The following is a 56,272-nucleotide window of genomic DNA, read 5'->3' on the forward strand; positions in this document are numbered from 1 at the left end:
TGCCTGCCTGCCCAGCCCTTGGCGGCACGGTTGGCGTAGCGCGTTGGCCCACAGCGGCCTACGGCCGCTGTGGGCAGCAAGCCGCCGTCCGCGTTCAGTTGAGCTTGGCCTTCAGCAGCTCGCTGGCCTGCGCCGGGTTGGCCTTGCCCTTGGAGGCCTTCATGACCTGGCCGACCAGGGCGTTGAAGGCCTTGTCCTTGCCGGCCTTGTACTCCTCGACCGACTTCGGGTTGGCGGCGATGACCTCGGCGACGATGGCTTCGAGCGCGCCGGTGTCGTTCATCTGCTTCAGGCCCTTGGCCTCGATGATCGCGTCGACGCCCGAGGCATCGCCCGACCACAGTGCCTCGAACACCTGCTTGGCGGCGTTGTTGCTGATCGTGCCGTCCTGGATGCGGCTGATCAGCGCGGCCAGCGTGGCGGGGGCCACCGGGGCGTCGGCGATGTCGCGGCCTTCGGTGTTCAGGCGCTTGCTCACCTCGCCCATCAGCCAGTTGGCCACCAGTTTGGGCTGGCGGCAGGCGTCGCGCGCGGCCTCGTAGTAGCGGGCGAAGGCCAGGCTCTGCGTCATCATCGTCGCGTCGTAGGCCGGCAGGCCGTCCTGGGCGACGAAGCGCTCGGCCATCGCGCGGGGCAGCTCGGGCATCTCGCCCTTCACACGCTCCACCCACTCGGAGGCAATCACCAGCGGTGGCAGGTCGGGGTCGGGGAAGTAGCGGTAGTCGGCCGAGTCTTCCTTGCTGCGCATCGCCCGGGTCTCGCCCTTGTCGGGGTTGTAGAGCACCGTGGCCTGCTGGATGCTGCGGCCGTCCTCGATCTCGTCGATCTGCCAGTTGACCTCGTAGTTGACCGCATCCACCAGGAAGCGGAAGCTGTTGAGGTTCTTGATCTCGCGCCGCGTGCCGTAGGGCGCGCCGGGCTTGCGCACCGACACGTTCACATCGCAGCGGAACGAGCCCTCCTGCATGTTGCCGTCGCAGATGCCCAGCCACATCACCAGCGCGTGCAGCGTGCGGGCGTATTCCACCGCCTCCTGGGCCGAGCGCATGTCGGGCTCGGAGACGATCTCCAGCAGCGGCGTGCCGGCGCGGTTCAGGTCGATCCCCGACTGGCCGTGGAAGTCCTCGTGCAGGCTCTTGCCCGCGTCTTCTTCCAGGTGGGCGCGCGTCAGGCGGACCGTCTTCTTCGTCTCGCCGACGAAGAACTCGACGTGGCCGCCCTGCACCACCGGGATCTCGAACTGGCTGATCTGGTAGCCCTTGGGCAGGTCGGGGTAGAAGTAGTTCTTGCGGGCAAAGATGCTGAGCGGCGCCACCTTGGCGCCCACCGCCAGACCGAAGCGGATGGCCCGCTCCACCGCGGCGCGGTTGAGCACCGGCAGCGTGCCGGGCAGCGCCAGATCGACCGGGCTGGCCTGGGTGTTGGGCTCGGCGCCGAAGGCGGTGGCGCTGCCGCTGAAGATCTTGGACTGGGTGGACAGCTGGACGTGGTTCTCCAGGCCGATCACGACCTCGTAGCCACGCACGAGTTGGGGCGTTGTCATCTCAGAAGCCCTCCGGGGTGCGGAGGTGGACATCGGTGACCTGCTGCAGCGCGTTCGCGGCGTGCAGCAAGGTGCCTTCCTGGAAGTAGTTGCCGATCAGCTGAAGACCGACCGGCATGCCGCCCGCGCCGAAGCCGGCGGGCACGCTCATGCCGGGCAGGCCGGCCAGGCTGGCGGGCAGCGTGAAGATGTCGGCCAGGTAGGCCTGCAGCGGATCGCCGCCCTGCTCGCCGATGTGCCAGGCCACCGTGGGCGCCACCGGGCCGGCGATGACATCGCACTGCGTGAAGCAGCGCTGGAAGTCGTCGGCGATCATGCGGCGCAGCTTCTGCGCCTGCAGGTAGTAGGCGTCGTAGTACCCATGGCTCAGCACGTAGGTGCCGATCATGATGCGGCGCTTGACCTCGGCACCGAAGCCCTCGGCGCGGGTCTTGCGGTACATGTCCAGCAGGTCGTCGTAGCGCGCGGCGCGGTGGCCGAACTTGACGCCGTCAAAGCGGCTCAGGTTGGAGCTGGCCTCCGCGGGGGCGATGATGTAGTAGACGGGAATGGACAGCTCGGTGCGCGGCAGGCTCACATCCACCAGGGTGGCGCCGAGCGCCTCGAGCTGGGCCAGCGCGGCGCGCACCGCGCCGTTCACGTCGGCGGCCAGCGCCGCCGGGAAGAACTCGGCCGGCAGGCCGATGCGCAGGCCCTTGAGCGGCTGCGAGGCGGTGGCCCCGGCGCGCGGCGTGTTCATCAGTGCCAGGTAGTCGGGCGCGGGGCGCTCGGCGCTGGTGCTGTCGCGCTCGTCAAAACCGGCCATCGCCGACAGCAGCATCGCGCAGTCCTCGGCACTGCGCGCCATCGGGCCGGCCTGATCCAGGCTGGAGGCGAAGGCGATCATGCCGTAGCGGCTGCACACGCCGTAGGTGGGCTTGATGCCGGTCAGGCCCGAGAAGCTGGCCGGCTGGCGGATCGAGCCGCCGGTGTCGGTGCCGGTGGCGGCCGGAATCAGGCGCGCGGCCACCGCGGCGGCGGAACCCCCCGAGGAGCCGCCGGGCACCCGGGTGGTGTCCCAGGGGTTCTTCACCGGCTGGAAGGCGGAGTTCTCGTTGGCCGAGCCCATCGCGAACTCGTCACAGTTCAGCTTGCCCAGGCTCACCGTGCCGGCGGCCTTCAGGCGGGCCACCACGGTGGCATCGAAGGGGCTGCGGTAACCCGCCAGCATCTTCGAGCCCGCGGTGGTGGGCATGTCGGCGGTGACGAAGATGTCCTTGTGGGCGATCGGCACGCCGGTCAGCGGCCCGGCCTGGCCGGCGGCACGCGCCGCGTCGGCGGCCTGCGCGGCGGCCAGCGCGCTGTCGCGGTCCAGGTGCAGGAAGGCGCCCAGCTGCGCATGCGCTTCGGCGCGGTCCAGCAGCGCGGTGGTCAGCTCGACGCTGGAAGCCTCGCCCGCCGCCAGCGCGCGCGACGCGGCGGCCACGCCCAGGGTGTGCAGCGGCGCGCTCATTCGATCACCTTGGGCACGAGGAACAGGCCGTTCTCGACGGCCGGGGCGCTGCGCTGGTTGGCCTCGCGCTGGTTGGGCTCGGTGACGGCGTCCTCGCGCAGGCGCAGGTGCACGTCCATCGCCGCCGACAGCGGGGTGAACAGGGGCTCGACACCGCTGGTGTCCACCGCGCCCATCTGCGCGACGATGTCGAAGAAGCCGTTGAGTTGCGTGAGCATCGCCTGCTGCTCGGCGCTGGAGAGTTCCAGCCGCGCGAGGTGGGCGATGCGGTCCACGTCCTCGGGAGAGAGTGCCATGGTCGATGCGGGTGAATTGGCGCCTGGCGGTCCGGCCCTGTGTGGCCTGGAAACCGCCGGAAAGTGCCGGTTGCCGTGCGTAAAAATCGGGCAGCCGCCCCGGGTGAGCAGGGGGTGATGCGGTATTATCTCCGGTTATCCACAACCGCCCGTGGCGCGGGTGCCGGCAATGTCGTATCGCCGGCCGACAGCCACCATTGCCGCCCCACCCGATTCATGCATCGCCCCCTGGCCGATGGACCCGCTGTGCTGCCCGAAGAGGCTGCAGGGGTTCGCCTCGGGGCCGCCCTGACCTGACGCCTGTTTCATGTTCGCTTCGCTGCGCCGCTATTTCTCCACCGACCTCGCCATCGACCTGGGCACCGCCAACACGCTGATCTACGTGCGCGGCAAGGGCATCGTCCTGGATGAACCCTCGGTCGTCTCGATCCGCCACGAGGGCGGCCCGAGCGGCAAGAAGACCATCCAGGCCGTGGGCCACGAGGCCAAGGCCATGCTGGGCAAGGTGCCCGGCAACATCGAGGCCATCCGCCCGATGAAGGACGGCGTGATCGCCGACTTCACGGTGACCGAGCAGATGCTCAAGCAGTTCATCAAGATGGTCCATCCGCGCTCGGTGCTCAAGCCCAGCCCGCGGATCATCATCTGCGTGCCCTGCGGCTCCACCCAGGTCGAGCGCCGTGCGATCCGCGAATCGGCGCTGGGCGCCGGTGCCAGCGAGGTCTACCTGATCGAGGAGCCGATGGCCGCCGCGATCGGCGCCGGCCTGCCGGTGTCGGAAGCCTCGGGCTCGATGGTGGTGGACATCGGCGGCGGCACCACCGAGGTGGGCGTCATCAGCCTGGGCGGCATGGTCTACAAGGGCTCGGTCCGCGTGGGCGGCGACAAGTTCGACGAAGCCATCATCAACTACATCCGCCGCAACTACGGCATGCTGATCGGCGAGCCCACCGCCGAGGCCATCAAGAAGCAGATCGGCAGCGCCTTCCCCGGCTCCGAGGTCAAGGAGATGGAGGTCAAGGGCCGCAACCTCTCCGAAGGCGTGCCGCGCAGCTTCACGATCTCGTCCAACGAGATCCTCGAAGCCCTGACTGACCCGCTCAACCAGATCGTCAGCGCGGTCAAGAACGCGCTGGAGCAGACCCCGCCGGAGCTGGGCGCCGACATCGCCGAGCGCGGCATGATGCTCACCGGCGGTGGCGCGCTGCTGCGCGACCTGGACCGCCTGCTGGCCGAGGAAACCGGCCTGCCGGTGCTGGTGGCCGAGGACCCGCTGACCTGCGTGGTGCGCGGCTGTGGCATGGCGCTGGAGCGCATGGAGCGCCTGGGCTCGATCTTCACCAGCGAATAAGGCGCAGCCCCCGATGCAGGAGCCGGCACGTCACACACGGGGCCGGCTTCTTCGCTTCCACCCCCGCCCCCCGAACCGCGCCTGAGGCAGCATGCTGGGCACCCTCGACCGCACCCCGCCACCCTTCTTCCGCCAGGGCCCCTCGGCCCTGACGAAGCTGGTGCTGTGCACGGCGCTGGCGCTGTTCCTGATGGCGGCCGACGCCCGCTTCACGATGACCCAGCCGCTGCGCGCCGCCATGGCCACGCTGCTGCTGCCGGCGGTGCGCCTGCTCGACCTGCCGGTGGCGGGCTGGCGTGCGGCGCTGGACTATGCCGGCGGCCTGCAGGCCGCGCTGGGCCAGGTGCAGACGCTGGAGGCGCGGCTGGCCCAGCAGGCCGAGCGCTCCTCACGCGTCGAGCGCCTGACGCAGGAGAACGAGCGCCTGCGCGCGCTGCTGGAGCTGCGCCCGGCGGTCACCGTCAGGTCGCAGGCGGCCGAGGTGCTCTACGAGGCGCCCGATCCGTTCTCGCGCAAGGTCTTCCTGGACCGCGGCAGCCAGCACGGCATCGTCGCCGGCTCGCCGGTGATCAACGAGGACGGCGTGCTGGGCCAGGTGACCCGCGTCTACCCGCTGTCGTCCGAGGTGACCCTGCTGGTCGACAAGGACGCCGCGATCCCCGTGCTCAATGCCCGCACCGAGCACCGCAGCGCCGCCTTCGGCAGCGGCACCGGCCACACCATGGAGCTGCGCTTCATGGCCGGCAACGACGATGTGCAGACCGGCGACGTGCTGACCACCAGCGGCGTCGATGGCGTCTATCCCTCGGGCCTGCAGGTGGCGCGCGTCACCGCGGTGGACCGGCGCAGCGACTCGGCCTTCGCCCGCATCACGCTGGCGCCCACCGCGCTGCCCGACGGCGTGCGCCACGTGCTGGTGCTGGAGCCGCTGGCGGCGCAGCAGCCGCCGCGGCCGCAGCCGCCCGAGCCCGAGCGGGGCGCGTCCAAGCCGCACCGGGGAGGGCGCCGCTGATGATCATGCCGCGTGGCTCGGACCAGCTGCTGCTGCCGGTCAACCCCGTCTTCCTGTGGTTCACGCTGGTGATGGCGCTGCTGCTGAACATGGTGCCGCTGGGCCCGCACCCGGCGCTGCCCGACCTGGTGGCGCTGGTGCTGGTGTTCTGGAACGTGCACCAGCCGCGCCGCGTGGGGGTGATCGCCGCCTTCGTCTTCGGCCTGCTGGTCGACGTGCACCAGGGCGCGTTGCTGGGCCAGCATGCGCTGGCCTACACGCTGCTGTCCTTCCTGGCCATCACCATCCACCGTCGCGTGCTGTGGTTCAGCCTGGCCGAGCAGGTGCTGCACGTGCTGCCGCTGTTCGCCGCCGCCCACCTGGTGACGCTGCTGGTGCGCCTGGCCGCCGGCGACGGCCTGCCCGGCTGGAGCCTGCTGCTGGCGCCGGTGGCCGAGGCCCTGCTGTGGCCGGTGGCCAGCTGGCTGCTGCTGGCGCCGCAGCGCCGTCCGCCGGACCCGGACGAGAACCGGCCGCTGTGAGGCGCCTGCGCGCATGACAGAGTTGCGGAACCTCGAGCGCGAGCTGGACCGCTTCCGGCTGCGCGTGTTCGCCGCCGCGGCCTTCGTGCTGATCGGCTTCTCGCTGCTGGTGGCGCGCCTGGTCTACCTGCAGGTGCTGCGCCACGAGGAGCTGTCCACGCGGGCCGAGAACAACCGCATCGCGGTGGTGCCGATCGTGCCCAACCGCGGCCGAATCATCGACCGCAACGGCGTGGTGCTGGCCACCAACTACACCGCCTACACGCTGGAGATCACGCCTTCCAAGGTCGATGACCTGGAGGCCACGATCAATGCGCTGGCCGAGTTCATCGACATCCAGCCGCGCGACCGCCGCCGCTTCAAGCGCCAGCTCGACGAGAGCAAGAGCTTCGAGTCGCTGCCCATCCGCAACCGCCTGACCGACGAGGAGCTGGCGCGCTTCATGGCGCAGCGCTACCGCTTCCCCGGCGTCGACGTGAAGGCGCGGCTGTTCCGCAACTACCCCTACGGCGAGCTGGCCAGCCACCTGATCGGCTACATCGGCCGCATCAACCAGGCCGAGAAGCAGGCCATGGAGGACTGGGACGAGGAGACCCAGGCCAACTACCGCGGCACCGAGTACATCGGCAAGCTGGGCCTGGAACAGGCCTACGAGAGCCAGCTGCACGGCACCACCGGCTTCGAGCAGATCGAGACCTCGGCCGGCGGCCGCGCGGTGCGCCGCCTGGACAGCCTGCCGGCCACGCCGGGCAACACCCTGGTGCTGTCGATCGACATCAAGCTGCAGGCGCTGATCGAGGAGCTCTACGGCAGCCGCCGCGGTGCGCTGGTGGCGATCGATCCGCGCAACGGCGAGGTGCTGGCCTTCGTCAGCAAGCCCACCTTCGACCCCAACCTGTTCGTCGACGGCATCGACGTCGAGAACTGGCGCGAGCTCAACGAGTCGATTGACAAGCCGCTGCTCAACCGTGCGCTGCGCGGCACCTACCCGCCGGGCTCGACCTACAAGCCCTTCATGGCGATCGCCGCGCTGAACTCGGGCAAGCGCAGCCCCTCGGTGATCATCAACGACCCGGGCTATTTCATGTTCGGCGGCCACCGCTACGGCAGCCCCGAGAACGAGCGCGGCGGCGCGATGGACATGCGCCGCTCGATCGTCGAGTCGAGCAACGTCTACTACTACACGCTGGCCAACGAGATGGGGGTGGACCTGATCCATGACCAGCTCTCGCCCTTCGGCTTCGGCCGGCGCACCGGCATCGACCTGGAGGGCGAGGTCACCGGCATCCTGCCGTCCACCGAGTGGAAGCGCCGCACCTACAAGCGCCCCGAGCAGCGCAAGTGGTATGCCGGCGAGACGATCTCGCTGGGCATCGGCCAGGGCTACAACAGCTTCACGATGCTGCAGATGGCCAGCGCCATGGCCACGCTGGCCTCGGGCGGCCAGCGCTTCGAGCCGCGGCTGGTGCGCGAGGTCGAGGATCTGGTCTCGCGCGAGCGCCATCCGGTCGAGAAGAAGACGCTGGAGCCGCTGCCGCTGCGCCCCGAGCAGGTGCAGGTGGTGCTGCAGGCGATGAACGGCGTGACGATCGGCGGCACCTCGGCCCGCGTCTTCGCCGGCGCGCCCTACCAAAGCGGCGGCAAGACCGGCACCGCGCAGGCGGTGGGCATCCGCCAGAACGAGAAGTACAGCGCCGCGCGCGTGGCCGAGCACCTGCGCGACCACTCGCTGTACGTGGCCTTCGCGCCGCTGGAGCAGCCGCGCATCGCGCTGGCGCTGATCGTCGAGAACGCCGGTTGGGGCGCGGCCGCCGCGGCGCCCATCGCGCGCCGGGTGTTCGACTACGTGCTGCTGGGCCAGTACCCCAACGCCGACGACATCGCCGCCACCCAGAAGGGCCAGTCGGCGGCACCGACCGGCCCGAGCCGTGCGGTCGACAACGTGCCGCTGCCCACCGCCAGCAACGCCTCGCTGCTGGTGGCGGGCCCGGCCGCTTCGGCGCCGCCGGCGCCGGTGTCGGCAGCGTCGTCAGCGTCGGCGCCCCCGGCGGGTGCGGCCAGCGGAGGTGCACGATGAGCGTGGTGTTCGAGCGGCCGTCGCTGTGGCAGCGCCTGCGGCCGGTGTTCAGCGGCTTTGACCTGCCGCTGATGCTGGGCCTGCTGGTACTGGCGGTGCTGGGCATGGTGACGATGTATTCGGCCGGCTTCGACCACGGCACCCGCTTTGTCGACCACGGCCGCAACATGCTGATCGCCGGCCTGGTGCTGTTCGCGGTGGCGCAGGTCTCGCCGCAGCGCCTGATGCAGCTGGCGGTGCCGCTGTACACGCTGGGCCTGGCGCTGCTGGTCGCCACCGCGCTGTTCGGCATCACCAAGAAGGGCGCGACGCGCTGGCTGAACCTGGGCATCGTGATCCAACCCAGCGAGATCCTGAAGCTGGCGATGCCGCTGATGCTGGCCTGGTGGTTCCAGAAACGCGAGGGGCAGTTGCGCACGCTGGATTTCATCGCTGCCGGCGTGCTGCTGCTGGTGCCGGTGGGGCTGGTGGTCAAGCAGCCCGACCTGGGCACGGCCATCCTGATCCTCAGTGGCGGCCTGTACGTGATCTTCTTCGCCGGCCTGTCCTGGCGGCTGATCGTGCCGGTGGTGCTGGCGGCGGCGGTGGGCATCGCGGCGCTGGTCACCTTTGGCGACGCGATCTGCGAGCCCGACGTGAAATGGCCGCTGCTGCGCGACTACCAGAAGCACCGCGTGTGCACCCTGCTCGACCCCAGCAAGGACCCGCTGGGCAAGGGTTTCCACATCATCCAGGGGATGATCGCGATCGGCTCGGGCGGCCTGACCGGCAAGGGCCTGATGCAGGGCACGCAGACCCACCTCGAGTTCATCCCCGAGCGCACCACCGACTTCATCTTCGCCGCGTTCGCCGAGGAGTTCGGCCTGCTGGGCGTGCTGACGTTGATCGCCACCTTCAGCTTCGTGCTGCTGCGCGGCCTGACGATCGCCGCCGAGGCGCCCACGCTGTTCACCCGCCTGCTGGCCGGGGCGATCACGCTGTCGATCTTCACTTACGCCATGGTCAACATGGGCATGGTCAGCGGCATTCTGCCGGTGGTGGGCATTCCGCTGCCCTTCATCAGCTACGGCGGTACCGCCATGACCACGCTGGGGCTGGCGCTGGGCATGCTGATGTCGATCGCCCGCAGCCGACGCCTGATGCAGAGCTGAGCGCCCGCCTGTCGCCCGTTCGAGCGACAGGCGCTGCGCGGCGACATTCTCCTGGAGATGTGCCCCCCCAGGCCTTGGGATGTCGTCCGGGAGGGCCACAGCGCACCATGCCGGCACCTGCACAAGCCGTGCAGTCTTACCCAACGGAGTAACGCATGAAGACCAAGATGATCCTGGGCCTGTCGCTCGCCGCCCTGACCTCCTTCTCCCACGCTGCTGGCCTGAACGTCATGTTTGACGGCTTCTGCGACGGCGTCAGCGTGTCGGTTGTCAACGGCATCGCCTTCGGCACCGAGACCGGCTGCGTCAACGGCGCCGCCGTTGGCACGACCGGCAAGGTCAAGGTCCAGGGCAAGGCCTACACGCTGAGCCTGAACCACGTGCCCAACCACATCTACGTCCTGCAGACGGACACCAGCGTGTGGACCATCTACGCGCCGGACGGCAGCGTGCTGCAATCGGGCACCTTCTCGAACGCGCTGGCTGCGCGCGCCCCGGGCGGCAAGGCCACCGGCCAGTAATGCCCTGCACGGCCGCCGCAGGCGGTCTGGTGCATGAACACCCGCCCGGCCTTGGCCGGGCGTTTTTCATGGGGCGGCCTCGTCCAGGCTGAGCGGAAAGCGCAGCGTGAAGCGCGCGCCCGGCCGCTCGCCCGCCGGCGCCAGCCGCGCCGCCGAGATGCTCAGCTCGGCGCCATGCCGCTCGGCGATCTCCTTGACGATGGCCAGTCCCAGGCCGCTGCCATCCACCTCGGTGCCCAGCGCCCGGTAGAAGGGCTGCAGCACCAGCTCGCGCTCGCCCTCGGGGATGCCCGGGCCATTGTCCTCGACCTCCAGCACCACCACCTGGCCAAAGGGGTCGGGCGTGATGCGCACCGTGACCGTGCCGCCCTCGGGCGTGTACTGCAGCGCGTTGTCGACCAGGTTGCGGATCGCCTCGCGCACCAGCAGCGGCTGACCGGTCAGGCGCGGCGCGCCGTCGGCGCTGTCCGGCCCTTCGTAGCCCAGGTCGATGCGCTTGTCCATGGCCTTGGGCACGAAATCCTGCACGGTCTCGGTGGCCAGGCGCACCAGGCTGTAGGCCTGCTGGCGCCGGGCCTGCTCCTGGTCCTCGGCGCGCGCCATGGACAGCAGCTGGTTGACCATGTGGGCGGCGCGCTGGCTGCTCAGCGAGATCTGCTGCAGCGAGCGCTTGACCGACTTCGGGTCGGAGCCAGCGTCGATCTCCCGCTGCGCCAACTCGGCCTGGGTGCGCAGGCCGGCCAGCGGCGTCTTCAGCTGGTGCGCGGCGTCGGCCAGGAAATGCTTGTGGGTGGCCATCGACTGGTCCAGCCGGGCCAGCAGGTCGTTGATCGAGCGCACCAGCGGCGCCACCTCCTCGGGCGCGTCGTGTTCGTCGATCGGGCTCAGGTCGCCGCTCTCGCGCTGGCGGATGCGCTGCTGCAGCTGGTTCAGCGGGGCGATGCCGCGCGCCAGCGCAAACCACACCAGCAGCACCGCCAGCGGCAGGATCACGAACTGCGGCAGGATCACGCCCTTGATGATCTCGGTGGCCAGGCGCGAGCGCTTGTCCAGCGTCTCGGCCACCTGCACCAGCAGCACCCGCGGGTGGCTGCCGGGACGCAGCGCGGCGATGCGCACCGACTCGTTCTGCAGTGATTCGTCGCGGAAGGCCAGCTCGCCCACCACCAGGCGATCAAGTTCCGGCGGCGGCAGTTCGCGGTCACCCGCCAACAGCTCGCCGCGCGGCCCCAGGACCTGGAAGTAGACGCGGTCCACATCATCGCTGCGCAGCAGTGCGGCGGCCGATTCGGGCAGCTTCAGCGGCGCATTGGGCGCCGCGGCCACCGACTCCACCGCCATCTGCTGGGCAATCATCCGGGTCAGCTGGCCCAGGTCGCGGTCGTAGGGCCGGGCGGCGATGTTCTGGGCCACCAGCCAGGTCAGTGCCACGCTCATCGGCCACAGCAGCAGCAGCGGGGCGAGCATCCAGTCGAGGATCTCGCCGAACAGCGAGTGCTGTTCGCGCGGGGCCGGGCCCGGGGCAGCCAGGGGCGGAAAGACGCGCATGCCCGCTCAGCCGCGCGCGACGCCGGTCACGCGGCGATCTTCTCGAGGCAGTAGCCCAGGCCGCGCACGGTGGCGATGCGGATCGGGCCCTGCTCGATCTTCTTGCGCAGGCGGTGGATGTAGACCTCGATCGCGTTGTTGCTGACCTCTTCGCCCCACTCGCACAGGCGCGCCACCAGCTGGTCCTTGCTGACCAGGCGGCCGGCGCGCTGCAGCAGCACCTCGAGCAGCGAGATCTCGCGTGCCGAGAGCTCGATCATCTGGTCGTTGATATAGGCCACGCGGCCGGTGGCGTCGAAGGTCAGCGGGCCATGCTTGATCACGCTCGAGGCGGTGCCCAGCCCGCGGCGGGTGAGGGCGCGCACCCGCGCCTCCAGCTCCTGCAGCGAGAAGGGCTTGGCCATGTAGTCATCGGCGCCCAGGTCCAGCCCCTTGACGCGCTGCTCGACCGAATCGGCGGCGGTGAGGATCAGCACCGGCATCGACGAGCCGCGGCCGCGCAGCTTGCGCAGCACCTCCAGGCCGTGCATCCGCGGCAGGCCCAGGTCCAGGATCACCAGATCGAACTCGTGGGAGGCCAGCGCCGCGTCGGCCTCGGTGCCGCTGCTGACTTGGTCCACCGCGTAGCCGTTGCCGCGCAGCGTGCGCAGCAGGCCATCGGCCAGCACCTGGTCATCTTCCGCTATCAGGATGCGCATGGCATGTCTCCACGGGGCTCTCGTTATGGTCCAGCGCGGGCCGGTGAGCCGATTTTAGGCAGGCGCCGGGGCCCTGTCTGTCGACACTCACCCGGTACTGTACGAATATCCAGCTTTGCTGCCATAATCGCGCCGAACTCAGGAGATCACCATGGACTCGCCCACCAAGACCCTCAACCCGGAAAAGGCCAAGGCCCTGCAGGCCGCGCTGGCCCAGATCGAGAAGCAGTTCGGCAAGGGCTCGATCATGCGCCTGGGCGAGGGCGAGGCGGTCGAGGACATCCAGGTTGTCTCCACCGGCTCGCTGGGCCTGGACATCGCGCTGGGCGTGGGCGGTCTGCCGCGCGGCAGGGTGGTCGAGATCTACGGCCCCGAATCCTCGGGCAAGACCACCCTCACGCTGCAGGTGGTGGCCGAGATGCAGAAGCTCGGCGGCGTCGCTGCCTTCATCGACGCCGAGCACGCACTGGACACCGGCTACGCCCAGAAGCTGGGCGTGAACCTGCAGGAGCTGCTGATCAGCCAACCCGACACCGGCGAGCAGGCCCTGGAAATCGTCGATTCCCTGGTGCGCTCCGGCGCGGTGGACCTGGTCATCATCGACTCGGTCGCCGCCCTCACCCCCAAGGCCGAAATCGAAGGCGAGATGGGTGACCAGCTGCCCGGCCTGCAGGCCCGCCTGATGAGCCAGGCGCTGCGCAAGCTGACCGCCACCATCAAGAAGTCCAACTGCATGGTGGTCTTCATCAACCAGATCCGCATGAAGATCGGCGTGATGTTCGGCAGCCCCGAGACCACCACCGGCGGCAATGCGCTGAAGTTCTACTCCTCGGTGCGCCTGGACATCCGCCGCATCGGCTCGATCAAGAAGGGCGACGAGGTCATCGGCAACGAGACCCGCGTCAAGGTCGTCAAGAACAAGGTCTCGCCGCCGTTCAAGGAGGCCGAGTTCGACATCCTCTATGGCGAAGGCGTCAGCCGCGAGGGCGAGATCATCGACCTGGGCGTCAATGCCCGCATCGTCGAGAAGTCCGGCTCCTGGTACTCGTACAACGGCGAGAAGATCGGCCAGGGCAAGGACAACGCCCGCGAGTTCCTGAAGGAGAACCCCGACCTCGCCCATGAGATCGAGAACAAGGTTCGCGAGGCGCTGGGCGTGCGTCTGCTGCCCGCGCCTGTGGCCACCGAGTAATCCCCGCCCGGCGCGGTCGGCATGGCCCGCGAGCCCCTGGGCCTGAAGGCCTACGCGCTGTCGCTGCTGGCACGGCGTGAGTACAGCCGCCAGGAGTTGCGCGGCCGCCTGCTCGCCCAGGCGCGCAAGCGCGCGCTCTGGGCGGCCACCGACCCCCTGGGGGGGGCCGCCGATCCACTGCAGGCCTTCTTCGACGGCGCTGCCGAGCCACCCACCCCCGCCGAACCCGATCCCGAGGCCCTGGCCGCCGAGGTCGACACCGTGCTCGACTGGCTGGCCGAACGCCGCCACCAGAGCGACGCGCGCTTCGTCGAATCACGCGTCCATGCCCGCGCGCCCAAGCTGGGGCAGGCGCGCATCCGCCAGGAGCTGGCCCGCCACGGCGTCGAGCTCGATGCCGACACCCAGCAGGCCCTGAAGGACACCGAGGCCGAGCGCGCCCGCGAGGTCTGGCGCAAGCGCTTCGGCGAGCCCGCCACCGACCCTGCCGAGCGGGCGCGCCAGATGCGTTTCCTGGCGGCCCGGGGCTTTGCGCCGGCGCTGATCCGGCGCATCGTGGGCGGGCGCGACGACGACTGAACGGCCCCCGCCCGGCTTTCACGATGCAAGATGCTGCATCGCAACATGCGTGCTACAGTGCCGGCCGGTCTGAAACCGCCCTGAAACCTGCCACTTCCCGGGCGAGGACGGGCCGACCCCGGCGGTCGACCCGTCAGCCAATTGGCAGAAAAGTGCCGCACAATCCGGCGCCGGCGAGCAGTGTGCATCGATATTCCGTCATGTGAAACGACACGCCTGCTCATTCGTCCTGAACCCACGACAAGCCTCCCATGAAGATCCACGAGTACCAAGGCAAGGAAATCCTGCGCCAGTTCGACGTGCCGGTGCCCCGCGGCTACCCGGCATTCAACGTGCAAGAGGCCGTCGAAGCGGCACAGAAGCTGGGTGGTCCGGTCTGGGTCGTGAAGGCCCAGATCCACGCGGGCGGCCGGGGCAAGGGCGGCGGCGTCAAGGTCACCAAGACGCTCGACGGCGTCAAGGACCTGGCCGGCCAGATTCTGGGCATGCAGCTGGTCACGCACCAGACTGGCGCTGAAGGCCAGAAGGTCCGCCGTCTGTACATCGAGGAAGGCGCGGACATCCAGAAGGAGTACTACGTCTCCATCGTGACCGACCGTGCCAGCCAGAAGGTGGCCTTCATCGCCTCGAGCGAGGGTGGCATGGACATCGAGGAGGTCGCGCACAGCACCCCCGAGAAGATCATCACCGAAGTGATCGATCCGCTGACCGGTCTGGGTGACGCCCAGGCACGCAAGATCGCCGCGGCGGTCGGCCTGCCGGCAGGCTCGCACGACCAGGCCGTCAAGCTGTTCCAGAACCTGTACCGCTGCTACATGGAGACGGACGCCTCGCTGGTCGAGATCAACCCGCTGAACTGCGACTCCAAGGGCAACCTGATCGCCCTGGACGCCAAGTTCAACTTCGACGCCAACGCCCTGTTCCGTCACCCCGAGATCGTCGCCTACCGCGATCTGGACGAAGAGGATCCCGCTGAAGTCGAGGCCTCCAAGTTCGACCTGGCCTACATCAGCCTGGACGGCAACATCGGCTGCCTGGTCAACGGCGCCGGCCTGGCCATGGCCACGATGGACACCATCAAGCTGTTCGGCGGCGAGCCGGCCAACTTCCTGGACGTTGGCGGCGGCGCCACCGCCGAGAAGGTCACCGAGGCCTTCAAGATCATGCTGAAGAACCCGGACGTCAAGGGCATCCTGGTCAACATCTTCGGCGGCATCATGCGCTGCGACACCATCGCCGAAGGCGTGATCACCGCCTGCAAGGCCGTCAACCTGCAGGTGCCGCTGGTCGTGCGCATGAAGGGCACGAACGAGGAACTGGGCAAGAAGATGCTGGCCGAATCCGGCCTGCCCATCATCGCCGCCGACACCATGGCCGAAGCTGCGACGAAGATCGTCGAGGCGGTCAAGTAATCCAGCCCAGAACCGACCAGGAACACATCATGTCGATCTTCATCAACAAGGACACCAAGGTCATCACCCAGGGCATCACGGGCAAGACCGGTCAGTTCCACACCCTGGGCTGCCAGGCCTACGCCAACGGCAAGAACTGCTTCGTTGCCGGCGTGAACCCCAAGAAGGCGGGCGAGAAGTTCTCCGAGATCCCCATCTACGGCACCGTCAAGGAAGCCGCCCAGCAGACCGGCGCCACGGTGTCGGTGATCTACGTGCCGCCCGCCGGCGCCGCAGCCGCGATCTGGGAAGCCGTCGAGGCTGACCTGGACCTGGCCATCTGCATCACCGAAGGCATCCCCGTGCGGGACATGCTGGAAGTGCGCAACAAGATGAAGGCCAAGGAAGCCGCCGGTGGCAAGAAGACCCTGCTGCTGGGCCCGAACTGCCCCGGCCTGATCACCCCGGAAGAGATCAAGATCGGCATCATGCCCGGTCACATCCACCGCAAGGGCCGCATCGGCGTGGTCTCGCGCTCGGGCACGCTGACCTATGAAGCGGTGGCGCAGCTGACCGAAATCGGCCTGGGCCAGTCCAGCGCCGTCGGCATCGGTGGCGACCCGATCAACGGCCTGAAGCACATCGACGTGATGAAGGCTTTCAACGACGATCCGGACACCGACGCCGTGATCATGATCGGCGAGATCGGCGGCCCCGACGAGGCCGAGGCCGCCCGCTGGGTCAAGGCCCACATGAAGAAGCCGGTGGTCGGCTTCATCGCCGGTGTCACCGCCCCTCCGGGCAAGCGCATGGGCCACGCCGGTGCGCTGATCTCGGGCGGCGCCGACACCGCCGATGCCAAGCTCGCCATCATGGAAGAGTGCGGCTTCACGATCACCCGCAACCCGTCGGAGATGGGCCGCCTGCTCAAGGGCCTGCTCTGATCTGCCAGATCTGACCGTGTCCAGGCCGCGCCGTGCGTAGTGGTACGTACGGCGGCGGCCGCCACAGTCGCTAGACTTCCGCCCAGGGCGGGAGGCCTCACGGTCTCCCGCCCTGTGTCATTCCTTACCCCCCACACCCGGAGACGCCCATGGACCTGACCTCGCCCGCCTTCTGGGGTGCGCTCGGCTCGATCATCCTGGCCAACATCCTGCTGTCCGGCGACAACGCGGTGGTCATCGCCCTGGCGGCCCGCTCGCTGCCGCCCCAGCAGCAGAAGAAGGCCATCTTCTGGGGCAGCGGCGCTGCCATCGTGATGCGGATCGTGCTGACGATCGCTGCCGCCCAGCTGCTGCGCCTGCCCTTCCTGAAGATCATCGGCTCGCTGCTGCTGATGTACATCGGCGTCGACCTGCTCAACGAGGGCGACGACGACGGCGAGGTCGGCCACGAGGGCAACACCGGCATGTTCGCCGCGATCCGCACCATCCTGGTTGCCGACCTGGTGATGAGCCTGGACAACGTGCTGGCCGTGGCCGCCGCTGCGCATGGCGACAACACGCTGCTGATCATCGGTCTGGCCATCAGCATTCCGCTGATCATCTTCGGCAGCACCATGCTGCTGAAGGTCATGCAGCGCTTCCCGATCATCATCACGCTGGGCGCGGCGCTGCTGGGCTTCCTGGCCGGCGAGATGCTGCTGTCCGACCCGGCCGTGGTCGAGCGCCTGGGTGAGCTGCCGCACGCCCTGGTCAATGGCGTGGCCGTGGTGTGTGCGGTGGCGGTGGTGGCGATCGGCCGCTACCTGGCCGGCCGCAAGGGCCGCGACACCGCCGAGACCGCGAGCGCCTGACCCGCGCCCTGCAAGGCCCGCCGTGGCGTGCGGTCTTGCACGGCGCCGCCAGCGCCGATCTGCTCTAATTGATAGCTTGAAGGGGAGTAGCCCCGTGCGGCGCGCCTGACCCGGCCGCCCCACGTGTCGCATCGTCAATACGAGGCCGAAACGGTCTCCGGTGCGACAGGCCCGCCGCCATGGCGGGCCGAGCAAGACCTTCGAACCAGCACCGTCGCACGGTGCGGCTCGAAGGTCGGCCAGCCCAGCCCTGGCCCCTGCCGATGTCTTCCGTGCGCGGTGCGTCACCCGACCCACCCACCCGGAGACTCCCCATGGACTTCCTGCTCGATCCGCAACTCTGGATCGCCGTCGGTCAGATCATCATGATCGACATCCTGCTCGGCGGCGACAACGCCGTCGTCATCGCCCTGGCCTGCCGCAAGCTGCCGCCGGCGCAGCGCACCCAGGGCATCCTGTGGGGCACCGCCGGCGCGATCGTGCTGCGCGTGGTGCTGATCTTCTTCGCCCTGACCCTGCTGGCCATTCCCTTCCTGAAGCTGGCCGGCGCCGCGCTGCTGGTGTGGATCGGCGTCAAGCTGATCGCCCCGGGCCAGGACGAGGGCCACGGACAGATCGAGGGCAGTGACCGCCTCTGGGGCGCCGTCAAGACGGTCATCGTGGCTGACCTGGTGATGAGCGTCGACAACGTCATCGCGATCGCCGGCGCGGCCCAATCGGCGGGCGGCGACCACCAGATGCCGCTGGTCATCTTCGGCCTGCTGGTCAGCATCCCGATCATCGTCTGGGGCAGCCAGCTGGTGATCAAGCTGATGGACCGCTTCCCGGCGATCATCACCGCCGGCGGCATGCTGCTGGGCTGGATCGCCGGCACCATGGCGGTCACCGACCCCGCCCTGCTGGCCCACCTGCCCACGGTGCCCGCCGCCCGCCCCGAACTGCCGCCCGAGGTGAGCGCCACGCTGCGCTATGGCGCGGGCATCGCGGGCGCGCTGCTGGTCTACCTGATCGGCCAGATGGTGCAGGCCCGGCAGCAGCGCCGCGAGCACGCCACGTCCTGATCCTGGCGCACTCGTGATCCAGCGCAGCCGCATCCCCCCAACTGGGGACGGCTGCCCCCCGAAAGCGGGGGCACCCCTGTGTTAAGGTCCCACGACCTGATGACCCGAGTGGTAGGTTTGCGAGATGCCCCTGACCGGCGCCGGCTTCTGGCAGCGTGCGTTCCGCCTGTGGCAGCGGCCGCCGGACACCGAGCCCGAACCCCGCCCGCCCATGCCCGGCGAAATGCCGGGCCTGCGCATCGGCGGCTTCTCGCTGGTGCGCACGATCGCCCAGGGCGGTTTTGGCGAACTGCACCTGGCCACCGATGTCGCCTCGGGACTGCCCGTCGCGCTGAAGACCGTGCGCTTCGCCGGCCACGACCTCACCCGCGAGCGCTTCCTGGCTGAAGCCGCCGCCGCGGCGCGCCTGAGCCACGAGGCCATCGTCGCCACCTATGCCGCCGGCATCGAGGGGCAGGGCGAGCAGGCCTTCGGCTGGATCGCGATGGAATGGGTCTCCGGCCACGACCTGGGCCGCTACGCCAGCACCCCGCGGCTGCTGCCCGAGCGCCTGGCGCTGGAGCTGCTGGCGCGGGTCGCCGACGGCCTGGCCTACGCCCATGCGCAAGGCGTGGTGCACCGCGATCTCAAGCCCAGCAACATCCTGGTCAACCTGGCGCAGAACGTGGTGAAGATCGCCGACTTCGGCTGCGCCCGCCTCAGTGACGCCGACCGCAGCCGCTCCGGTGTGCTGATCGGCTCCCCGGTCTACATGGCGCCGGAGCAGGTGCTGGGCGGGGCGGTCGATGGCCGCTGCGACCTCTACGCCCTCAGCGCCCTGAGCTGGCAGCTGCTGACCGGCCAGCCGCCACTGACGGCCACGTCGCTGGGCGAGTTGCTGCAGGCCATCGTGCACCGCGCCCCCGAACCTTTGGCCCGGCTGCGGCCCGACCTGCCGCCGCTGCTGTCCGACATCCTGCAGCGCGGCCTGGCCAAGGCCGCTGCCGACCGGCAGAGCGATGCCGCGCACTGGGCGCGCGAGATTCGCCTCGTTGCCGCCACACTGCCGACGACTCTGACCACGCCGGACGCGCCATCCTCGGGGCTCCCAAGGCACAATGACTGATTCCCCTTCCTCCCCCACGCCCGCCGCCGACGTGCCCCCCCTGCTCGAATTTGCCAGCCTGACCGACACCGGCCGCGCACGGCACAACAACGAGGACACGGTCAAGCTCGACCCCGTGCTGGGTCTGGCCGTGCTGGCCGACGGCATGGGCGGCTACAACGCGGGCGAGGTGGCCAGCGACCTGGCCGCCGGCCGCGTGCTGGAGCAGCTCTCGGCCTGGCTGCGCCAGTCGCCCGGTCCGCACGACGACGACAGCATCCGCCGCGCCCTGGCCGAGGCCACGCAGCAGGCCAACCAGGCAGTGCACGAAGCCGCCGGCAGCCGCGCCGAGTACACCGGCATGGGCACCACGCTGGTGTCGGCGCTGTTCGCCACCGATTCGGTCTGGATCGCCCACGTCGGCGATTCGCGTGCCTACCGCCTGCGGGGCGCGCTCTTCGAACAACTCGGACGCGACCACTCGCTGCTGCAGGAACAGATCGACGCCGGCCTGCTCACGCCCGAGGAAGCCAGCTACTCCATGCACCGCAACCTGGTCACCCGGGCGGTGGGCGTCGAGCCCGAGGTGCTGGCGGATGTGCACGCCCACGACCTGCGCGGCGGCGACGTCGTGCTGCTGTGCTCCGACGGGTTGTCCGACATGCTGCCGGACGTCGTCATCGCGCAGGTGATGCGCAGCCACGAGTCGCTCGAGGCCATGGCCCAGGCCCTGGTGGACGCCGCCAACGCCGCGGGTGGACGGGATAACATCGCCGTCGTGCTGGCCCGGGTGCGCGGAGGTCTGACCCGGGCCGGACGCGGCTGGTGGCCGTTCCGCCGCTGACGTCCGCCCGGTGACACGACACGAAACAAGGATTCCCATGAGCAAGCTGGTCGTCTCCCTCGACAACGTGGTGATCAAGGAGTTCCAGATCACCAAGGACCGCACCACGCTCGGCCGGCGTCCCTACAACGACATCGTCATCGACAACCTGGCGGTCAGCGGCGAGCACGCGGTGTTGCTGGCGGTGGGCGACGACGTCTACATCGAAGACCTCAACAGCACCAACGGCACCTACATCAACGGCAAGGCGATCAAGAAGCAGCTGCTGGTGCACAACGACACCGTCGAGATCGGCAAGTACCGCATCAAGTACCTGACCGAAGAGGTGGCCGACTACGAGAAGACCATGGTCCTGCGCCCCGGCCAGCAGCCCGCCAGCGGGCCGGCCACGGTGCCGCCGTCGGTGTCGATGCTGCCGGCCTCGATCAAGGTGCTCAACGGTGGCGCTGCCGGCCGCGAGGTGCTGCTGACCAAGGTCGTCACCACGGTGGGCAAGCCGGGCATGCAGGTGGCGTCCATCTCCAAGCGCCCCAACGGCTATGTGCTGGCGCATGTCGAAGGCAGCGCCCGGCCGTCGATCAACGGCAGCCAGCTGACCGAGGACGTGGCGCCGCTGAAGAACGGCGACATCATCGATCTGGCCGGCACCCAGATGCAGTTCATCCAGGGCTGACGGCACGCCGTCCGGTCGTCTGTCGGCTGCGCCCATGCTGCGCCGACTGACCCGCCGCAGCGGCCCCTGGCTGGCGGCCCTGCTGTGGTTGATCCCGCTGCTGCTGAGCGCCGTGCACGGCCCCTGGGCGCTGCTGGACCGGCTGGAATGGCTGAGCGACGACATCCGCCTGCGGGTGCTGGCGCCCGAGCCGGCCGCACCACACCCCGACATCGCGATCGTCGACATCGACGAGGCCAGCTTGCAGGCCCTGGGCCGCTGGCCCTGGCCGCGCCAGCGTCTGGCCGCGCTGGCCGAGGAACTGTTCGCCCGCCAGCGGGTGGCGGCGCTGGGCTTCGACATGGTCTTCGCCGAGCCCGACGACGGCCACGCCGCCGCGCTGCTGGCCCAGGTGCCGGCCCACAGCCCGCTGCGCCCCGCCGCCCAGGCGCTGGCGTCCACGCTGGGCGGCGACCGGCCGCTGGCCGACGCGCTGCGCGGTCGTCCGGCGGTGCTGGGCTGGTACCTCAGCGCCGACCGCGGCGGCCAGCGCCTGGGCCCGGTGCCGCCGCCGGCCGCCACCGTGCCCGGCGGACGTCCCACCCCCGGCCTGCCGCACTGGAGCGGCCACGCCGCCAACCTGCCGCTGCTGGCCGAGGCGGCGCCCCGCCAGGGCATCTTCAACGCGCTGCCCGACGGCGACGGCGTGGTGCGCTCGGTGGCCGCGCTCAGCCGCCTGGATGATGGCCTGCACGAGTCGCTGGCGCTGGCGCTGTGGCGCGTGGCGGTGGGCGGGCCGGCACTGAGCGTGGACTGGCGCGACGGCCCGCGCGCGCTGGAGCTGGCCCGGCTGCGCTACCAGGGCGCCAGCGGCGAGCGGGTGCTGCTGCCCGACCTGCGCGGCGCGCTGCGCGTGCCCTTCCAGGGCCAGGGCGGGCCGCAGCAGGGGCGGTTTCGCTACCTCAGCGCCGCCCGGCTGCTGGCGGGCGAGCTGCCGCCCGGCCGCCTGGCCGGTCAGCTGGTGCTGCTGGGCAGCTCCGCGCCGGGCCTGGGCGACCTGCGGCCCACACCCATCCACCCGGCCATGCCCGGCGTCGAGATCCACGCCCACCTGCTGGCCGGCCTGCTGGACGGCCAGCTCAGCCACCGGCCCGACTGGGCCGGCGCCCATGCCGCGCTGGCCGGCACGCTGCTGCTGCTGGGGGCCACCGCGCTGGCCCTGGCGCTGCCGGTGCCGGCGGCGATGGCCGCGATGACCGCGCTGGCCGGCGCCACCGTCGCCGCCACGCTGTGGGCCGAGGCCCGGCTGGGCCTGTTGCTGCCGTTGACGCTGCCGCTGCTGCCGGCCGTGCTGCAGTTCATCGGCGTGATGGCCGCCAACCAGGTGCAGGAGTGGCGGCGCCGCCAGCGTGTCGAGGCGCTGTTCGGCAGCTACCTGCCCCCCGAGCGCGTGCGCCAGCTGGTGCGCCAGCCCGAGGCCACGCCCGAGCTGGCCGAGCACCGCGAACTCAGCGTGCTGTTCTGCGACCTGCAGGGCTTCAGCGGCCTGGCCGAGCGGCTCGAGCCGATGGCGCTGCGCGACCTGCTCAACCGCTTCTTCTCCACCGCCACCGAGGTGGTCCAGGCCCAGGGCGGCACGCTGGACAAGTTCATCGGCGACGCGGTGATGGCCTTCTGGGGGGCGCCGCTGCCCCAGCCCGACCACGCGGCGCGCTCGGTGCGCGCCGCCGTGGCGCTGCATGCGTCGATGGGCCCGCTGAACGACGCGCTGCGCGCCCAGGGCCTGCCCGAGGTGCGGTTCGGCATCGGTCTGGCCAGCGGCTGGGTCTGCGTGGGCGACCTCGGGTCGCGGCTGCGCCGCAGCTACACGGCGGTGGGCGACGCCGTCAACGTGGCGGCCCGCCTCGAGGCCCTGACCCGCGAGACCGGCCTGCCGGTGCTGGTGTCCCAGTCCACGCGCGACCTGGCGGCGCCGCTGCTGCCGGGCTGGCTGTGGCTGCAGGTCGACAGCCTGCCGATCCGCGGCCGGGTGCAGGTCGTGACAGTCTTCACGCCGCTGGCCCCCGAGGAGGGGCAGCGCAGCGACTTCGAGCAGCAGCTGCGCATTTGGCATCTTGCGCTGGACGCGGCGGCGCAGCACCATCACGGGACGGCGGCACAATGCCTTGATCAACTGGACGCCCTGGTCCAGGATCAGCGGGTGGCGGTCGTGCCGGGCCTGCCGGCCTTGCTGCAGCGCCTGCGCGATCGCCTGTCCCCCACACCATGAGCAATTTCCTGGCCCAGCCCGCCGCTCCCGTCGTTCCCGCCGCGTTGCCCGAGACGCGTCCGGCCACGGTGCGGGTGCTGGGCTGCTCCGGGTCGATCGCGCGCGACTGCCGCACCACGGCCTTCCTGCTCGACGACGACGTCCTGATCGACGCCGGCACCGGCGTGGGCGACCTCAGCCTCGATGAGCTGCTGCGTGTCGACCACGTGCTGCTGAGCCATTCGCACCTTGACCACGTGCTGGGCGTGCCGCTGCTGGCCGACAGCGTGCTGCGCCGCCGCCAGGGCCGCGGCCCGATCCAGGTGCATGCGCTGCCGCAGACGCTGGCGGTGCTGCGCCAGCATCTGTTCAACGACCTGCTCTGGCCCGACTTCACCCGCCTGCCGCAGCCGGCCCAGCCGGTGCTGAGCCTGCATGAGCTGGCGGTGGGCCAGACGCTGGAGCTGGGGGCCCAGCGCCGCCGCATCCGCGTGCTGCCGGCCCGCCACACCGTGCCGGCGGTCGGCTACGCGGTGCTGGGCACTGGCGGCGACTTCGTCTACACCGGCGACACCGGCCCCAACCCCGCGCTCTGGGAGGCCCTGCGCGGCCTGAACCTGCGCCAGCTGGTGATCGAGATCGCCTTCTCCGAGGGCGATCGCGCGATCGCCACCGACAGCCTGCACCACTGCCCGTCCACGCTGGCGGCCGAGCTGGCGCAGGTGCCGGGCGAGGTCGAGGTGCTGCTGACCCACGTCAAGCCTGGCGAGATGCCCACGGTGCTGGCCGAGCTGGCCGCCCGCCTGGGCCCGGGCCGCGCGGTCACCGCGCTGCGCGCCGGCCAGCGCCTGAACCTGGGCTGACAAGAAATGTCACATCTGCCGCCGGGCTGACAGCTTGCGGCAGCCGGACCTGACAAGCTTGGTCGCCGGGCGTGCAAAGTTCACTTGAAAACCGCCTCGCCGGGCTGGCACGGGAATCGCACTGTGTTTGTCACGCAGTTCACCTGTTCAACCCAAGTCCCTTTCCAAGGAGCTGACCATGAAGCGAGTCCAACAAGGCTTTACCCTGATCGAACTGATGATCGTCGTGGCGATCATCGGTATCCTGGCCGCCGTCGCGCTGCCCGCCTACAACGACTACACGACCCGCGCCCAGGTCGCTGAAGCCGTGGAACTGGCCGGTGGCCTGAAGCAGCCGCTGTACGACTACACGATCGACCGCAACGCGCTGCCGACCGCCTTCATCGCCCCTCCGGGCACCCCGGGCCCGACCGAGCTGAGCGCCACCCTGAAGGGCCGCTACTCGAAGTTCGACTCGGTCACCGGCACCCTGCCGAACATCGCCATCCAGTACAGCATGCAAGAAGGCCAGGCCAAGACCTACGTGGTGGTCTTCAAGTCGGCTGACAGCGGCGCGACCTGGGAATGCGTGACCGGCACCACCGTGCCGAACAAGTGGCGCCCGACCGCCTGTAAGGCGACCTGATGACGGATACGGCGGTGAGTGCCTGACACCCACCGCCACCGCACGGTACCAACGCCCCGGCTTGCCGGGGCGTTTGTCATTGGGCGCCCGGTGCAGGCCACAGCGGCGTCAGCCGCCCGTGCGACCAGAAGCGCGGCTGCGTGCGCGGCGCCTGACCATCGGCCAGCGACTGCTTCAGCCGCTCGTCCAGCGTGGGCCACTGCGCACTGGTCAGCACGGCCGCGCCCGCCAGCAGCGCCAGCACCAGGCCGCGGGTGCAGGCGGCCATCCATGCCGAGGCCGCCGGCCTGGCCGGCGCCTCGCCAGCGCCCATCAGCGCGCCCCAGGCCAGCGCCAGCCAGACCTGCGACACCGGCATCACCGCATTGCCCGAGAACTGCGCATCCACCAGGCTGGCCAGCACCGCCCACAGGCTGGCCGTGAAGGCCAGCGCCGGCCCGGTGGCCAGCGCCGCCTGCCAGGCGCGCCAGCGCTGGCGCAGCCACACGCCCAGCACGGTCAGCAGCGCCAGCACGACGACCGCGCCCCACTCGGCCAGCAGCTGCAGCGGCAGCTGGTGCGGGTGCATCGCATAGCGGCTGGGTTGCGCCGCCAGGTGCATCGGGCCGATGCCCCACCAGGGGTGGCCCAGCCACTGCTGCCAGGCGGCGTGCCACAGCGTCAGGCGCGCCTGGTCGTTGACCGAGGACACCAGCCGCCCGGCCGCTACGCCGTCGCTCGCCAGGCCCAGCAGCGCCGGCGCCGCCCGCCAGACCAGCGCATACACCCCCACCGACAGCAGCAGCCCCGGCAGCAGGCGCCGCGCCAGCAGCGCGCGCGCCGGCCGGCCGACCGCCGCCACCAGTGCCAGCGCCAGCAGCAGCGCCAGCTCGGTGGCCCGGCCGCCGCTGGCCCACAGCACCGCGCCGCCGCAGGCCAGCGCCAGCGTGGCCAGGCGCCGCGCCGGTGGCGTGTCGCCTGCCCAGGCCAGGCCCACCAGCGTCAGCGGCAGGCTCAGGGTCTGCACATGGTTCAGGAAGCGCAGGTTGTCGTAGCCCTGGCCCAGCAGGTCGGGCCGCGGGGCGATGCCGCCCAGCAGGCCCAGCACGGCCATCAGCACCTCCAGCCCGCCCTGCAGCGCGCTGGCCGCCAGCAGCGTCCAGCCCAGGGCTTCGCGCCAGCGTCCGCCTGCGCGGACCAGGTCGGCCACCAGCAGCGCCACCACCACCATGCCCACCCACTGCGCCAGCTCCAGCGCGGCCCAGCCCGGCTGTGGCGCCAGACCCACCAGCGCCAGTGCCGCCAGCAGCAGCGCCAGCGCCAGGGCCGCGCCGCGCAATGACGGCGCCCCGGCCCGCCGCCACAGCGCCAGGCCGGCCGCCAGCCACAGCAGCATCTGCAGCGCGCGCGCCAGATCGTGGCCGGTGCGCAGGCTCATCAGGCCGGGCAGCCAGGGCACCACCAGCAGATACAGGAACAGGGCCCCGCGGGCCCCGGTGATCGACCATGGCATCGGCCAGTCCCTCCGTGGCGCGGATTGTCGGCCCCACCGGGTGCTGCCGGCGCGCGTCAGCCCGCCACGCCGATGTGACGAAGTTCGTCGGCCACCACCGCCGATTCGTGAAAAACTGCCCACTCCAGCGCGGGCACGACTTTCGCATGGGTCGGGGCAGACCTCGGCCGATGCCTACCATCGGGAGAACACCATGCCCACGCACACCTCCTCCAGGCGCCTCGCGCGCGGTTTCACGCTGATCGAGTTGATGATCGTCGTCGCGATCATCGGCATCCTGGCCGCCGTGGCGCTGCCGGCCTACCAGGACTACGTCGCCCGGGCCCAGGTGGCCGAGGCGGTGGAGCTGGGCGCCGGCCTGAAGCAGCCGCTGATGTCCTTTGGCAACGAGAACAAGAGCTGGCCCACCGGCGGCTTCATCGCGCCGCCGGGCGACGCTGCAGCCGATCAGATCCAGGCCACGCTCAAGGGCCGCTATTCCGAGGTCACGCCCAGCGTCTCTGGCGCCTACCCCAGCGGCACGGTGCAGGTGAAGGTGACCGAGGGCCGGGCTGCCGGCTACTACGTCAAGTACGCCACCGCCGATGGCGGCATCACCTGGACCTGCAACACTGGCGACATGCCGGCGCGCTACCTGCCCACTGCCTGCAAGGCCACCTGAGGCCGCGCCACGGCGCGCCCTTGCGCAAGAATGGGGGCCATGTCCCAGGCTCCCGAACCCGTTTCCGCCCGCCCTGACCTTGCCATGGTGTTCGCGGTGGCGGTCCCACCGCTGCTGGCCTACAACGTCAGCCCGTCGGCCACCCTGCTGAACCAGTTGCTGGCCTTCTTCGGCTGGGGGCTGGTGCTGCTGGCGGTGCGCGCCCGGCCGATCGAGGCCTGGCGCCGGGCCCGCTGGCCGCTGCTGGCGCTGGGGCTGCTGGTGCTGTCGGTGCTGGTCTCCATGGCCGCCAGTCTGCCGGCCACGCTGGGCCTGTCCTCGCTGGCCTTGCTGTTGGCCGCTGCGCTGGTGCTCGGCGCCGCCGCCGGCGTGGCTGACGACGAGTCCTTCCACGCCTTCGCCAGCGCCATGCTGCTGGCGGGCCTGGCGAGCGCCGCGGTGGGCTTCGTGCAGGTCTTCGCACCGGCCTGGGCCGATGGCTCGCTGATCGCCCGCACCGGCTTTGTCGGCCGCGCGGTGGGCAACCTGCGCCAGCCCAACCACCTCAGCAGCCTGCTGGTGTGGGCGCTGATCGCGCTGGTGCCGCTGGCGCGCAGCGGGCGCTGGTTCGGCCTGCCGCTGCCGCGTGGCCTGGCCGGGCTGGTGGGCGTGGTGCTGGTCTGGGCGGTGGTGCTCACGGCGTCGCGCACCGGCGCGGTCGGCATGCTGCTGCTGGCGGTGTGGGGCGCGCTGGACCGGCGCATGCCGCGCACGCTGCGGCTGGGCCTGCTGGCCACGCCGCTGGTCTACGCGCTGTGCTGGTGGGGAATGGACCTGTGGGCGCAGCAGACCGCGCACACCTTCGGCGGTGCGGCGCGGCTGGATGCGGGCGGCGACATCTCGTCCTCGCGCTTCGGCATCTGGCGCAACACCCTGGCGCTGATCGCTGCGCATCCGTGGATGGGCGTGGGCTTCGGCGAGTTCAACTTCGCCTGGACGCTGGGCGTCTTCCCCGGCCGGCCGGTGGCCTTCTTCGACCACACCCACAACCTGCCGCTGCAGTTCATGGTCGAGCTGGGCCTGCCCGCGGCGGCGTTGCTGATGGGCCTGCTGCTGGTCGGCCTGGGCCTGGCGGCGCGGCGCGCCTGGTCACTGCAGGACGACGACGCCGGCCTGCGCGCCCGCGCCGCCTGGATGATGGTGCTGCTGATCGGCCTGCACAGCATGCTGGAGTACCCACTGTGGTATGCCTACTTCCTGCTGCCCACCGCCTGGGCCTGGGGCCATGCGCTGGGCGCGTCCCGGGCGGATCGGGCCGATCCGGCGCGCTCGCCGTCCTGGCTGCCGGTGGGGGCGGCGGTGCTGCTGACCACGGCCTTCGTGCTGCAGGACTATGCCAAGGTGGTGGCGGTGTTCGGCCCGGGCGATGGCCGCAGCACGCTGGAGCAGCGCATCGCCCGCGGGCAGGGCAGCCTGCTGTTCGGTCACCACGCCGACTACGCCGCGGTCACCGTGGCCGAGCAGCCGTCCACCCAGATGCCCGCTTTCGACCGCGCCACCCATGCGCTGCTCGACACGCGCCTGATGATCGCCTGGGCACGCGCGTTGGACGAGATCGGTGAGCGCGATCGCGCGCGCTTCCTGGTCGAGCGCCTGCGCGAGTTCCGCAACCCCGACGCGCGCGAGTTCCTGGCGGTCTGCGATGCGCCGCCGACCCCCTTGCCCTTCCAGTGCGAAGCGCCTGAACGCGTCTACACGCCGGCCGACTTCGGCCGCCGCGCGCCGCGCTGACTCAGGCGTCGGTGCTCGCGGCCACCCAGTGGCCGCTCTTGCCGCCCTGCTTCTCCAGCAGGCGGATGTCGGTCATGACCATGCCCTTGTCGGCGGCCTTGCACATGTCGTAGATCGTCAGCAGGCCCACCTGCACGGCGGTCAGGGCTTCCATCTCGACACCGGTCTTGCCGACGGTTTCAGCCTGCACCTCGCAGTGCACGCTGCTGCTGGCCTCGTCCAGCCGGAAGTCCACCGCCACCCGGGTGAGCGGCAGCGGGTGGCACAGCGGCACCAGGTCGGCGGTGCGCTTGGCGGCCTGGATCGCGGCGATGCGGGCGATGCCGATGACGTCGCCTTTCTTGGCGCTGCCCGAGGCGATCAGCGCCAGCGTCTCGGGCTGCATGCGGATGCTGCCGGCGGCGCGGGCGATGCGGTGGGTCTCGGTCTTGGCGCCCACGTCGACCATGTGGGCCTGGCCGTGGGCGTCGAAATGGGTCAGGGGGGAGGTGCTCATCGCCGGGTCCGGGTGGGGTGGGTCCGCAGGCCGCGGGGCCTGCGTCGGTGCCATGATAGCGACCGAACTTTCCCCCGCGTCCGGGGTCAGTGAGGAGGCCACCTGCTTCCTGACGGCCCGGCGGCGCCGGTGCTTCACATGTCCTTCACATCGCTTCTTCCGTGGCGCCGCAGCGCCCTGGCGCTGGCCCTGGCGCTGCTGGCCGCGCCGGCGCCCACGGTGCTGGCGCAATCGGCGCAGCGCCTGCCCGCCCTGGGCGATTCGGCCTCGGACGATGTCGACATCCTCCAGGAGCGGCGCTTGGGTGACAACATCATGCGCGACCTGCGCAAGGACCCCGACTACCTCGAGGACCTGTTGCTGCAGGAGTACCTGGACGACCTGCTCGGCCCGCTGCTGGCCGCCGCCCGCGAGCGCGACGCGATCGACGCCGACCTGGCGCGCCGCTTTGCCTGGGAAGGCTTCCTGGTGCGCGACCGCGCGGTCAACGCCTTCGCGCTGCCGGGCGGCTACCTGGGCGTCTACCTGGGCCTGATCGCGATCACCGCCACCCGGGATGAACTGGCCTCGGTGCTGGCGCACGAACTCACCCACGTCACCCAGCGCCACATCGCGCGCAGCATCGGCCAGAACAGCCGGCAGTCCATGGCCACGATGGCCGGCATGCTGCTGGGGGTGCTGGCGGCGGCCAAGTCGCGCAGCCCCGATGGCCTGCAGGCGGTGATCGTCGGCTCGCAGGCGATCGCCGCGCAGGGGCAACTGAACTTCTCGCGTGACATGGAGCGCGAGGCCGACCGCATCGGCCTGGACCTGATGGGCGCCGCCGGCTTCGGCCTGGGCGGCATGAGCGCGATGTTCGAGAAGCTCGACGCCGCCTCGCGCCTGAATGACGCCGGCCTCTACCCCTACCTGCGCAGCCATCCGCTGACCAGCGAGCGCATCACCGAGGCGCGGCTGCGCGCCGAGGGCCTGACCCGCGGCCCCGCTGCCGGCCAGGCCCGCCACGCGCTGATGCAGGCGCGTGCGCGGGCGCTGTCCGACCCCGGCGAGGCCTCGCTGCGCCGGGTGCAGGCCGCCGGCGCCCTGGGATCGCCCGCAGCCGATCTGGCGCGCCAGGCGCAGCTCTACGGCGCCGCGCTGGCGTCCTCGCGCCTGCGCGACTTCACGCTGGCCGATCAGCAGGCCGCGGCCGGCCTGTCACTGGTGGCTGACAGCCAGCCCGATGCGCCGGTGCTGCGCCGCCTGTGGCGGCTGCTGCGCCTGGAGATTCTGCTGGCGCGCGCCAGCGGCGATGCGCCCTCGGCCGATCTGGCCGCCCGGCTGCACCAGGCCAGCGACGCGCTGGGCACCGATGCCAGCCGCGCCGCGTTGCTGCTGCGCGCCCAGACCGCGCAGACCCTGGCCCGCCTGGGCGAGCCCGGCGCCGACACCGGCCTGCGCGCCTCCACCGAAGCGCTGCAGGCCTGGGTGGTGGAACATCGCCGCGACGCGCCCGCCTGGGACGCGCTGGCGGCCTCGGCGCAGCCGCTGGGCCAGCAGGTGCGCGCGCTGGGCGCGCTGGCCGAGGCACGCTGGGCGCGAGGCGACGTCACCGGCGCGGTCGACCGCTTCCGCGCCGCCCAGCAGGCCGCACGCGGCACTGGCGCGCAGGGCTACCAGGACGCCGCGATCATCGAGTCGCGCCTGCGCGAAGCCGAGGCCGAGCGCCGCCGGCTGTGGATCGAGCAGCACGGCGAGCGCGTGCCCGATCCGGGTTGAGCCTCACTCGCGCTGGAACAGCCGCTCCACCGCCAGGTCGATGACCACGCCGCACAGGCTGTAGATCACCGAGCCGATCAGCGCCGCCGCAAAGCCGGTCACCGCGAAGCCGTCGAGCAGCGACGCCGCCGACCAGAACATCAGCGCATTGATCACGAACAGGAACAGCCCCAGCGTGAGCAGCGTCACCGGCAAGGTCAGCAGCACCAGCAGCGGGCGCACCAGCGTGTTGAGCAGGCCCAGCACGCCGGCGGCGATCAGGGCGGTACCGAAGCCGGCCACGCTGACGCCGGAGTACAGGTGGGCCACCAGCAGCAGGGCGGCTGCCAGCAGCAGCCATCGGACGATGAGTTTCATGGAACGCCAGGCCGTGAAGCGAGCAGGACGATGCCGCGATTCTGAGGCCTGGACAGCGCGCCAACATACTGGTGACGGTATAGGGCCCTGCCAGCCTGACGTGCCGAGGAGACAAAAAAGAGGCTGCGAGGCCTTTCCGAGGCCGTTTTACGAGGGAAAACAGCTTCTCAGCCGGGTATCCGCGCAGTACCATTGGCCCCGCTGCGGTGCCGCTGAGAACTTGGGTTCACGCGACCCTCGCCCGGTCCCGGCACATCAACAGTTCACTTGATGGAGAGAATCGACATGGCAACTGCGAAGAAGGCTCCGGCCAAGAAGGCCGCTCCGGCGAAAAAGGCGGCTCCGGCCAAGAAGGCGGCCCCCGCCAAGAAGGCCGCTCCGGCGAAGAAGGCCGCTCCGGCCAAGAAGGCGGCGCCGGCCAAGAAGGCGGCTCCCGCGAAGAAGGCCGCTCCGGCCAAGAAGCGCACCCCCAACGCCGCCTTCATGAAGGCGATGACCCCCAGCGCCCACCTGGCCGCCGTGATTGGCGACAAGGCCCTGCCGCGCACCGAGGTGACCAAGAAGGTCTGGGAGTACATCAAGAAGAACGGTCTGCAGGACAAGGTCCAGAAGACCATGATCAACGCCGACGCCAAGCTGAAGGAAATCTTCAAGAAGGCGCAGGTCTCGATGTTCGAGATGACCAAGCTGATCAACAGCCACCTGAGCTGATTGACGCTCGACGGCGGCCTCGGCCGCCCGTCAGCCTCCTGAGCCGGCCACGTGCCGGCTTTTTCTTGCGCGCTCGGCGCCGCCGCGCGCCTCAGGCGCCGTCGATCGCCCGGCCCACCGCGTCGAGCAGGTGGTTCAGGTCGATCGGCTTGGTCCAGTAGTCGTCGAAGCCGGCCGCCCGCGCCGACTGCACCTGCTCGCTCATTGCGTCGGCCGACAGCGCCACGCAGCGCAGCGTGCGCGTGCGCTCGTCGGCGCGCAGGCGGCGCAGCACCTCCAGGCCATTCATGTCGGGCAGGTTCATGTCGATCAGCGCCAGGTGGGGCTGCCAGGACTGGGCCAGGGTCAGGCCCTCCTCGCCGTCGCGCCCCACGCGCAGTTCCCACTCGGGCCGGGCCTTGAACACCTCCTGCATCAGCAGCACGTTCAGCGGCTCATCCTCGATGTAGAGCACTCGGCGCGCCGGCCGCGGCTGCGCGGTGGCGGGTGCGGCCGCGCCTTCGGGGGCGGGCAGCTCCACGCTGAAGCAGCTGCCCACGCCGGCCGTGCTGGTGGCGTCGACCTGGCCGCGCATCGCGCCCACCAGCTCGCGCACCAGCACCAGGCCCAGGCCGCTGCCCGGCACGCGCCGCCGCTCGGCGCCGGCGCGCTGGAAGGGCTGGAAGAGCTGCTGCAGCTCGCCCGGGGCCAGGCCGATGCCGGTGTCCTCCACCGTCAGGCGCACCCAGGGGCCCTGGCGGCTGGCGGCCAGCCGGACCCGGCCGCCCGGGCGGTTGTACTTGATCGCGTTGGACAGCAGGTGGCCCAGGACCTGGCCGATCCCGGTCTCGTCACCCAGCACCTGCAGCGCGGGGTCGATGTCGACACGCACCGTCACCTGCGCCAGGTCCGCCATCGCCTGCAGCGGCTGCATGGCGCGCGTTGCCAGCGGCGCCAGGGCCAGCGCCACCGAGGCCAGCTGCCGCCCTCCCTGGCCCAGGCGCACCACCTCCAGCACGTCGTCAACCAGCTCCAGCAGGTGCTGGCCGGCGCGACGCACGCCGTCCAGGCGCTGCGCCTGCGGCGCTGCCAGCGGATGCTGGGTGTCCATCGCCATCAGCTGGGTGAAGCCGAGGATGGCGTTGAGCGGCGTGCGCAGCTCATGGCTGACCCGCGACAGGAAGGCACTGCGGCTGCGGTGCACCGCTTCCAGCGCGGCACGGTCGCGCCAGAGCTTGTCGCGCTCGACGCGGGCGGTGATGTCGCGCGCCGAGCCGCGGTAGCCGCGGAAGCGCCCCTGCAGGTCGAACACCGGCTGCGCGCTGCGCGACACCAGCAGGCGCCCGCGCGGGCAGTCCATCGCGGTGACCAGGCGGGAGAAGGCCTGTCGGCGCTCCAGCACCTGCAGCAGGTCGCCGCCTTGCGGCAGCTCCTGGCCGCCGCCATCCACCAAGGGCTCGCGCTGCATCGGCTGGCCCAGCAGTTCGGCCGGGTCGAGGCCGGTGATGCGCAGCAGCTCACCGTCGATCCAGATCAGGCGGTCGTGCTCGTCGCTCTCCCAGGCCCAGTCGCCGGCGGCGCGCACCAGGTCGACCAGGCGCTCGGCCTGGTTCTCGAGCCGGCGGTGACGGTGCTGCAGGTCCAGCCACTGTGCGGCGGCCTCGGCCAGGCACAGCAGCGTGGCCCTCGCCTGCAGTGGCAGCGGGCCGGGCTCGTGGTCGAGCACGCACAAGGTGCCCAGCGCGTGGCCGTCCACGCGCAACTGGGCTGCCGCGTAGTGGCGCAGGCCCTGGGCGGTGTCGACCAGCGGATGCTGGGCAAAGCGCGGATCGACCCGCAGGTCGGAGATCTCGTAGAACTCGTCGCTGCGGATGGCCAGGCTGCAGAAGGCCAGGGCCTTGGGCGTGCTCAGCGTGTCCAGGCCGTCGCGCGAGACATGGTGGGCGGCCTGGTCATCGACCAGGCTGACCAGCGCGATGCGCCGGCCGGTGGCGGCGCGGGCGGCCTGCACCAGGGCGTCGAGCGTGGAGACGGGCTGGCCGTCCAGCAGGTCCAGCATGCGCAGCACCTCGAGCCGTTCGGACTCGGACGGTGTCCATGCCTGCGCGGGGTCAGACTGCATCTCCCTCTCCTGCCGGGCTGCCTGGCGCCGGCCTTGTTGGCGTGTCGGCAGCGTGTTGGGCTGCCGGGAGGCGCGAGATCCACCATCGTGTGGTGCGCCTCAGACGCCGAGCCGCAGTATTTTGCAGAAAAACCGGTATCTTGTGTCTGTCGCATGCGTGTCAGAGGGCGCCGCTGCCGATCACAATCGATCCCACGCCAAGACGCCGCACGTTGTTGGGAGTGACGACGTTGAACCACTACACCGAGAGCATCGAACTGAGTGCCGAGTGGCTGCGCAAGGCCCTGCCCTTGATGTCGCGCCAGGCTGCCGCATTGCACCCCGTCAGCTATGCGGTCTGGTACGGCTACGTGGCCCAGCGCGATCCGGCGCTGCGCGCGGCGGTCGACGAGGCCCTGGCCCGTGACGGCCGCCTGGACGAGGCCACCACGCTGGCGCTCTACCAGCGTTTCGTCGCCGGCTTCGACGCCGACGCCGCCCGCCGCGTGGCCGACGGCATGCAGCACCTGCTGGCCGGCATGGCCGACAGCGCCCAGGCTGCCGGCGACTCCACCGCCCGCTATGGCGACGCCCTCGACCGGCTCAGCCAGGCCTTGTCCACCGAAACCGACCGCGCCAGCGACGCCGTCAGCGCGGTGATGGCCGACACCCAGCAGATGCGCCAGGCGCTGCAGACCCTGCAGGACCGGCTGGCCGCCAACCAGCGCGAGATCGACCAGCTGCGCGACGAGGTCCACCGCGCCCGCCGCGACGCGGTGGTGGACCCGCTGACCAACCTGGCCAACCGCCGCGGCTTCGACGAGGCGCTGGCGCAGTGCCTGTCGATCCCGGTCGGCCCGGCCACCGGCATCTGGCTGCTGGCGCTGGACATCGACCATTTCAAGCAGGTCAACGACACCTGGGGCCACGGCTTCGGCGACCAGGTGCTGCGCGCCGTGGCGCAACTGGTGCGCGCGCTGGCGCCGGCCGAGGCCACGGTGGCGCGCATCGGCGGCGAGGAGTTCGCGGTGCTGCTGCCCGCGGCCGAGCGGCCCCAGGCGCTGGCGCTGGCCGAACAGGTGCGCCAGCGCGTCAGCGCGGCGCGCATCAAGCGCCACGACAGCAACGAGACGCTGGCGCGGGTGACGCTGTCGGTGGGTCTGACCCGCTGGCAGGCCGGTGAATCGGCCCAGACCCTGGTCGAGCGCGCCGACCAGGCGCTCTACGCCTCCAAGCAGGCCGGCCGCGACCGCGTCACCGAGCTGCCGCCAGGCTGAGCTGGCGCCGGCGGCTCAGCCCTCGGCCAGCAGCGGCGCCAGGAAGCGCCCGGTGTGGCTGGCCGGCGCGGCGGCCACGGTCTCCGGCGTGCCCTCGGCCACCACCGTGCCACCGCCGGCGCCGCCCTCGGGGCCCATGTCGATCAACCAGTCGGCGGTCTTGATCACGTCCAGGTTGTGCTCGATGACGACGATGGTGTTGCCGGCGTCGCGCAGCTGGTGCAGCACCTTGAGCAGCAGCTCGATATCGGCGAAGTGCAGGCCGGTGGTGGGCTCGTCCAGGATGTAGAGCGTGCGGCCGGTGTCGCGCTTGCTCAGCTCCAGCGCCAGCTTCACCCGCTGCGCCTCGCCGCCGGACAGCGTGGTGGCGCTCTGTCCCAGCGTGATGTAGCCCAGGCCCACGTCCAGCAGGGTCTGCAGCTTGCGGGCGATGGTGGGCACGGCGCTGAAGAAGCCGTGCGCCTCTTCCACCGTCATGTCCAGCACCTGCGCGATGTGGCGGCCCTTGTAGAGGATCTCCAGGGTCTCGCGGTTGTAACGCTGGCCGTGGCAGATGTCGCAGGGCACGTAGACATCCGGCAGGAAGTGCATCTCCACCTTGATCACGCCGTCGCCCTGGCAGGCCTCGCAGCGCCCGCCGCTGACATTGAAGCTGAAGCGCCCGGCGCCATAGCCGCGCTCGCGCGCCGCCGGCACCTCGGCGAAGAGTTCGCGGATCGGCGTGAACAGGCCGGTGTAGGTGGCCGGGTTGGAGCGCGGCGTGCGGCCGATCGGGCTCTGGTCGACGTTGATCACCTTGTCGAAGGCCTCCAGACCTTCAATGGCGTCGTGCGCCTCGGGCTCGGCGTGGCTGCCGTAGAGCTTGCGCGCCACCGCGGCGTAGAGCGTGTCGTTGACCAGCGTGCTCTTGCCCGAGCCCGACACGCCGGTGACGCAGGTCAGCAGCCCCACCGGGATCTCCACCGTCACGCCCTTGAGGTTGTTGCCGCGCGCGTTCACCACCCGCAGTGCCGGCACCGGCAGCTGGTCGTTGCGCGGCCGGCGTTCACGCGGCGTGGCGATCTTCAGCACCCGGCCCAGGTATCGCCCGGTCAGGGAATCGGGGTGCGCGGCCAGCTGATCGGGCGTTCCGCTGGCGATGATGCGCCCGCCATGCACGCCGGCGCCGGGGCCGATGTCCACGCACCAGTCGGCGGCGCGGATCATGTCTTCATCGTGCTCCACCACCAGCACGCTGTTGCCCAGGTCGCGCAGGTGCTTGAGGGTGCCGATCAGGCGCTCGTTGTCGCGCTGGTGCAGGCCGATGCTGGGCTCGTCCAGCACATACATCACGCCGGTCAGGCCCGAACCGATCTGGCTGGCCAGGCGGATGCGCTGGGCCTCGCCGCCGCTGAGCGTGTCGGCGCTGCGGTCCAGGCTCAGATAGTTCAGGCCCACGTCGTTGAGGAACTTCAGCCGCGAGCGGATCTCGCGCACCACCTTGTCGGCGATCTCGGCCTTGGCGCCCTCCAGCTTCAGCGCGCCGAACCACTGCAGGGCCTCGGACAGCGTCAGGTGCTCGACCTCGTAGATCGGCCGGCCGCGCTCGGCCGCACTGCCGGGCAGGAAGACATGCCGCGCTTCGCGCTTCAGGCGCGTGCCGCCGCAGTGGGCGCAGGGCTTGGCGGCCTGGTAGCGCGCCAGGTCCTCGCGCACCGCGACCGAGTCGGTCTCGCGGTAGCGGCGCTCGAAGTTCGGGATCACGCCCTCGAAGGGGTGCGAGCGCTTGACGCTGCGCGTCTTGCCGTTCTTGCCCTCGGCCTCGTAGGTGAAGCTGATCTCCTCCTCGCCCGAGCCGTACAGGATGACCTGGCGCAGCGCCTCGGGCAGGGCTTCGAAGGGCTGGTCGATGTCCGCCCGGTAATGCGCGGCCACGCTCTCCAGCAGCGAGAAGGTGTAGCCATTGCGCCGGTCCCAGCCCTTGATCGCGCCCGAGCCCAGGCTCAGCGACGGGAAGGCCACCACCCGCTCGGGGTCGAACACCGTCTGCACGCCCAGGCCGTCGCAGTGTGGGCAGGCGCCGGCCGGGGCGTTGAACGAAAAGAGGCGCGGCTCCAACTCGGGCAGCGAGTAGCTGCATACCGGGCAGCCGTACTTCGACGAGAACAGGTGCTCCTGGCCGCTGTCCATCTCCAGCCCGATCGCACGCCCATCGGCGATGCGCAGGGCGGCCTCGAAGCTCTCGGCCAGGCGCTGCTTCATGCCTTCGCCCGACTTCAGGCGGTCGATGACGACGTCGATGTCGTGCTTCTCGTTCTTCTTCAGCGCCGGCACGTCCGCCGCGTCCAGCACCGCGCCGTCCACCCGGAAGCGCACATAGCCCTGGGCCTGCATGTCCTGGAACAGCTCGGCGAACTCGCCCTTGCGGTCGCGCACCACCGGCGCCAGCACCATCAGCCGGGTGCCCTCGGGCAGGGCCAGCACCGCGTCGACCATCTGGCTCACGCTTTGCGCCTGCAGCGGCAGGCCGTGGTCGGGGCAGAAGGGCGTGCCGGCGCGGGCGTAGAGCAGGCGCAGGTAGTCGTGGATCTCGGTCACCGTGCCCACGGTGGAGCGCGGGTTGTGGCTGGTGGCCTTCTGCTCGATGCTGATGGCGGGCGACAGGCCCTCGATCACGTCGACATCGGGCTTGTCCATCAGCTGCAGGAACTGCCGCGCATAGGCCGACAGGCTCTCCACGTAGCGGCGCTGGCCCTCGGCGTACAGCGTGTCGAAGGCCAGGCTGGACTTGCCCGAGCCCGACAGCCCGGTGATCACCACCAGCGCGTGCTTGGGCAGGTCGAGGTCGACGTTCTTCAGGTTGTGGGTGCGGGCGCCGCGCACCGAGATCAGGGCGCGGCCGGGGACGTGGGCGTGGTCGGACATGGCGGGAGCGGCCCGGCACGGCGCCGGGCGAAGGCAACCGGTCATGATAGTCGGCCCGCCCCGCCCGGTCACCCGTCGCTTTTTTGTGAACGCCTTGTCATCCGACGTCAACGATGCTGCGTTGCATCCTCGAGGCAGCCCCGCAAGCGCTGCCAGACAGGACCCACCATGCAGAAGTCAGCACACACTTACAAACCGGTTGCCCGCGTGCCGTTGGGGCGCTTTGATGCCGGTACCGACAAGGGCCAGAAGTTCGAACCCTTCTGGACGTCCGTCGGCCACAGCGAGAGCCGCACCCGCGCCCGCACCCAGAAGGCCGACCAGAAGCGCTGATGCAGCGCCTGCGCGTCAGTGAGCATTTACTGACGCCCGACTGGCCCAACCGCACTGCCCGATAGGGCAACAGGGCCTGTCGTCCACCGGGGCCCGGGCCCCCGGCATACTGGCCGGATGAGCCCCGCCTCCGTGATTCCCCTGAAGCACGCGCTGTTCAACCCGCAGGCCCAGGTCTGCGCCGACTGCGGCGTGCGGCGTTTTGCCCTCTTCGGCGTGCTGGACCATGCGGCGCTGGACAGCATCCACGTCCACATCGCCGACATCCGGCTGCAGCCCGGCCAGAGCCTCTATGCCGCCCAGGCGGTGGGCAGCGCCGCCTACACCGTGCGCGAGGGCATCGTCCGCCTGGAGCGCACCAGCGAGCGCGGCGAGCGCCGCATCCTGCGCCTGGCCGGCCGCTCCGACATGCTGGGCCTCGAAGCCATGCTGGGCCAGACCTACGCCGCCGACGCCGTGGCCTGCACCGAGGTCAGCGTCTGCCGCGTGCCACGCACCCTGGTCGACGAACTCTCGCGCGACCGCCCCGAGATCCTGGTCGACCTGATGAAGCGCTGGCAGCGCGCCCTGGACGACGCGGACGAGTGGCTCACCGAGCTGTGCTCCGGCCCGGCGCGCCACCGCATGCTGCGCCTGCTGCTCAAGCTCAGCGAGTACGCCGACGGCGGCAGCGTCTGGCTGCCCGCGCGCCTGGAGATGAGCGCGATGCTCGACATGACGATCGAGACCGCCAGCCGCCTGATCTCGCAGCTCAAGCGCGAGGGCGTGCTTGACGCCCCCGACCAGCGCCACGCGGTGATCCACATGGATGCGCTGCTCAAGGCGCTGCGCGAGGACAGCGCGGCGTCCTGAAGCCGTCACCTGGCCGGCGCAGAATCGGGCCCATGGACGACATCGCCGCCGACACCATCGAGAACCTGACCTTCGACGAGCTGCGCCTGGGCCAGCGCGCCCAGCTGGTGCGCACGCTCAGCATGGCCGACATCCAGGCCTTCGCGCTGGTCTCGGGCGACCACAACCCCGCCCACCTCGACCCCGAGTACGCCGAGGGCACGCGCTTCCACGGCGTCATCGCCCACGGCATGTGGGCCGGCGCGCTGATCTCCAGCGTGCTGGGCACCGAGTTCCCCGGGCCGGGCACCATCTACGTCGCGCAGGACCTGCGCTTTCACCGCCCGGTGCGGGTGGGCGACACGCTGACCGTCACCGTCACCGTCACCGCCAAGGACGAGGCCACGCGCGGCGTGAGCCTGGACTGCGAGGTGCACAACCAGGCCGGTGAGCAGGTGGTCACCGGCCGCGCCGAGGTGCGCGCGCCCGCCCACAAGGTCATCCGGCCGCGCCCCGCGCTGCCGCGGCTGCACTTGTTCGACCCCGCCGCCCGGCTGCGCGAGTGGGTGCAGACCGTCTCCGGCGCCGCGCCGGTGCGCTGCGCCGTGGTCCACCCCTGCGACGAGCCCTCGCTGCGCGGTGCGCTGGACGCCGCCGACCAGGGTCTGATCGAGCCGGTGCTGGTGGGCCCGGCGCACCGCCTGCAATCGCTGGCCAGCAGCCTGGGCCTGGACCTGTCCCGCCACCGCCTGGTGGACGTGCCGCACAGCCACGCCGCCGCCGCCCAGGGCGCGGCCCTGGCCGCCAGCGGCGAGGTGGCGATGCTGATGAAGGGCAGCCTGCACACCGACGAGCTGATGCAGGCCGTGCTGGCCGAGCCGCGGCTGCGCACCGGCCGGCGCATGTCGCATGTCTTCCGCTTCGACGTGCCGGCCTACCCCAAGCCGCTGCTGGTGACCGATGCGGCCATCAACATCGCCCCCTCGCTGGAGGTCAAGGCCGACATCGTGCGCAACGCCATCACGCTGGCCCAGGCGCTGGGCGTGGCGCGGCCGCGCGTGGCCATCCTGTCGGCGGTGGAGACGGTGACGCCGCGGATCGCCTCCACGCTGGACGCCGCCGCGCTGTGCAAGATGGCCGACCGCGGCCAGATCAGCGGTGCCGTGCTGGACGGTCCGCTGGCCTTCGACAACGCCATCTCGGCCGAGGCCGCGCGCATCAAGGGCATCAGCTCGCCGGTCTCGGGCCAGGCCGACATCCTGGTCGTGCCCGACCTGGAGGCCGGCAACATGCTGGCCAAGCAGCTCGAATACCTGGCCGGCGCCTCCAGCTGCGGCGTGGTGCTGGGCGCGCGCGTGCCGATCGCGCTGACCAGCCGCGCCGACGGGGCGGATTCGCGCGTCGCCTCGGCCGCGCTGGCGGCCCTGCTGGCGCGCCAGACGGCGCCGGAGGCGGCGGCATGAGCCCGCCGAGCCGCCTCAAGGGCGAATTCCGGAGCACGAAGGTATTCCAGTGAGCCCGCCGAGCCGCCTCAAGGGCGAATACCGGAGTGCGGAGCACGAAGGTATTCCAGTGAGCCCGCCGAGCCGCTCCCAAGCGCTCATCCCGGAGCGCGCCGTGCGGAGGGTCGTCCAGTGACCGAGGCCGTGCTGGCCGTCAACGCTGGTTCCTCGTCGCTGAAGTTCGGCCTCTACCCGCGCCAGGGCGCGGCGCTGTGGACCGGCCAGATCGAGGGCCTGGAGGCCGCCGGCGAAGCCGCCTTCAGCGCGGCGCTGCAGCGCCTGCTGCACGACTGCACCCAGCGCGGCGCCCGGCTGCTGGCGGTGGCCCACCGCATCGTCCACGGCGGCGAGGCGTTCATCGCCCCCTGCCGGCTGGACGCCGCCGCGCTGCAGCGCCTGCGCGCGCTGGCGCCGCTGGCGCCGCTGCACCAGCCGCACAACCTGGACGGCGTGGCCGCCTTCCTGCAGGCGCTGCCGCAGCTGCCGCAGGTGGGCTGCTTCGACACCGCCTTCCACGCCACGCTGCCGGCGGTCGAGCGGGCCCTGCCCACCGACCGCGCACTGGCCGCGCAGGGCCTGCGCCGCTACGGCTTTCATGGCCTGTCCTACCAGTACCTGGCGCAGACGCTGCCGCAGCACAGCGCGCGCGCCGGCGGCCGCGTGCTGCTGGCCCACCTGGGCAACGGCGCCAGCCTGTGCGCGCTGCGCGGCGGCCGCTCGGTGGCCACCACCATGGGCTTCTCGGCACTGGAAGGCCTGATGATGGGCACGCGCAGCGGCAGCCTCGACCCCGGCGTGCTGCTGCACCTGCTGCGCCAGGGCTGGAGCGCCGACGCGCTGGAAGACCTGCTCTACCGCCGCAGCGGCCTGAAAGGCGTGTCGGGCCTGAGCGCCGACATGCGCACCCTGCGCGCCAGCACCGAACCGGCCGCCGCCGAAGCCATCGCCCTGTTCACCCACCGCTGCCTGCGCGAGGCCGGCGCGCTGGCCGCGGTGCTGGGCGGGCTGGACGCGATCGCCTTCACCGGCGGCATCGGGGAGCATGACGCCGCGCTGCGCGCCGAGCTGGCCGCCGGCCTGGCCCACCTGGGCGTGCGGCTCGACCCCAGCACCAACAGCGCCGCCCGCGGCGACCGCGTGGCCGCCATCCATGCGGCGGACAGCGCGGTCGAGCTGTGGGTCGTGCCCACCGATGAAGGCCGCGTGGCGGCACAGGCGGCGTTCAGCCTGCTGGACGCCTGACGGAGCACCGATGAACACCGAACCCGAAGACAGCAACCCCAGCCCCCACCCGCACCTGGCCGAGGTGATCGACGCCTCGCGCCGCTCGGCGCTGCGCCACGGCGTGGCGCTGGCGGCGGCCGGCTGGGCCGCCCCGCTGGCCGCTGCCGCCACGCCGTCGCTGATCGGCTTCAAGCCGGTGCCGGTGTCGCGCGCCGACACGGTCAGCGTGCCCGAGGGCTACACCACCCAGGTCATCGCCCCCTGGGGCGACCCGGTGGGCCTGGCCGGCGCGATGCCCGCCTTCCGCTGGGACGCCGGCAACAGCGCCGACGAGCAGGCCGCGCAGCTGGGCATGCACCACGACGGCCTGCACTTCTTCAGCCTGGACGGCAGCCGCAGCGGCCTGCTGGTGATGAACCACGAGTACGTCGACCCCGATCTGCTGTTCCCCGACGGCCGCGCCGGCTGGAACGCCGAGAAGGTCCGCAAGTCGCAGGCCGCGCACGGCGTGTCGGTGATCGAGGTGCGCGAGCAGGGTGGGCGCTGGGACGTGGTGCGGCCCTCGCGCCATGCCCGGCGCATCACCGCCAGCACGCCGATGGCGGTGGGCGGCCCGGCCGCCGGCCACCCGCTGCTGCGCACCGCCGCCGATCCCAAGGGCGAGCGCATCCTGGGCACGTTCAACAACTGCGCCAGCGGCATCACGCCCTGGGGCACCTACCTGACCTGCGAGGAAAACTTCATCGGCTACTTCCAGCCGCCACCCGAGCCCGACGCCCACCAGCGCCGCTGGGGCCTGCGGGCCGGCGAGCAGGCCTGGCTGGGCTGGCACCTGCACGACGAGCGCTTCGACGCCGGCCGCCACCCGAACGAACCCAACCGCTTCGGCTGGGTGGTCGAGATCGACCCTTTCGACCCCGCCAGCACGCCGGTCAAGCGCACCGCACTGGGCCGCGCCGCGCACGAGGGCGCCACCACCGTGCGCACGCGCGACGGCCGGGCGGTGGTCTACATGGGCGAGGACGCCGCCAACGAGTACCTCTACCGCTTCGTCAGCCGCGACAAGATCCAGCCCGGCGGCGCCCGCGCCAACGCCACGCTGCTGGACCACGGCACACTCAGCGTCGCCCGCTTCGATGCCGACGGCCGCGGCCGCTGGCTGCCGCTGGTGCACGGCCAGGGCCCGCTGACCGCGGCCAACGGTTTCGCCGACCAGGGCGAGGTGCTGGTCAAGGCCCGCCAGGCCAGCGACCTGCTGGGCGCCACCAAGATGGACCGCCCCGAATGGACCGCGGTCGACCATGACGGCTGGGTCTACAGCACGCTGACCAACCACAGCCGCCGCGGCACCGAAGGCCAGCCCGCGCCCGATGCCGCCAACCCGCGCGCGCGCAACACCATGGGCCAGATCATCCGCTGGAAGGAAGACGGCGACCATGACGGCGAGGCCTTCCGCTGGAACCACTTCGTGCTGGCCGGCGACCCCGCGGCCGAGCGCCCCGAGGCGCGCGGCAACATCCGCGGCGACGCCTTTGGCTGCCCCGACGGCCTGTGGGTCGACGGCCGCGGCGTGCTGTGGGTCCAGACCGACATGAGCAGCAGCGTGATGGGCCGCGGCGAGCACGCCGGCCTGGGCAACAACGCCATGCTGGCCGCCGACCCGGCCAGCGGTGAGGTGCGCCGCTTCCTGGTCGGCCCGGTGGGCTGCGAGATCACCGGCGCCACCGGCACGCCCGATGGCCGCACGATGTTCATCAACATCCAGCACCCGGGCGAGGCACCCGGCGAGCGCAACGACCCGGCCCAGCCGCGCCGCTTCTCGAACTGGCCCGACCAGCGCCCCGACGGCCGGCCCCGTTCGGCCACGCTGGTGATCCGCCGCGCCGACGGCGGCCCCGTCGGCAGCTGACCTCGGTCAAGAAACCCGGCCGCTGGCGCGAACGGCGGCGGCGCGGCGCGCTCCAATCGTGACCATGGACACCACCTCCACCCCTGACGCCAGCACCGATCCCGAGCAGGCTGCCCGCGCCGCCGCCCAGGCCCTCGACAGCCGCTTCCACGCCGCCGCCGCGCCGCTGTGGGGCGGGCTGTCGCCGATCTCGCTGGCGCTGGCCTTCACCGACTGGGCACTGCACCTGGCCACCCAGCCGGCGCAGGCCGCGCGGCTGGCCGCCGGCGCCCAGCAGGCCGCGCTGCAGTGCTGGGGCCAGGCGCTGGGCGGCGCCCCGGACGACACCCGCGACCCGCGCTTTCGCCACCCCGCCTGGCAGCAATGGCCCTGGGCGCCGATGGTCCACGCCCAGCATGCCGCCGAACGCTGGTGGGCCGACGCCACCGCGCTGCGCGGCATGACCGCGCACCACCAGGAGATGACGCGCTTCCTGGCGCGCCAGTGGCTGGACATGCTCTCGCCCGCCAACGCCGGTCTGGCCCACCCCGAGGTGCTGCAGCGCACCGCTGAGCGCCTGGGCGGCAACCTGGTGGACGGCGCGCTCAACGCGCTCGACGCCTGGCGGCGCGACCAGGGCCTGGCGCCGCTGCGCCCGCCGGCGCAGGCCTACCGCCCCGGCGTGGAGGTGGCGGTCACCCCCGGCCGGGTGGTGCACCGCAATGCCCTGAGCGAGCTGATCCAGTACCTGCCGCTGACCGCCAATGTGCAGGCCGAGCCGGTCTTCATCGTCCCCTCGTGGATCATGAAGTACTACATCCTGGACCTGTCGCCGCACAACTCCATGGTGCGCTGGCTGGTGGAGCAGGGCCACACCGTCTACATCCTCAGCTGGCACAACCCCGACGAGTCCGATGCCCTGCTCGGCCTGGAGGACTACCTGGAGCAGGGCGTGCTGGACAACCTGGCCGCGATCGGCCGGCTGTGCGGCGGCCAGCCGGTGCATGCCGCCGGCTACTGCCTGGGCGGCACGCTGCTGTCGATCGCCGCGGCCGCGCTGGCGCGCCCGGGTGGCGTGGCCGGTGGCGCGGCGCTGCCGCCGCTGGCCAGCGTGTCGCTGCTGGCGGCCGAGACCGACTTCGCCGAACCCGGCGAGATGGGCGTGCTGATCGACGAGTCGCAGGTCGCGCTGATCGAGGACATGATGGCCGAGCGCGGCTTCCTCAGCGGCCGCCAGATGGCCGGCAGCTTCGCCTACCTGCACTCGCGCGAGCTGGTGTGGTCGCAGCGCCTGCGCGCGCTGTGGCTGGGCGAGGCCGACGCGCCCAGCGACCTGATGGCCTGGAACGCCGACACCACCCGCATGCCGGCGGTGATGCACAGCGAGTACCTGCGCCGCTGCTACCTGCGCAACGAGCTGGCCGAGGGGCGCTACCCGGTGCAGGGCCGGCCGGTCTCGCTGGGTGACATCCGCCAGCCGCTGTTCGTGGTGGGCACCGAGCAGGACCATGTGTCGCCCTGGAAGTCGGTCTACAAGATCCACCGCCTGGTCGATGGCGAGCTCAGCTTCGTGCTCACCAATGCCGGCCACAACGCCGGCATCGTCAGCGAGCCCGGCCACCCGCGGCGCCACCATGCGCTGCGCACACGCGCGCCCGGCGACCCCTGGGTGGATCCCGAGCACTGGGCCGACGGCGCCGAGCGCCGCGAGGGCTCCTGGTGGCCCACCTGGCAGGCCTGGCTGACGGCCCACGGCAGCGGCCGCCGCGTCAAGGCGCGCACGCCGCCGGTCGAATCGGTACTCTGCGACGCACCCGGCACTTATGTTCACGAGTGCCATGCCGATTGAGAAGGGCGTGAACCGGTCTTATTGCCGGCTCGTCTGAGCGGGGTCCGCCCCACAATTCACCCTCTTGACCGCCGCCACGGGCCCGCCGGCCTGTCCGGGCCCATGTCCAGCCATACCGCCCGCCACCGCCGAACGCCCCGCCCGCTGCCTGCGGTCTGCGGGCTGGCGGGCCTGGGCCTGTGGCTGGCCCTGCTGCCCGCCGCCCAGGCCGGCACCGACTGGCGCGCCGTGGCCGACCCGATCATCCAGCGCATCGCCAACGAGAACGGCCTGCCCAACAGCCTGGGGCCCACCGCGATCGAGCAGGACGCCAGCGGCCAGCTCTGGATCGGCACCCAGAACGGCCTGGTGCGCTGGGACGGCCAGCGCATGAGCGCCTACCGCGCCGCCCCCGGCCGGCCCGGCGCGCTGCCCGATGCCTTCGTCCAGCGCCTGTTCCGCGACCGCCAGGGCCGCCTGTGGGCCGGCACGATGTCGGCCGGCCTGGTGCGCTTCCGGCCCGACAGCGACGATTTCGAGCACTTTCCCGCCGCCGCCGACGGCCTGCCCCACCCCAGCGTCAGCGCCCTGGCCGACGCCCCCGGGCAGCGCCTGTGGGTGGGCGGCGACGGCGGCCTGGTGCGCCTGGACCCGCCCACCCACCGCGTCGAGCGCGTGGCCCTGGTGCATGAGGGGGCCACGGCGCTGCGCATCACCGCCCTGGTGAACGCCCGCGACGGCCGCCTGTGGGTAGGCACCGACCACGGTCTGTGGTGCTCCGACCCGCAACAGCGGCAGTTCGAGCGCGTGGCCGGCGTGCCCGACGCCATCGTCCGCAGCCTGTTCGAGGACCGCAGCGGCCGCCTCTGGCTGGGCCTGCGCACCGGCACCCGCGTGTGGGACCCGGCCCAGCAGCGGCTGCTGACCGTGCGCGAGCGCGACGGCGCCACCCCGCAGCCCTACCGCGCCGAGACCGTGGACATCACCCAGGCCGCCACCGGTGACATCTGGCTGGCCAGCAAGACCCGCGGCCTGCTGCGGGTGGATCCGCAGACCCTGGTCGGCCAGCCGGTGCGCCATGACCCGCTGCAACCCAACGGCCTGGACAGCGACGCGATGTGGCTGGTCTGGACCGACCGCGACGGCCTGCTGTGGATCGGCAGCGACCGCAGCCTGATGCGCCATGACCCCGTCGCCGCCCGCCAGGTGGCCACGCTCTACGGCCGCACCGGCCGCACCGGTGCCTCCCGTGGCCTGTCGCATGACAGCGCCGACGCGGTGCTGGCGCTGCCCGACGGCCGGGTCTGGGTGGGCAGCCCGCTGGGCATCGAGGAACTGGACCCGGTGCTCGGCCGCGTGCGCCAGCTGCGCGCCCAGCCGGGCACGCCGGCGACGCGGCTGCCCGAGGGCGCGGTCTATGCGCTGGTGCGCCACGCCGGCCACGTCTACATCGGCAGCGAGCATGGCCTGTACCGCACCACCGAGCGGCTGGACCGCGTGGAGCGCGTGGCGGTGCCCGGGCGCCCGGCCACCGCCACCGTGTGGTCGCTGCACAGCGAGCCCGGCACGCTGTGGATCGGGGCCGCCGACGGCCTGTGGCGCCTGGACGAGCGCGGCACCGGCGGGGTCGTCCACACCGAGCTGACCGACCGCCGGGTCGAGATGATCGCCCCGGCCGGCGACGGCCGCCTGTGGCTGGGCACCCGCTCGGGCCTGGCGCTGCTGGACCCGGCCACCGGCCGGCTCGGCGCCTTCCCCTCGCCGCAGGCCCAGGGTCCGGCGCTCAAGGGCCTGATCGTCAACGCCCTGCTCACCGACACCCGCGGCCGCCTGTGGCTGGGCACCGGCGGGGCCGGCGTCTACGTGGTGGAGCGGCCGCTGCAGCCCGACGCCCGGGTGCAGGTGGTCGGCGAGGACCAGGGGCTGCAGGACCTGAACATCGCCCAGATGCTGGCCGACGAGCAGGGCCGCGTCTGGGTCAGCACCGACGACGGCGTGGCCTGGATCGACCCCGACACCCTGCAGGCCGTGCCCCAGCGCCTGGCCGACGGCGTGGGCGTGGCCACCTACTGGGCCAAGTCCGGCACCCGCGCGCCCGACGGCACGCTGTTCTTCGGCGGCGTCGGCGGCCTCACCGCCATCGACCCCGCCCGCTGGCAGGCCTGGCGCCACGACCCCGCGGTGGTGATCAGCGAGCTGCGCGTGGACGGCAAGCCGCTGCCGCGCGCCCAGTGGGCCACGGCCGTGCGCCAGGGCCGGCTGGAGCTGCCGGTGGGCACCCGCGGCCTGGCGGTGGAGTTCTCGGCGCTGGACTACTCGGCGCCCGAGCTGCTGCGCTACGGCCACCGCCTGGACGGCGTGGACGGCGACTGGGTCAGCACCGAATCGCGCCACCGCTGGGCCACCTACACCAACCTCTCGCCCGGCCGCCATGCGCTGCAGGTGCGCGCCACCAACCGCAACGGCGCCTGGAGCAGCCAGCCGCTGCAGCTGGAAGTGGTGATCCCCGCGGCCTGGCACCAGACCCCGGCCTTCCGCGCGCTGCTGGGCCTGATGGGCCTGGGCGCGCTGTTCGCGCTGGTGCAGGCGCGCACCGCCTGGCTGCGCCGCCGCCAGGCCGCGCTGGAGCAGCTGGTGGAGGAACGCACCGCCGCGCTGCGCGACAGCCAGGCCCGGCTGGAGCAGATGGCCTTCACCGATGCGCTGACCGGCCTGGCCAACCGCCGCCTGTTCGGCGAGCGCTTCGACCAGCTCGAACGCCTGGCCCGCCGCCAGGGCCAGGGCTTTGCGCTGCTGGTGGTGGACCTGGACCACTTCAAGCAGGTCAACGACCAGCTGGGCCACGCCGCCGGTGATGCGCTGCTGGTGGAGGTGGCGCGCCGCCTGCAGGCCCAGGTGCGCGCCAGCGACAGCGTGGCCCGCATGGGGGGCGATGAGTTCGCCGTGCTGCTGGCCTGGCCGGCCGATGCGGCGCAGGTGCAGGCCAGCTGCGAGCGCCTGCTGGCCGCCTTTGCCGAGCCGATGGTCCATGACGGCCGGCCGCTGCACAGCAGCCCCAGCATCGGCGCGGCGCTGTACCCGCGCCATGGCCGCACCCAGGACGAACTCACCGCCGCCGCCGATGCCGCCCTCTACGAGGCCAAGGCCGGCGGCCGCAACACCTGGCGCCTGGCGTCCACGGACCCGGTCGATCCGGCGCCGCCGGTGGCCCGCAGCGTGGCGCGCAGCGCCCGGCGCAGCCCGGTGGCCTGAGCGGCGCCGCGCGACCGCGCGCGCAACGGTGTTGTCGAGGTGTCCGCCGCCCTGGGCGGACCGCGGTCAGCGCAGACTGACCAGCACCGCCGCCGCGTGGCAGCCGCAGCCCGCCAGCACGCACAGGTGCCAGGCCAGGTGGCCCCAGCGCCAGCGCTTGTCCAGCAGGTAGAAGACCGTGCCCACCGAGTAGGCCAGCGCGCCGCCCACCACCAGCAGCAGCGGCCAGGGCGGCAGGGTCGCCAGCACCGGCCGCAGCGCGGCCACCACCACCCAGCCGAAACCCACGTACAGCGCGGTGCTCAGCAGCTTGCCGCGCAGCCGGTCCAGCATCTTGGCGGCCATGCCCAGCGTGGCCAGCACCCACACCGCGCCAAACACCAGCCAGCCATCGCCGCCCGGCACATCGCGCAGCGCAAACGGCGTGTAGCTGCCGGCCATGAACAGGTAGATCGCCGCGTGGTCGGCGCGCCGCAGCGCGCGGCGCCACGGGCCGTCGGCGCAGGCATGGAACAGCGCCGAGGCGGCAAAGCACAGGCCCATCGTCACGCCGAACACCCACAGCCCGATGCGCTGGTGCGCGCGCGCCAGCGCCAGCAGCGGCGCCGCCAGGTCACTGGCCAGCATGGCCAGCACCAGCACGGCCGCCAGCAGCCCCAGCGCATGGCTGGCGGCATTGGCGTGTTCTTCGCGGGCGGTGTGCGGGCGGGGCAGCGGCGGCATGTCGGGCTCCGGCGACGGGCTGATGAGCCGGTATCGGAAGCCTCGCGCCGGAACTTCAGCGGCACATTCCCGCAACTGCGGGGGTTCACTCCCTCATTTGGAGGACAAGGCCTCAGCTCGCCGGGTCGTCGGTCAGGCACAGGCGGTTGCGGCCGGCCTGCTTGGCGCGGTAGAGCGCCGCATCGGCGCGCAGCAGCAACGCGTCCAGGCTGTCGCCCGGGCCGCGCCAGCGCGCCCCGCCCAGGCTGGCGCTGGTGCCCAGCGTGGTGCCATCGGCCAGCGGCAGCCGGATCGCCGCGATCGCCTCGCACAGGCGCTGGCCCAGCGCCGGCAGCTCATCGCCGGTGTGCGCCCCCAGGCCCACGACGAACTCCTCGCCGCCCCAGCGCGCCACGCGGTCGCCGTCGCGCACGCGCTCGCACAGCGTGCGGGCCACCGCGCGCAGCAGGGCGTCGCCCGCGGCGTGGCCGTGCTGGTCGTTGACCTGCTTGAAGTGGTCCAGGTCCAGGATCAGCAAGGCCGGCGTGGTGCCGCGCTGCGCCGCCTGGGCCAGGTCGTGCTCGAACAGCTCGGTGAAGCGGCCGCGGTGGAGCAGTTGGGTCAGCGGATCGGTGCCGGCGACCTCCCGCAGGGCCGCATGGGCGGCATCCAGGGCATAGGTCAGCGACAGGATCGGCCAGGCCGTCAGCGGCGCGATCAGCATGGGTGCCAGCGTGGCCGGCAACCAGACCGCGGGCGCCCATTCATGGCCCATCGCGACCACCACGATCAGCGCCGTCAGCGCCAGCGAGGCCGCCGTGGCCACTGCGGTGATGACCAGCACCCGCAGCCAGTGGCGGCGGCGCGGCAGGGAGTCGACGGGGGGGTACTGCATGGGCGCGCGTCGGCGGACAACACCTTGTCGTCCCCTGCGCCGCCGACTTGAGCCCGCGGCGGCCGACTCAACCCGCGTCCAGCACGCGCAGGATCTGCCGCCCGTAGGCTTCCAGCTTCTTGGCACCGACGCCGCTGATGCCCGCCAAGTCGTCCAGCGTACCGGGGTGCTCGGCGGCCATCTGGGCCAGTGTGGCGTCGTTGAAGACGATGTAGGCCGGCAGATTGTGCTCCTTGGCCACCTCGGCGCGCCAGGCCTTCAGCGCCGCGAAGCGCGCTTGGCCGTCCACATCCAGCGAGGCCGCCATCGACGGCAGCTTGCGCGGGCTGGCGGTGCTGCCCTTGCCGCGGCTGCGGCTGCGCGGCGTGGGCTCGCGCGGCTCGCGCAGCTCGATCGCCACCTCGCCGCGCAGCACCGCGCGGGCTGAATCAGCCAGCGCCAGCGTGTGGTACTCGCCCTCGGTGGTGACATGGCCCAGCGCGATCAGCTGGCGGATCACGCCGCGCCACTGCGGCTCACTCAGGTCGCGGCCGATGCCCCAGGTGGACAGGCCTTCGTGGCCGCGGGCGCGGGTTTTGTCGGTGGACTGGCCGCGCAGCACGTCGATCAGGTGGCCCGAGCCGAAGCCGAAGCCCGAGTGCTGGTGGCAGCGGTAGATGCATGACAGCGCCTTGCGCGCGGCCTCGGTGGCGTCCCAGCGGGCGGGCGGCTGCAGGCAGTTGTCGCAGTTCATGCAGCGCCAGCCGGCGGGGCGCTCCTCGCCAAAGTACTGCAGCAGGCGCACGCGGCGGCAGTCCAGGCTTTCGCACAGCGCCAGCAGCGCATCCAGTTTGCCGCGCTGCAGGTGCTTGAACTCGTCGCCCGCGGTGCTCTCGTCGATCATGCGGCGCTGGTTGACCACGTCGGCCAAGCCGTAGGCCATCCAGGCGTCGGCGGGCTCGCCATCGCGCCCGCCGCGGCCGGTCTCTTGGTAGTAGCCCTCGATGTTCTTGGGCAGGTCCAGGTGGGCCACGAAGCGCACATCGGGCTTGTCGATGCCCATGCCGAAGGCCACCGTGGCCACCATCACCAGGCCCTCCTCGCGCAGGAAGCGGTCCTGGTGGCGGCGGCGCATCTCGGCCTCCAGGCCGGCGTGGTAGGGCAGCGCGGGAATGCCCTCGGCGCTCAGCCACTCGGCCGTTTCCTCCACCTTCTTGCGGCTCTGGCAGTAGACGATGCCGGCGTCGCCCACGTGCTCGTCGCGCAGCCAGCGCAGCAGCTGCAGCCGGGCGTTGTCCTTTTCGACGATGGTGTAACGGATGTTCGGCCGGTCAAAGCTGCTGACAAAGGCCTGCGCGTGCTGCAGCGACAGGCGCTCGACGATGTCGGCTCGCGTGTGCGTGTCGGCGGTGGCGGTGAGCGCCAGCCGCGGCACGCCGGCAAAGCGCTCGGCCAGCACGCCCAGCTGCAGGTATTCCTCGCGGAAATCGTGGCCCCACTGGCTGACGCAGTGCGCCTCGTCGATCGCGAACAGGCCCAGCTGGCCGCGCTCGTGCAGCGAATCCAGCATCGCCAGAAAGCGCGGGTGGGTGATGCGCTCGGGCGCGGCGTACAGCAGCACCAGCCGGCCTGAGAGCAGCTCGCGCTCCACATGCTGCACGCCGGCTGAATCGAGCGAGCTGTTCAGGAAGGCGGCGTGCACGCCGGCCTCTTCCAGCGCGCCCACCTGGTCGTGCATCAGCGCGATCAGCGGGCTGACCACCACCGTCACGCCCTGACCGGCGCGGTGGCGGGCAATGGCCGGCACCTGGTAGCACAGGCTCTTGCCGCCGCCGGTGGGCATCAGCACCAGCGCGTCGCCGCCGGCAATCACATGGTCGACGATCTCGGCCTGGTGGCCGCGGAAGGCGCTGTAGCCGAAGACCTCGTGCAGGATCGACAGGGCAGGGGAAGGGGTGGCGTTCGGCATCAAGGGCGAGATGGTAGCTGGCGCACCGCCTCGCTATGCTGGTGCACCCCCATCAGGAGGATCCATGACCGACAACGCCCAACGCCTGCGCCAGGCCCTGATCCGCAACATCGACGAGGCCCTGGCCGACCCCGCACAGGCCGAATCCTTCGAGCGCCCACCGCTGTACGCCGGCCGCGGCGCCGTGCTGGCCCGCGGCACCGCGGCGCGCCAGCTGGGCTGCTCGGTGGACGTGGTGCCGCCCGGCCAGCAGATCTGCCCCTACCACCTGCACCATGCGCAAGAGGAGATGTTCATCGTGCTGGAAGGCAGCGGCACGCTGCGCGTGGCGGGCGAGCGGCTGGCGATCAAGGCGGGCGACGTGATGTTCCTGCCCGCCGGCCCCGAGTACCCGCACCACATCCTCAACACCTCGGACGCGCCGCTGAAGTACCTGTCGATCAGCACCCGCCAATACCCCGAGCTGTGCGAGTACCCCGACTCCGGCAAGACCATGGCCTGGACGCCCACCACCCGGGTGGTGCAGCGCCAGGGTGAGGCGCTGGACTACTGGGACGGCGAGCCCTGATCAGTACACCGCGCGACCGTTGGCATCGCTGCGCGGCACGCAGCGCCCGGTCAGGCACTGCGCGCCCGGGTCCATCAGCGCCCGGCAGTCGGACACCAGGCCGCGCTGCTCCACCTGGGCGCGCATGGCTTCGCGCTGGGCCTGGGCCAGCACCAGGATGCGCGCCTGCTGGCCGCCCAGCAGCGAATACGCCCGGTACGACGACGGCCCGCCGCAGGCCCGGTGGCCCAGCGGCACGGTGCGGCAATCGGCATCGGCGCGGCAGGCCGCGTCGCCAATCGCCTGGTCCAGCGCCTGGCCCAGGCCCGGCAGATCGGCCGGCACATTGGCAGCCGGCGGCGTGGCGGGCGGCGTGGCCGCCTGGCAGGCGCCCAGCGCCAGCGTCAGGCTCAGCAGCCAGGGGGTGAGCAGACGGTTCATCGGGGCCTCCAGTGGGGGCGCACCCGCACCCCCTTGCTGGGGAATGGTACGCCCGGGCCCTTGCGGCACAATCAAGGGTCTATCGCCAGCGGCGCCTGCCGGCCTGGCCCACCGTCTTCCCTGGAGCGCCCCATGGCCTCGATCAACAAAGTCATCCTCATCGGCAACCTGGGCCGTGACCCAGAAGTGCGCTACACCCCCAGCGGCGCCGCCGTCTGCAACCTGCGCCTGGCCACCACCCGCAACTGGAAGAGCCGCGACACCGGCGAGCGCCAGGAAGAGACCGAATGGCACTCGGTGGTGCTGTATGACCGCCAGGCCGAAGTGGCCGGCGAATACCTGAAAAAGGGCCGCCCCGTCTACATCGAAGGCCGCCTGAAGACCCGCAAGTGGCAGGACAAGGACGGCAACGACCGCTACACCACCGAAATCGTCGCCGAGACCATGCAGCTGCTGGGCGGCCGTGAAGGCGGCGGCGGCGGTGGTGGTGGCGACGACGAAGGCGGCGGCTACAGCCGCGAGCCGGCCGCCCGCCCGGCGCCGGCTCCCCGCTCGGCCCCGGCACCGCGCCCGGCGCCCAAGTCGAGCACGGGGTTTGATGACATGGATGACGATATTCCGTTCTGAGGGTTCTTCTCAGAACTGGCCCAAGGAGGCCCCAGGTGCTTGGCGCTTGGGGCTTTTTTTTGTTGGTGGAGAGCTGGTTCACGCGCGCTGTAGGCGGCGAGTGGTTGACTCCGACTTGCGGCGATCGGTTGAGTACTCCACACTGAGCCGCCGCTCACTCCCTTTTGGCCGCCGGCTAGAGTGCGGTTGTCTATTTAGGCCATCGAGACTTCCTCGGAAGTAAGGGCGGTCCAGCATATCGATTTCTGATCGCCCTGCTGGGTGATAATCACACACGACCGGTCTAGGACAGAAGCTCAGCTCCTTAGGCCGAATCTGGTGGCTGGTTTTTCGACGCCCAGTAATCTTTTATGAACTCAGGAAGGTCGAAGCTCTTACCCCCGCCCTCTAGCAGCGTCGGCTGATGCGATTCCATTCGCCAACCTTGGCCCGTGAGCCTGACCTGGATCCAATCTAGATGTTGGGCGTTAGCAGCCCCTTTCCACAGTCCGGCGATTTCCTGTCCCGCCTGGGTAAACGACACGGTCCCGACCTCTATATCGAACGGGATGTCGGGGAGGTGCCGCATACCGGCCAGAATTGGTCCATCGCCAAGCGGTGTAAGGATAAGTGGACCCGTACGCCCCTTGACGACAAGGCCTAGCGGCTCTCGTTGGACGAGTCCGGCCGCCTCCAACTGTTGAATGACGTTGAATCTCAGCCCTTGGTCATCGAAGAATCCTTGTCTCTCCATTAGAAAGAATGGGGTCATCGAGGCGCCCAACACGGTCATTGAGCAGAGCAAGCCGAAATTGCTCGCTTCGTGCTGCGACAGCGTCCCAAGAACTCTCAACGTGCGGAGTGAGTAGGTCCCAGGCTGCGCAACCTCGCCCGCCAAAAGCCTCGCCCACATCGACTGCATTTCCTCGTCTGATACGTCCTTGCATTCGTCAAAGAACCTTGCTGCCCACCCGGCGTCTACAGGTTTATCGCTGACGGAACTGGGGAGTTCCTTTGTGGCTTTATCGGCGACGGCCTCAATGTTTAGCTGTCTTTGCCCTTCGACGGCCAGCCAGCGTTCAGCCGCCCGCTGTTGTATCTCCGACACCTCGATACCGGCTTTGGCTAGGACGACCATCTTGTCCCCCTCGGCCCGGGCCAGCCTCCGAACATGGGTCGGTTCGTACACCCGGCCAAGTCCGGCCGATACCGTTTCGACCAACTTGGTCAATGGTGTTGACACCGCAGCCAGAGCACCTACCACACCCGCCCCGGCAGCACCGGCCGCAATGATTGGATCCACGACGCCTTCCTCCTTGCTTCACAGTGTCGCTTAATTAGGATCAGCACTATCGGTGCTCAGCTGCGGCGTTGCATGCAAGCAATCACAGTACGCCTACTTGTCAGGTCCCGGGTGATTGACCACCCGCTTGGCGAATAGATCGGGATGCATCGCCTACCAATACTTGAGCGCCTGGATCGGCGTGCTCACCTGCTCCTACAGGACCTCGCCCAGGTCGCCGACCAGCCGGCCGTCCAGGGTGAAGGCCTTGTGTGGAAAGGCAGCGTGCAGTCGCTGGACGATGCCGAGCAATTGCTTCACCGCTTCTGGAATGGTGATCGGGTCGGACGACAGGCTCATCATGGGCCTCAGCCTACTGGAATCTGGCCTGATCCCGCCGACCATCTGCCCGCCGCCCGCTGCGGACGCAGCGCGACCGTCGTTGGCGCGGCGCGGTCCCAAGCCGGTGACCTGCGTCTGCTGGCGCGGCGTGCGGTCGGCGTCTACCTGAACCCGTGAGCCAGACCTGGCCGATCAGAGCCGGCTTGAGCCCAGCCTGTGTGGCTGGCTGGCCAGCGCACACGCCCTGTCCAGCATCGTCGCGCTGACGCTGCCCGGCCCCACGGGCTCCATCCGCAGCGTGGCGTCATCGAAGCGCTGCACCCAGACCGGCTCTCCGCGCGCCATGGGCGCGTGGTACTGCAGGACTGACTTCGTGTCCTGGGTGCGCGTGGCGCAGTCGGCATGCCGCAGCAGCAGGGCCGACTTGTAGGGCTTGGCGCCGTCCAGGCGCGGGTCGTAGCGAAAGCTCACCAGGATCCAGTAGTGCAGCAGGGGACCATGCGGCTGGAGGTTGGCGCGGTCCAGGTAGAAGCGCATGCCCAGGTCGTTGCGCACCCACGTCCATTGCTGGGGCGCTGCCTGACACGCGCTGCCCAGACAC

General features: G+C 71.2%; 49 protein-coding genes (1 of these 49 cut by a window edge). 32 read left to right on the plus strand and 17 right to left on the minus strand.

Features of this window, described 5'->3' with window-relative positions:
• Positions 1-94: 94 nt before the first annotated feature.
• From gatB to gatC, 3 genes are read right to left on the minus strand one after another with little or no spacing between them, the layout of a single operon-like run.
• On the minus strand, positions 95-1,543 hold the full coding sequence (gene gatB, locus KAK03_RS19190; protein WP_210856322.1) for an Asp-tRNA(Asn)/Glu-tRNA(Gln) amidotransferase subunit GatB: 1,449 nt from the start codon (positions 1,541-1,543) through the stop codon (positions 95-97).
• Between the two features lies 1 nt (position 1,544).
• Complete coding sequence (gene gatA / locus KAK03_RS19195) at positions 1,545-3,035, minus strand: Asp-tRNA(Asn)/Glu-tRNA(Gln) amidotransferase subunit GatA (RefSeq protein ID WP_210856323.1); 1,491 nt, start codon at positions 3,033-3,035, stop codon at positions 1,545-1,547.
• Complete coding sequence (gene gatC, locus KAK03_RS19200) at positions 3,032-3,331, minus strand: Asp-tRNA(Asn)/Glu-tRNA(Gln) amidotransferase subunit GatC (RefSeq protein ID WP_210856324.1); 300 nt, start codon at positions 3,329-3,331, stop codon at positions 3,032-3,034. The genes gatA and gatC overlap by 4 nt, the downstream gene beginning before the upstream one ends.
• Before the next feature lie 307 nt (positions 3,332-3,638).
• Here gatC and KAK03_RS19205 point away from each other — a divergent pair, with 307 nt between their 5' ends.
• From KAK03_RS19205 to KAK03_RS19230, 6 genes are all read left to right on the plus strand, one after another.
• On the plus strand, positions 3,639-4,682 hold the full coding sequence (locus KAK03_RS19205; RefSeq protein WP_210856325.1) for a rod shape-determining protein: 1,044 nt from the start codon (positions 3,639-3,641) through the stop codon (positions 4,680-4,682).
• 91 nt (positions 4,683-4,773) lie between these two features.
• Positions 4,774-5,694 (plus strand): rod shape-determining protein MreC, encoded by a 921-nt coding sequence (gene mreC / locus KAK03_RS19210; RefSeq protein ID WP_210856326.1) that lies wholly within the window; start codon positions 4,774-4,776, stop codon positions 5,692-5,694.
• Positions 5,694-6,215 carry a rod shape-determining protein MreD gene (gene mreD / locus KAK03_RS19215; protein WP_210856327.1) on the plus strand — a complete coding sequence of 174 codons (522 nt, stop codon included), beginning with the start codon at positions 5,694-5,696 and terminating at the stop codon, positions 6,213-6,215. Before mreC ends, mreD begins: the two co-directional genes overlap by 1 nt.
• 13 nt (positions 6,216-6,228) lie before the next feature.
• Positions 6,229-8,292: a penicillin-binding protein 2 gene (mrdA, locus tag KAK03_RS19220; RefSeq protein WP_210856328.1), complete on the plus strand. Its 2,064-nt coding sequence runs from the start codon at positions 6,229-6,231 to the stop codon at positions 8,290-8,292.
• A complete protein-coding gene (gene rodA / locus KAK03_RS19225; RefSeq protein WP_210856329.1) occupies positions 8,289-9,443 on the plus strand; it encodes a rod shape-determining protein RodA in 1,155 nt (384 codons plus the stop codon). The genes mrdA and rodA overlap by 4 nt, the downstream gene beginning before the upstream one ends.
• Positions 9,444-9,598: 155 nt before the next feature.
• The gene (locus KAK03_RS19230; protein ID WP_210856330.1) at positions 9,599-9,964 is read left to right on the plus strand and encodes a hypothetical protein; all 366 of its coding nucleotides are present in this window, start codon (positions 9,599-9,601) and stop codon (positions 9,962-9,964) included.
• A gap of 66 nt (positions 9,965-10,030) precedes the next feature.
• Here KAK03_RS19230 and KAK03_RS19235 read toward each other — a convergent pair whose 3' ends face one another.
• Positions 10,031-11,512: a sensor histidine kinase gene (locus tag KAK03_RS19235; RefSeq protein ID WP_210856331.1), complete on the minus strand. Its 1,482-nt coding sequence runs from the start codon at positions 11,510-11,512 to the stop codon at positions 10,031-10,033.
• A 26-nt stretch (positions 11,513-11,538) separates the two neighbouring features.
• Positions 11,539-12,210, minus strand: a complete 672-nt coding sequence (locus tag KAK03_RS19240) for a response regulator (RefSeq protein WP_210856332.1) — start codon at positions 12,208-12,210, stop codon at positions 11,539-11,541.
• 151 nt (positions 12,211-12,361) lie between these two features.
• Between KAK03_RS19240 and recA the strand changes: the two genes are divergently transcribed.
• The 12 genes from recA to KAK03_RS25105 all read left to right on the plus strand — a co-directional run bounded on the left by recA (position 12,362) and on the right by KAK03_RS25105 (position 24,544).
• Positions 12,362-13,402: a recombinase RecA gene (recA, locus tag KAK03_RS19245; RefSeq protein ID WP_210856333.1), complete on the plus strand. Its 1,041-nt coding sequence runs from the start codon at positions 12,362-12,364 to the stop codon at positions 13,400-13,402.
• Positions 13,403-13,423: 21 nt separating this feature from the next.
• Complete coding sequence (locus tag KAK03_RS19250; protein ID WP_247661292.1) at positions 13,424-13,981, plus strand: regulatory protein RecX; 558 nt, start codon at positions 13,424-13,426, stop codon at positions 13,979-13,981.
• 251 nt (positions 13,982-14,232) lie between these two features.
• Positions 14,233-15,393 carry an ADP-forming succinate--CoA ligase subunit beta gene (gene sucC / locus KAK03_RS19255; protein WP_210856334.1) on the plus strand — a complete coding sequence of 387 codons (1,161 nt, stop codon included), beginning with the start codon at positions 14,233-14,235 and terminating at the stop codon, positions 15,391-15,393.
• A 29-nt stretch (positions 15,394-15,422) separates the two neighbouring features.
• Entirely contained in the window at positions 15,423-16,316 is an 894-nt protein-coding gene (gene sucD / locus KAK03_RS19260) for a succinate--CoA ligase subunit alpha (RefSeq protein ID WP_210856335.1), read from the plus strand.
• Between the two features lie 149 nt (positions 16,317-16,465).
• A complete protein-coding gene (locus KAK03_RS19265; protein WP_210856336.1) occupies positions 16,466-17,167 on the plus strand; it encodes a TerC family protein in 702 nt (233 codons plus the stop codon).
• A 314-nt stretch (positions 17,168-17,481) separates the two neighbouring features.
• Entirely contained in the window at positions 17,482-18,228 is a 747-nt protein-coding gene (locus KAK03_RS19270) for a TerC family protein (protein WP_210856337.1), read from the plus strand.
• Positions 18,229-18,352: 124 nt separating this feature from the next.
• Complete coding sequence (locus KAK03_RS19275; protein WP_210856338.1) at positions 18,353-19,333, plus strand: serine/threonine-protein kinase; 981 nt, start codon at positions 18,353-18,355, stop codon at positions 19,331-19,333.
• Positions 19,326-20,156: a Stp1/IreP family PP2C-type Ser/Thr phosphatase gene (locus KAK03_RS19280; RefSeq protein ID WP_210856339.1), complete on the plus strand. Its 831-nt coding sequence runs from the start codon at positions 19,326-19,328 to the stop codon at positions 20,154-20,156. The genes KAK03_RS19275 and KAK03_RS19280 overlap by 8 nt, the downstream gene beginning before the upstream one ends.
• Before the next feature lie 37 nt (positions 20,157-20,193).
• Positions 20,194-20,829 carry an FHA domain-containing protein gene (locus KAK03_RS19285; RefSeq protein WP_210856340.1) on the plus strand — a complete coding sequence of 212 codons (636 nt, stop codon included), beginning with the start codon at positions 20,194-20,196 and terminating at the stop codon, positions 20,827-20,829.
• 34 nt (positions 20,830-20,863) lie between these two features.
• Entirely contained in the window at positions 20,864-23,077 is a 2,214-nt protein-coding gene (locus tag KAK03_RS19290; protein ID WP_210856341.1) for a CHASE2 domain-containing protein, read from the plus strand.
• A complete protein-coding gene (locus KAK03_RS19295; RefSeq protein WP_210856342.1) occupies positions 23,074-23,919 on the plus strand; it encodes an MBL fold metallo-hydrolase in 846 nt (281 codons plus the stop codon). The genes KAK03_RS19290 and KAK03_RS19295 overlap by 4 nt, the downstream gene beginning before the upstream one ends.
• Positions 23,920-24,097: 178 nt before the next feature.
• Positions 24,098-24,544 carry a pilin gene (locus KAK03_RS25105; RefSeq protein WP_310738668.1) on the plus strand — a complete coding sequence of 149 codons (447 nt, stop codon included), beginning with the start codon at positions 24,098-24,100 and terminating at the stop codon, positions 24,542-24,544.
• Between the two features lie 76 nt (positions 24,545-24,620).
• Here the strand turns inward: KAK03_RS25105 and KAK03_RS19305 are convergent, their stop codons facing one another.
• Positions 24,621-26,036: an O-antigen ligase family protein gene (locus tag KAK03_RS19305; protein WP_210856343.1), complete on the minus strand. Its 1,416-nt coding sequence runs from the start codon at positions 26,034-26,036 to the stop codon at positions 24,621-24,623.
• 193 nt (positions 26,037-26,229) lie between these two features.
• Between KAK03_RS19305 and KAK03_RS25115 the strand changes: the two genes are divergently transcribed.
• Positions 26,230-26,697: a pilin gene (locus KAK03_RS25115; protein WP_210856344.1), complete on the plus strand. Its 468-nt coding sequence runs from the start codon at positions 26,230-26,232 to the stop codon at positions 26,695-26,697.
• A 39-nt stretch (positions 26,698-26,736) separates the two neighbouring features.
• A complete protein-coding gene (locus tag KAK03_RS19315) occupies positions 26,737-28,467 on the plus strand; it encodes a PglL family O-oligosaccharyltransferase (RefSeq protein ID WP_210856345.1) in 1,731 nt (576 codons plus the stop codon).
• A gap of 1 nt (position 28,468) precedes the next feature.
• On the opposite strand, the gene moaC is transcribed toward KAK03_RS19315, so the two are convergent.
• Positions 28,469-28,963 (minus strand): cyclic pyranopterin monophosphate synthase MoaC, encoded by a 495-nt coding sequence (gene moaC / locus KAK03_RS19320; RefSeq protein ID WP_210856346.1) that lies wholly within the window; start codon positions 28,961-28,963, stop codon positions 28,469-28,471.
• A 138-nt stretch (positions 28,964-29,101) separates the two neighbouring features.
• Between moaC and KAK03_RS19325 the strand changes: the two genes are divergently transcribed.
• On the plus strand, positions 29,102-30,721 hold the full coding sequence (locus KAK03_RS19325) for a M48 family metalloprotease (RefSeq protein ID WP_210856347.1): 1,620 nt from the start codon (positions 29,102-29,104) through the stop codon (positions 30,719-30,721).
• A gap of 3 nt (positions 30,722-30,724) precedes the next feature.
• On the opposite strand, the gene KAK03_RS19330 is transcribed toward KAK03_RS19325, so the two are convergent.
• Entirely contained in the window at positions 30,725-31,078 is a 354-nt protein-coding gene (locus KAK03_RS19330; RefSeq protein ID WP_210856348.1) for a phage holin family protein, read from the minus strand.
• A 285-nt stretch (positions 31,079-31,363) separates the two neighbouring features.
• Here KAK03_RS19330 and KAK03_RS19335 point away from each other — a divergent pair, with 285 nt between their 5' ends.
• Complete coding sequence (locus KAK03_RS19335; RefSeq protein WP_210803279.1) at positions 31,364-31,789, plus strand: SWIB/MDM2 domain-containing protein; 426 nt, start codon at positions 31,364-31,366, stop codon at positions 31,787-31,789.
• A gap of 91 nt (positions 31,790-31,880) precedes the next feature.
• Here KAK03_RS19335 and KAK03_RS19340 read toward each other — a convergent pair whose 3' ends face one another.
• A complete protein-coding gene (locus KAK03_RS19340) occupies positions 31,881-33,890 on the minus strand; it encodes a hybrid sensor histidine kinase/response regulator (protein WP_210856349.1) in 2,010 nt (669 codons plus the stop codon).
• Positions 33,891-34,120: 230 nt separating this feature from the next.
• Here KAK03_RS19340 and KAK03_RS19345 point away from each other — a divergent pair, with 230 nt between their 5' ends.
• Positions 34,121-35,146 carry a GGDEF domain-containing protein gene (locus KAK03_RS19345; protein WP_210856350.1) on the plus strand — a complete coding sequence of 342 codons (1,026 nt, stop codon included), beginning with the start codon at positions 34,121-34,123 and terminating at the stop codon, positions 35,144-35,146.
• A gap of 15 nt (positions 35,147-35,161) precedes the next feature.
• On the opposite strand, the gene uvrA is transcribed toward KAK03_RS19345, so the two are convergent.
• Entirely contained in the window at positions 35,162-38,050 is a 2,889-nt protein-coding gene (gene uvrA / locus KAK03_RS19350; RefSeq protein WP_210856351.1) for an excinuclease ABC subunit UvrA, read from the minus strand.
• A gap of 168 nt (positions 38,051-38,218) precedes the next feature.
• On the opposite strand from uvrA, the gene KAK03_RS19355 reads away from it, so the two are divergent.
• From KAK03_RS19355 to KAK03_RS19385, 7 genes are all read left to right on the plus strand, one after another.
• Positions 38,219-38,383, plus strand: coding sequence for a hypothetical protein (locus KAK03_RS19355; protein ID WP_210856352.1), 165 nt, complete (start codon positions 38,219-38,221; stop codon positions 38,381-38,383).
• 117 nt (positions 38,384-38,500) lie between these two features.
• Positions 38,501-39,235 carry a Crp/Fnr family transcriptional regulator gene (locus KAK03_RS19360; RefSeq protein WP_210856353.1) on the plus strand — a complete coding sequence of 245 codons (735 nt, stop codon included), beginning with the start codon at positions 38,501-38,503 and terminating at the stop codon, positions 39,233-39,235.
• A gap of 32 nt (positions 39,236-39,267) precedes the next feature.
• A complete protein-coding gene (locus tag KAK03_RS19365) occupies positions 39,268-40,677 on the plus strand; it encodes a bifunctional enoyl-CoA hydratase/phosphate acetyltransferase (protein WP_210856354.1) in 1,410 nt (469 codons plus the stop codon).
• 171 nt (positions 40,678-40,848) lie between these two features.
• The gene (locus KAK03_RS19370) at positions 40,849-41,958 is read left to right on the plus strand and encodes an acetate/propionate family kinase (RefSeq protein WP_210856355.1); all 1,110 of its coding nucleotides are present in this window, start codon (positions 40,849-40,851) and stop codon (positions 41,956-41,958) included.
• Between the two features lie 10 nt (positions 41,959-41,968).
• The gene (locus KAK03_RS19375; protein ID WP_210856356.1) at positions 41,969-43,849 is read left to right on the plus strand and encodes a PhoX family protein; all 1,881 of its coding nucleotides are present in this window, start codon (positions 41,969-41,971) and stop codon (positions 43,847-43,849) included.
• Positions 43,850-43,913: 64 nt separating this feature from the next.
• The gene (locus tag KAK03_RS19380) at positions 43,914-45,677 is read left to right on the plus strand and encodes a PHA/PHB synthase family protein (RefSeq protein WP_210856357.1); all 1,764 of its coding nucleotides are present in this window, start codon (positions 43,914-43,916) and stop codon (positions 45,675-45,677) included.
• Between the two features lie 102 nt (positions 45,678-45,779).
• On the plus strand, positions 45,780-48,908 hold the full coding sequence (locus KAK03_RS19385) for a ligand-binding sensor domain-containing diguanylate cyclase (protein ID WP_210856358.1): 3,129 nt from the start codon (positions 45,780-45,782) through the stop codon (positions 48,906-48,908).
• A gap of 66 nt (positions 48,909-48,974) precedes the next feature.
• Here KAK03_RS19385 and trhA read toward each other — a convergent pair whose 3' ends face one another.
• The 3 genes from trhA to recQ all read right to left on the minus strand — a co-directional run bounded on the left by trhA (position 48,975) and on the right by recQ (position 52,453).
• Positions 48,975-49,631 carry a PAQR family membrane homeostasis protein TrhA gene (gene trhA / locus KAK03_RS19390; RefSeq protein WP_210856359.1) on the minus strand — a complete coding sequence of 219 codons (657 nt, stop codon included), beginning with the start codon at positions 49,629-49,631 and terminating at the stop codon, positions 48,975-48,977.
• Between the two features lie 112 nt (positions 49,632-49,743).
• Positions 49,744-50,505, minus strand: coding sequence for a GGDEF domain-containing protein (locus KAK03_RS19395; protein WP_210856360.1), 762 nt, complete (start codon positions 50,503-50,505; stop codon positions 49,744-49,746).
• Positions 50,506-50,572: 67 nt separating this feature from the next.
• Positions 50,573-52,453: a DNA helicase RecQ gene (recQ, locus tag KAK03_RS19400; protein WP_210856361.1), complete on the minus strand. Its 1,881-nt coding sequence runs from the start codon at positions 52,451-52,453 to the stop codon at positions 50,573-50,575.
• Positions 52,454-52,517: 64 nt separating this feature from the next.
• Here recQ and KAK03_RS19405 point away from each other — a divergent pair, with 64 nt between their 5' ends.
• A complete protein-coding gene (locus KAK03_RS19405) occupies positions 52,518-53,021 on the plus strand; it encodes a cupin domain-containing protein (protein WP_210803265.1) in 504 nt (167 codons plus the stop codon).
• On the opposite strand, the gene KAK03_RS19410 is transcribed toward KAK03_RS19405, so the two are convergent.
• On the minus strand, positions 53,022-53,441 hold the full coding sequence (locus KAK03_RS19410) for a hypothetical protein (protein WP_210856362.1): 420 nt from the start codon (positions 53,439-53,441) through the stop codon (positions 53,022-53,024).
• Positions 53,442-53,573: 132 nt separating this feature from the next.
• On the opposite strand from KAK03_RS19410, the gene KAK03_RS19415 reads away from it, so the two are divergent.
• Positions 53,574-54,068 (plus strand): single-stranded DNA-binding protein, encoded by a 495-nt coding sequence (locus KAK03_RS19415; RefSeq protein ID WP_210803263.1) that lies wholly within the window; start codon positions 53,574-53,576, stop codon positions 54,066-54,068.
• A gap of 304 nt (positions 54,069-54,372) precedes the next feature.
• Here the strand turns inward: KAK03_RS19415 and KAK03_RS19420 are convergent, their stop codons facing one another.
• From KAK03_RS19420 to KAK03_RS19430, 3 genes are all read right to left on the minus strand, one after another.
• Entirely contained in the window at positions 54,373-55,350 is a 978-nt protein-coding gene (locus tag KAK03_RS19420; protein ID WP_210856363.1) for a DUF2806 domain-containing protein, read from the minus strand.
• Between the two features lie 195 nt (positions 55,351-55,545).
• A complete protein-coding gene (locus tag KAK03_RS19425) occupies positions 55,546-55,692 on the minus strand; it encodes a DUF6998 domain-containing protein (protein ID WP_210856364.1) in 147 nt (48 codons plus the stop codon).
• A gap of 171 nt (positions 55,693-55,863) precedes the next feature.
• Positions 55,864-56,272, minus strand: partial view of a surface-adhesin E family protein gene (locus KAK03_RS19430; protein WP_210856365.1) — the 3' portion only. Its footprint extends 47 nt past the window's final position; 409 of the gene's 456 nt are visible here — the last part of the coding sequence; its start codon lies off the right edge, out of view — the gene reads right to left on this strand; the stop codon is at positions 55,864-55,866.

This window comes from Ideonella alba (genome assembly GCF_018069845.1).
Taxonomy (GTDB): Bacteria; Pseudomonadota; Gammaproteobacteria; order Burkholderiales; family Burkholderiaceae_C; genus Ideonella; species Ideonella alba.

Excerpts from the sequence above, each read along its gene's own strand:
- KAK03_RS19335 (WP_210803279.1), top strand. The coding sequence starts at position 31,364 with ATGGCAACTGCGAAGAAGGCTCCGGCCAAGAAGGCCGCTCCGGCGAAA.
- KAK03_RS19290 (WP_210856341.1), top strand. The coding sequence starts at position 20,864 with ATGCTGCGCCGACTGACCCGCCGCAGCGGCCCCTGGCTGGCGGCCCTG.
- KAK03_RS19385 (WP_210856358.1), top strand. The coding sequence starts at position 45,780 with ATGTCCAGCCATACCGCCCGCCACCGCCGAACGCCCCGCCCGCTGCCT.
- gatA (WP_210856323.1), bottom strand. The coding sequence starts at position 3,035 with ATGAGCGCGCCGCTGCACACCCTGGGCGTGGCCGCCGCGTCGCGCGCG.
- KAK03_RS19395 (WP_210856360.1), bottom strand. The coding sequence starts at position 50,505 with ATGCAGTACCCCCCCGTCGACTCCCTGCCGCGCCGCCGCCACTGGCTG.
- KAK03_RS19265 (WP_210856336.1), top strand. The coding sequence starts at position 16,466 with ATGGACCTGACCTCGCCCGCCTTCTGGGGTGCGCTCGGCTCGATCATC.
- KAK03_RS19315 (WP_210856345.1), top strand. The coding sequence starts at position 26,737 with ATGTCCCAGGCTCCCGAACCCGTTTCCGCCCGCCCTGACCTTGCCATG.
- KAK03_RS19280 (WP_210856339.1), top strand. The coding sequence starts at position 19,326 with ATGACTGATTCCCCTTCCTCCCCCACGCCCGCCGCCGACGTGCCCCCC.
- gatB (WP_210856322.1), bottom strand. The coding sequence starts at position 1,543 with ATGACAACGCCCCAACTCGTGCGTGGCTACGAGGTCGTGATCGGCCTG.
- KAK03_RS19410 (WP_210856362.1), bottom strand. The coding sequence starts at position 53,441 with ATGAACCGTCTGCTCACCCCCTGGCTGCTGAGCCTGACGCTGGCGCTG.
- KAK03_RS19360 (WP_210856353.1), top strand. The coding sequence starts at position 38,501 with ATGAGCCCCGCCTCCGTGATTCCCCTGAAGCACGCGCTGTTCAACCCG.
- sucD (WP_210856335.1), top strand. The coding sequence starts at position 15,423 with ATGTCGATCTTCATCAACAAGGACACCAAGGTCATCACCCAGGGCATC.
- KAK03_RS19305 (WP_210856343.1), bottom strand. The coding sequence starts at position 26,036 with ATGCCATGGTCGATCACCGGGGCCCGCGGGGCCCTGTTCCTGTATCTG.
- mreC (WP_210856326.1), top strand. The coding sequence starts at position 4,774 with ATGCTGGGCACCCTCGACCGCACCCCGCCACCCTTCTTCCGCCAGGGC.
- KAK03_RS25105 (WP_310738668.1), top strand. The coding sequence starts at position 24,098 with ATGAAGCGAGTCCAACAAGGCTTTACCCTGATCGAACTGATGATCGTC.
- sucC (WP_210856334.1), top strand. The coding sequence starts at position 14,233 with ATGAAGATCCACGAGTACCAAGGCAAGGAAATCCTGCGCCAGTTCGAC.
- KAK03_RS19375 (WP_210856356.1), top strand. The coding sequence starts at position 41,969 with ATGAACACCGAACCCGAAGACAGCAACCCCAGCCCCCACCCGCACCTG.
- KAK03_RS19250 (WP_247661292.1), top strand. The coding sequence starts at position 13,424 with ATGGCCCGCGAGCCCCTGGGCCTGAAGGCCTACGCGCTGTCGCTGCTG.
- KAK03_RS19275 (WP_210856338.1), top strand. The coding sequence starts at position 18,353 with ATGCCCCTGACCGGCGCCGGCTTCTGGCAGCGTGCGTTCCGCCTGTGG.
- KAK03_RS19380 (WP_210856357.1), top strand. The coding sequence starts at position 43,914 with ATGGACACCACCTCCACCCCTGACGCCAGCACCGATCCCGAGCAGGCT.
- rodA (WP_210856329.1), top strand. The coding sequence starts at position 8,289 with ATGAGCGTGGTGTTCGAGCGGCCGTCGCTGTGGCAGCGCCTGCGGCCG.
- trhA (WP_210856359.1), bottom strand. The coding sequence starts at position 49,631 with ATGCCGCCGCTGCCCCGCCCGCACACCGCCCGCGAAGAACACGCCAAT.
- KAK03_RS19425 (WP_210856364.1), bottom strand. The coding sequence starts at position 55,692 with ATGATGAGCCTGTCGTCCGACCCGATCACCATTCCAGAAGCGGTGAAG.
- KAK03_RS19205 (WP_210856325.1), top strand. The coding sequence starts at position 3,639 with ATGTTCGCTTCGCTGCGCCGCTATTTCTCCACCGACCTCGCCATCGAC.
- recA (WP_210856333.1), top strand. The coding sequence starts at position 12,362 with ATGGACTCGCCCACCAAGACCCTCAACCCGGAAAAGGCCAAGGCCCTG.
- KAK03_RS19285 (WP_210856340.1), top strand. The coding sequence starts at position 20,194 with ATGAGCAAGCTGGTCGTCTCCCTCGACAACGTGGTGATCAAGGAGTTC.
- KAK03_RS19365 (WP_210856354.1), top strand. The coding sequence starts at position 39,268 with ATGGACGACATCGCCGCCGACACCATCGAGAACCTGACCTTCGACGAG.
- KAK03_RS19295 (WP_210856342.1), top strand. The coding sequence starts at position 23,074 with ATGAGCAATTTCCTGGCCCAGCCCGCCGCTCCCGTCGTTCCCGCCGCG.
- KAK03_RS19355 (WP_210856352.1), top strand. The coding sequence starts at position 38,219 with ATGCAGAAGTCAGCACACACTTACAAACCGGTTGCCCGCGTGCCGTTG.
- mreD (WP_210856327.1), top strand. The coding sequence starts at position 5,694 with ATGATCATGCCGCGTGGCTCGGACCAGCTGCTGCTGCCGGTCAACCCC.
- gatC (WP_210856324.1), bottom strand. The coding sequence starts at position 3,331 with ATGGCACTCTCTCCCGAGGACGTGGACCGCATCGCCCACCTCGCGCGG.
- KAK03_RS19270 (WP_210856337.1), top strand. The coding sequence starts at position 17,482 with ATGGACTTCCTGCTCGATCCGCAACTCTGGATCGCCGTCGGTCAGATC.
- moaC (WP_210856346.1), bottom strand. The coding sequence starts at position 28,963 with ATGAGCACCTCCCCCCTGACCCATTTCGACGCCCACGGCCAGGCCCAC.
- KAK03_RS19235 (WP_210856331.1), bottom strand. The coding sequence starts at position 11,512 with ATGCGCGTCTTTCCGCCCCTGGCTGCCCCGGGCCCGGCCCCGCGCGAA.
- KAK03_RS19330 (WP_210856348.1), bottom strand. The coding sequence starts at position 31,078 with ATGAAACTCATCGTCCGATGGCTGCTGCTGGCAGCCGCCCTGCTGCTG.
- uvrA (WP_210856351.1), bottom strand. The coding sequence starts at position 38,050 with ATGTCCGACCACGCCCACGTCCCCGGCCGCGCCCTGATCTCGGTGCGC.
- recQ (WP_210856361.1), bottom strand. The coding sequence starts at position 52,453 with ATGCCGAACGCCACCCCTTCCCCTGCCCTGTCGATCCTGCACGAGGTC.
- mrdA (WP_210856328.1), top strand. The coding sequence starts at position 6,229 with ATGACAGAGTTGCGGAACCTCGAGCGCGAGCTGGACCGCTTCCGGCTG.
- KAK03_RS19230 (WP_210856330.1), top strand. The coding sequence starts at position 9,599 with ATGAAGACCAAGATGATCCTGGGCCTGTCGCTCGCCGCCCTGACCTCC.
- KAK03_RS19340 (WP_210856349.1), bottom strand. The coding sequence starts at position 33,890 with ATGCAGTCTGACCCCGCGCAGGCATGGACACCGTCCGAGTCCGAACGG.
- KAK03_RS25115 (WP_210856344.1), top strand. The coding sequence starts at position 26,230 with ATGCCCACGCACACCTCCTCCAGGCGCCTCGCGCGCGGTTTCACGCTG.
- KAK03_RS19325 (WP_210856347.1), top strand. The coding sequence starts at position 29,102 with ATGTCCTTCACATCGCTTCTTCCGTGGCGCCGCAGCGCCCTGGCGCTG.
- KAK03_RS19240 (WP_210856332.1), bottom strand. The coding sequence starts at position 12,210 with ATGCGCATCCTGATAGCGGAAGATGACCAGGTGCTGGCCGATGGCCTG.
- KAK03_RS19405 (WP_210803265.1), top strand. The coding sequence starts at position 52,518 with ATGACCGACAACGCCCAACGCCTGCGCCAGGCCCTGATCCGCAACATC.
- KAK03_RS19415 (WP_210803263.1), top strand. The coding sequence starts at position 53,574 with ATGGCCTCGATCAACAAAGTCATCCTCATCGGCAACCTGGGCCGTGAC.